Origin of the sequence: Endozoicomonas sp. (genome assembly GCF_051008435.1) — a bacterium.
Classification (GTDB): domain Bacteria; phylum Pseudomonadota; class Gammaproteobacteria; order Pseudomonadales; family Endozoicomonadaceae; genus Endozoicomonas_A.
Map to the genome: position 1 here is coordinate 1 of NZ_JBPCXO010000526.1, position 54773 is coordinate 54773.

Below are 54773 nucleotides of genomic sequence, written 5' to 3' on the forward strand. Positions count from 1 at the left end.
AATTTATTGACCAGCTTGCCAAGTTGTTTACTGGAAAGCTGGTTAAAAGGTGTTGTCGGGTCATCGCATAGAAACCTGATCGAGAGATCATCAAGTGGCTTCAAATGGTTCCGGACGGGATACTAGGTAATTGTTTCAGGTCGAAAAAATGAGGGTTTAGAGTCTGGTCAGTCTGGTACTGCTGTGATAGATTAGTCGCCGTTCGAGGTGAGGCGGATCACAAGTCCGGCAAGTCGTTGGTCACTTAAATGAGTGAATCAAAACGACGTTGACGAGACACCCTGTTCTGGGTAATATTCGCCGCGCTGCAACGAGCAGCACAATGAACTGACGTAAGAGTTGTTCATTATTCGGGGTATAGCGCAGTCTGGTAGCGCGCCTGCTTTGGGAGCAGGATGTCGGGAGTTCGAATCTCTCTACCCCGACCATTTCAATCACTGGTTAAAATGTTGTAATGTTTAACCGAGTGATAACTCATGATGCGCCCGTAGCTCAGTTGGATAGAGCATCCGCCTTCTAAGCGGATGGTCGCAGGTTCGAATCCTGCCGGGCGCGCCATAATTAACTGTCTCGATGAGTCGGTTAGTGCTGGTGGGCGTAGCTCAGTTGGTAGAGCCCCGGATTGTGATTCCGGTGGTCGTGGGTTCGAACCCCATCGTCCACCCCAGTTTGTGTGAAGGCTTAGGCCTGATAAGAGTTAAGCAGCATCAGTAAAGTGCTGTAAGCGGATGTGGTGGAATTGGTAGACACGCTGGTTTTAGGTACCAGTGTCGCAAGACGTGAGAGTTCGAGTCTCTCCATCCGCACCAGTAGACAATACGGGGATAAGCTTGCTTATCCCCGTTTTTGTATTGGAAAAACAGCCTGTTTGAGTCGGGCATTCTGTCTGCAACTAGTCCGCAGTCCCAGGGTTCTGGTGAGGCGTGAGAGGGGCGGGTAGTCTGTTTGTGTGATTAAGGTGCAACGTATAGGTACTTTTGCTAGTCTATGCGCCTTTGTCCCATACGTACGGCAACTCAGGTTTTATTGAGGAACGCAAATGCAAGTCTCCGTAGAAACGACTTCCGGTCTGGAGCGTCGCCTGACAATTACAATCCCTGCTGACAAAATCGACGGGGAAATCAATAAGCGACTTCAGGATCTGTCTCGTCGTGTTCGCCTGGACGGTTTCCGTCCTGGTAAAGTGCCTATGAAGGTCGTGAAGCGTCGCTATGGTCTGGGTGCTCGTCAAGAAGTGCTCGGTGAGCAGATGCAACAGGCATTTGTTGAAGCCGTTACCCAGGAAAATCTGAATCCTGCCGGTGCTCCTCGTGTTGAGCCTAAGGGCGACGAAGAAGGCAAGGATTTCGAATTTGTAGCCACTTTCGAAGTTTACCCTGAAATTCAAGTGGGTGATTTCGGCGGTGTTGAGATTGAGCGTCCTGTTGCTGAAGTCTCCGATGCTGACATTAATGAAATGGTTGATACTTTGCGTACTCAGAGCAAGACCTTTGAAGATGTTGAGCGCGCTGCTGAACAGGGTGATCAGGTCGTATTTGACTACCTGGGTACCTTTGCTTCAGGAGAGAAGGGCGGTGAAGAGTTTGAGGGCGGTAAAGCTGAAAACTCAACTCTGGAACTGGGTTCAGGTCGTATGATTCCTGGTTTTGAAGACGGTCTGGTAGGTGTGTCTGCCGGTGAAGAGAAGACTCTGGAGTTGACCTTCCCTGAAGATTACCATTCTGAAGAACTGAAAGGTCAGGCTGTTGAGTTTGCCTGCAAGGTTCATCAGGTACAGGCTGCTACGTTGCCAGAACTGAATGATGAGTTCTTTGAGCGTTTCGGTGTGACTGATGGCGGTGAAGAAGCTTTCCGTACTGAAGTTCGCAAGAATATGGAACGTGAACTGCGTCAGGCGATCAAAGGTAAGGTGAAAAACCAGGTTATGGATGGTCTGCTGACCACTCATGAAATCGACGTGCCTTCGCCGCTGGTTTCTCAGGAAATCGACCGTATGCGTGAGCAGGCTGTTCAGCAGTTTGGTGGTGCTCAGGGTGGATTCGATCCTAAGCAGCTGCCTGCTGAACTGTTCGAAAAGGACGCCAAGAAGCGTGTAGCTCTGGGTCTGTTGGTGGGTGAGATTGTTAAGCAGCGTGAAATCAAGGTTGATGACGATCGTGTTCGCGTCATGATCGAAGAAATGGCTTCTGCTTACCAGAAACCTCAGCAGGTTGTTGACTGGTACTACAGCAACGAAGAGCAACTGTCTCAGGTTAAGTATGTTGTTCTGGAAGAGCAGGTAGTGGATACTGTTCTTGAAGCAGCCAAGGTTTCTGATAGCGAATGCAGCTACCAGGATGCGATCAAGCCTGCTGCTCCTGAAGAAGCTGAAGCTTCTGAAGAAGAGCAGGCCTGAGGTTAGAGCGTCGTCTAAGGTTTTGGCGCGCGCTGCCGTATAAACGCCTTGTGCGCGTTGATAATGTTCGTCACCATAAGGTGAGGCATTATTCAGGTTAAACCATGACACGTTACGCGACCCGCTCTATGCGGGTCGTTCCTCTTCGACTTGGCAAGGAGTTAAGACAGGACATGTCCAGACTGATCGAAACGCAATCCGTGGCAATCACCAATTCCGGCCTGGTACCTATTGTCGTTGAACAGTCCGCCAGGGGTGAGCGTTCTTACGACATCTACTCACGCCTGCTCAAGGAAAGAGTTATATTCCTGGTGGGTCAGGTTGAGGATCACATGGCCAATCTGGTCGTGGCTCAGCTACTGTTCCTGGAATCAGAAAATCCTGATAAGGATGTTCATCTTTATATCAATTCTCCGGGTGGCTCGGTAACTGCTGGTATGTCTATTTATGACACCATGCAGTTTATCAAACCGGATGTTTCTACCATGTGTATTGGTCAAGCCTGCAGCATGGGTTCACTGCTTCTGGCAGCGGGCGCTCAAGGCAAGCGATACGCATTACCACATTCCAGAGTGATGATTCATCAGCCGCTGGGTGGTTTTCAGGGGCAGGCATCCGATATTGCCATTCATGCCCAGGAAATTTTGACCATCAAAGAGCGCCTGAATACGGTACTGTCCACACATACCGGGCAGCCTATGGAAGTGGTTGAAAAAGATACTGATCGTGATAATTTCATGAGTGCTGAGCAGGCAATGGAATACGGCCTGATTGACAAGGTGCTGAGCAGTCGTATCCCGACTGACAAGTGATCCTGAGTCTGAAATGCCATCTGGCAGAAATCTATTAGAATAGATGAAGGCTGCCAGGTGGTGCTTTCATGGAAGCAGTCAACGTAATACCGGCAATAATCGGCCGTGATGTGACGGAATACTCTGAATCCATGACTGTTTTTGCCTGATGCATGAAAAACCGGTCTGACTGGCTTCCGGTTGACTGTTTTTCTGTAATTTCTCCTGTTTGACACTTGAAAATACGCCCCAATGCCTGCATCTTGTTTTTTATGACAGGTGTTGTTCCTACAACAGGGTAATCGAATGACCGACGAAACTAGCGGCAAGGGTGAAGATAACGGCAAGTTGCTGTACTGCTCTTTCTGCGGAAAAAGTCAGCATGAGGTTCGCAAGCTCATTGCCGGCCCTTCCGTGTTTATTTGCGATGAGTGCGTTGATTTATGCAATGACATTATCCGTGAAGAGATTCAGGACAGCGAAACCGAGACTTCCTCCGATAAGTTGCCGACACCCCGGGAAATCAAGGATATTCTCGACGAATACGTGATCGGTCAACCGCGCGCTAAGAAAGTGTTGTCGGTGGCTGTCTACAACCACTACAAGCGTCTGCGTTACGGTGACAAGAAAAAAGATGACGTAGAGCTGGGCAAGAGCAACATCATGCTTCTCGGGCCTACGGGTAGTGGTAAGACGTTGTTGGCCGAGACGCTGGCACGTTTGTTGAACGTACCGTTTACCATCGCTGATGCGACCACACTGACTGAAGCGGGTTACGTGGGTGAAGATGTCGAAAACATCATCCAGAAGTTGCTGCAGAAGTGTGATTACGATGTAGAGAAAGCCCAGGTGGGTATTGTCTACATTGACGAGATTGACAAGATCTCCAGAAAGTCTGACAACCCTTCTATTACCCGTGATGTTTCCGGTGAAGGTGTTCAGCAGGCTCTGCTCAAGCTGATTGAGGGAACGGTTGCTTCAGTCCCACCACAGGGTGGACGTAAGCATCCTCAGCAGGAATTCCTGCAGGTCGATACCTCCAATATTCTGTTTATCTGTGGCGGTGCCTTTGCTGGGCTGGACAAGGTAATTCGGGATCGTACTGATAAAGGTGGCATTGGCTTCTCTGCAGAAGTGAAGAGCAAAGACGACAAGAAAGATCTGAGTGAGACCTTTAAAGAGGTTGAGCCGGAAGATCTGGTTAAATTCGGTCTGATTCCTGAGTTTATTGGTCGTCTGCCAGTGATTGCAACGCTTGAAGAGCTGGATGAAGCTGCCCTGGTGCAGATTTTGACTGAGCCCAAGAATGCACTGACCAAGCAGTATTCGAAACTGTTTGAAATGGAAGAGGTTGATGTAGACTTCCGTGAAGACGCTCTGCGAGCTGTGGCCAAGAAAGCCATGGAGCGTAAGACGGGTGCTCGTGGTCTGCGTTCTATTCTCGAAGGTGTTCTGCTGGATTCCATGTATGACATTCCTTCCGAGAAGACAGTTTCCAAGGTGGTGATTGACGCTTCTGTAATTGAAGGTAAGTCTGAGCCCCTGATGATTTATGAAAACACTGAGACTCAAAAAGCTGCTTCTGACGACAGCTGATTGTATGCTCTGATTTTTCAGATTGAAAAACCCTGCCAGATGGCAGGGTTTTTTTTGCCTTGAAAAAACCTTAAGTGAAAGATGAAAGGCGAAAGTGTTTTTACTTTTTTGCTTAACAGACGAGTGTCATTTAATAATAAAAATTAAGTGTCAGACTCGCAAAGAAAATACCATTTTCAGAATGGGTAGGCTGATTTCCTGACAGGATTCGAAGCTGCAAGTGAGCCGCTTTTTAATAGTCGTCATTGCCTGTTGACTACCAGGCTGCTAATGCATTGTTTGCAGTGGTATTGCAGTGGCAGAAAAAGATTATGATTTTTAGGCTGTGTTGGAAGACTTGTCGAGGGTGTTCAGCTGCTTTTAAAAAAAGAATGATGTTGTTTGTTTTAGAGTTCAGAGATTTGTTAAGTTATATCGTTAGAGGGTCATAGTCATACAATCTGAAACTGGCTTTTGATAGATCAGTAAAGTTCGGCTGAAGTCGGTAGGGTGAGTAGTATATGTAGAACATTCGTCCAATATTCTAATGATGGAATATCAGAGGGGTGTCGTTGAGATTTCAGGATTTTGTTTTGTTCAAGATGGAAAGTTGTAGACAGGTAGGCAGCTGGCAGGTCTGATTCATACCAATTTACCATAGTTTGAAGCAATAAACACTATTGTAATTTCCGCAAAAAAGAAGCATCTTAAGGCTTAAGGAAACGCCCTGTTTTTTTCTTCAGACAGGGTGGGATTAAGCCGCTCCGGAGCTTCAGAATACCGGAATCATGTAAGTCGAAACGCCGTATAGGGGACTGAGTCATGGATAACAACGATACTTTGCATCTGTCAGAGCCCTTTGAGCTGCCATTGCTACCTCTTAGGGACGTAGTGGTGTATCCGCACATGGTGATCCCGTTGTTTGTCGGGCGTGATAAGTCAATCCAGGCCCTGGATCTGGCCATGGAACAGAATAAGAAGATCCTCCTGGTGGCTCAGAAAAATGCCCAGGTGGATGATCCTGCCGTAGTTGACCTGTTTCAGGTAGGAACCCTTGCCAGTATCTTACAGCTGTTAAAGCTGCCTGATGGCACAGTCAAGGTGTTGGTTGAAGGTGAAAGTCGAGTGACGATTAACCGACTGGATGAAAGCACTGACTATGTCATGGCGGAAGTGCAGGAAATCGTTGAGCCAGAGGTGGGTGAGCGAGAGTCTGAGGTGTTGACTCGTTCACTGATGTCCCAGTTTGAACAGTATGTTCAGTTGAGCAAGAAGGTGCCTTCTGAAGTACTGACTTCACTGACCGGTATCAATGTGCCTTCCAAGCTGGTCGATACCGTAGCCGCTCATATGCCGATGAAGATCGAAGACAAGCAGAAAGTGCTTGAAGTTGAAGATCTCGGAGAGCGACTGGAGTACCTGATCGGTATCATGCAGGGTGAGTTGGATTTCCTGCAGGTAGAAAAGAAAATTCGTGGCCGCGTCAAAAAGCAGATGGAACGCAGCCAGCGTGAGTACTATCTGAATGAGCAGATGAAAGCTATTCAGAAAGAACTGGGTGATATGGATGAGGCACCCAATGAGCTGGATGAGCTGAAGCAGAAGATTGATGATGCGGGAATGACGGCCGAGGCAAAAGAAAAAGCCATGGCCGAGCTGAACAAGCTCAAGATGATGTCACCGATGTCAGCCGAAGCCACTGTGGTTCGGGGTTATATTGACTGGATGATTGGTGTGCCCTGGAAAAAGCGCAGCAAGGTTCGTCATGACATGAAGCGTGCTCAGGATATCCTCGAAGCAGAACACTATGGTCTGGATGAGGTGAAAGAGCGCATTCTTGAATACCTGGCCGTTCAAAAACGTGTACGCAAGATTAAAGGGCCTGTTCTGTGTCTGGTTGGACCTCCGGGTGTGGGTAAAACCTCGCTGGGTGAATCCATTGCCAGGGCCACTAATCGTAAGTTTGTTCGAATGGCACTGGGTGGTGTTCGGGATGAAGCTGAAATTCGTGGTCACAGAAGAACTTATATTGGTTCCATGCCAGGCAAGCTGATCCAGAAGATGGCCAAGGCTGAAGTGCGAAACCCGCTCTTCCTGCTGGATGAAATTGACAAGATGGGTTCTGACATGCGTGGTGATCCGTCTTCAGCCCTGCTGGAAGTACTGGATCCAGAACAGAACAACTCATTCAATGACCACTATCTGGAAGTGGACTATGACCTCTCTGATGTCATGTTTGTCTGCACTTCTAACTCCATGGACATTCCGGCACCATTGCTGGACCGTATGGAAGTGATCAGAATTCCGGGTTACACCGAAGATGAAAAGGTAAATATTGCTCAACGCTACCTGGTGCCTAAGCAGATCAAGAACAGTGGTCTGAAAGCCAAGGAGCTGGAGTTTGAGGAAGACGCGATTCGTGATGTGATCCGTTATTACACTCGTGAAGCGGGCGTACGTGGCCTGGAACGAGAGATTGCCAAAGTCTGCCGTAAGGCCGTGAAAGATGAGGCTCTTTCTGTTGAACAGCGTCACGATAAAGTGACACCGGAGTTTCTGGAATACTTCCTGGGTGTTCGCAAGTTCAACTTTGGTAAGGCGGAAGATCAGGATCAGGTAGGACAGGTAACTGGTCTGGCCTGGACCCAGGTGGGCGGTGAGTTGCTGACCATAGAGTCCATGGCAGTACCGGGTAAAGGACAGATTACCAAGACCGGTTCTCTTGGAGATGTTATGCAGGAATCCATTCAGGCTGCCCTGACAGTGGTTCGCAGTAGAGCGCAGACACTGGGTGTTCCTGAAGATTTTCATCAGAAGAATGATCTGCACATTCACGTTCCGGAAGGGGCGACGCCCAAAGATGGTCCCAGCGCTGGTATCGGAATGTGTACCGCTCTGGTTTCTGTACTGACAGATATTCCGGTGAGAGCTGATGTGGCCATGACGGGTGAGATCACCTTGAGAGGGCAGGTGCTGGCCATTGGTGGTTTGAAAGAGAAGCTTCTGGCAGCTCACCGTGGCGGAATCAAGACCGTGGTTATTCCTGAGGAGAATCGCCGTGATCTGAAGGAAATTCCTGAGAATATTAAGGAAGACCTTGAGATAGTGCCGGTGAAGTGGATTGATGAGGTGTTGGATATTGCCTTGCAATACAGACCGACTGCCAGCAGTGAAGAGCAGGTAAAACCGGTTAAAGCCAAATCTGATGAGCCTGGTCGTTCCATCAAGACTCACTGATCATCATTCATCGTTATAAAAAGCTGACACTTTTGTGTCGGCTTTTTTTATGGGCGTTTTTATTGTTCATATCGGTTTTGCAGCGTGTTTAATACCCTGATTCTAACAACCAGCTTGGTACGAATATAAACTGATTGATTGGTAGGCATTTGATGGACTGATTCATTATTCAGGTGTCTGAATCAGAGAATTTCTGCCTATTTTGTAAAATAGTGCGGAGAGGCAGTATTGACGGGCGTTTCAGTTGTTGACAGCTCCCAGTAGCCATTGGTATAAACAGCGACTGTTACTTCTATTGGGCTTTGGAATGTTCTGGGGCCCGTGGAGTCAGTCGGCCTTCGACTGATTTCAGTGTTTATACATTTCGGATATAACCACGCCATTCATTTGATTCTGTTCTGCTTTCAGATCCTGTTCAGTTATTTTCAGGTGGAAGGTTTGACTGTGTTTTGAAGGGCGCTCGGCCGTTTTGTAATAAACGTGGAACTGTTGTTAACTGTTTGATTGGTACATGCGACCAGAATAAGCAGAAAACTGCAGAAATTACCGGGTGACCTGCGCTATTGCTTGAGTTTTCAGCTAAAATCACGCAGCATAGCAAAGCGCCCGTCGGGTATGGTATCTGGCGCAGTATGTCTGTTTCAGTACCAACTAGCTATTTTTGGCTATAAAAGCATCGTACAAAGAAGGGGAATAGAGTGAACAAGTCCGAGCTGATTGAAGCAATTGCGGCATCTGCTGACCTTCCCAAGGCTGCCGCTGGTCGTGCCCTGGACGCCATGATTAACTCTGTCACCACTGCACTGAAAGATGGTGAGCAAGTTGTCCTGGTTGGCTTTGGCACATTCGCTGTTAAAGAGCGTGCGGCTCGCACTGGCCGTAACCCTCAGACCGGTGAGCCTATTGAGATTGCCGCTGCCAAGATTCCTAGCTTCAAGGCTGGTAAAGCTCTCAAGGACGCGGTTAACTGATCACGCGCCTGGGATGAAGTCCTGAGACTTCAATGAACCACAAAGGAGCTGTGGCAAGAATCTGCAGTTGTTATCATCAAAGACTGTTAATTTTTTGCTGCTTTCCGAAAAGGCGCATCCTGTGATGCGCTTTTTTTGTTGCTAAGGTCTGAAATCTCTGCAAATCCACTTTATGAATTGCAGATGATAACGGGCCTGACCTTCTGCACCTGACGCTACTTCTCACAGAGGATGTTTAGCGAGAGGTAAGCGGTATTACCGTCACAAGACCCGAACATCAGGTTCGTGTCTCTATGAATATAATGCTAAAGCGAGCCCGGAACCTGAGGTTAGTATGCTCCAATCAATGAGGGATAAGGCAAAGAGCTGGGTAACATTTATTGTTGTCGGCATCATTGCTTTCATGATGGCGATTACCGGCCTGGAAACACTGGCGCCCAATCCTAATAATCCTAATGTCGCTACTGTTAACGGCGAAGATATCACCCGTGCCCAGCTGACTCAGTCACTGGAGCAACAGAGAAGAATGCTGATTCAGCAGATGGGTGATCAATTTGACCCATCCCTGATTGATGAAAATCTTCTGAAGGAATCCGTTCTCCAGTCTCTGGTTGATCGCACTCTGCTGTTACAGGAAGCCAAAAATGGCGGAATGGGCATGGGTCAGAAAGAACTGGACGCCATGATCATCTCCATGCCTGAGTTCCAGCAGGACGGGAAGTTCAATCAGGACCGTTTCATGATGATGGTGCGTAGCTTTGGTATGTCTCCAGCCCAGTTTCGAGTGCTGCTGAGTGACGAAACCGTGCTGCAACAGATTCAGGCGGGCATAGCCGGCACTGAGTTTGTCACTCCGTCAGAAATCAAGCGACTCACCGCCCTGGAAAACCAGAAGCGCGACATTGCCTGGCTGGCGCTGGATGTGGCTAAAGTGCGTGAGAGCATTGTGCCTACTGAAGACCAGATCACAGCCTATTATGAGTCTCATGGTGATCAGTACATGACCCCTGAGCAGGTTGAGATCAGTTTCATTGAAATGGATAAGGCCTCTCTGTTAGAGGGTCTGGTAGTAGAAGAGCAGGACATCAAAGATGAATACCAGCGTCGTCTTCAGGACATCGAAGAGAATGCCGGTGATACACAAACTGTGTCTACTATTCTGATTCAGACCGGTGGACAGCGTTCACTGGAAGAGGCGCGTAAAATTGCTGCTGAAGTAGAGTCTAAGCTCAAGGCGGGCGAAGATTTTGCCAAGCTGGCAGAAAATTATTCTGATGATCCGGTTACGGCTGTCAAGGGCGGTGACATGGGGCAGGTTCAACCCGGTATCTTCGGCGATACCTTTGATGAAACGGTCGCTTCTCTGGAGCCTGGTCAAGTATCAGCGCCTGTAGAAACCGATTTTGGTATGCAGATCATCAAAGTCACTGCTCGTGAAAAACCGACAATTCCTGGCTTTGGTGAGTTGAAAGACGAAATTGCCGCTGAATTGAAAAGTCAGGAAGCTGAAACTGTCTATCTGGATAAAACCCGTCAGCTGGCAGACATCAGTTTTGAATCCTCTGACCTGGCTCAGCCAGCAGAGCAGCTGGGTCTGACTATCCAGTCTACCGGGCCTTTCACTCGTCAGGGTGCTACCACTGATATTACTTCAAACTCGAAAGTTACTGCTGCTGCATTCAATGATGACGTGCTTGAATTGGGTGCCAACAGTGAACTGATTGAACTGTCTCCTGAAAAGGCTATGGTGCTGAGGGTTAAGAAACATTTGAAGCCCGAACTGCGTCCACTGGCTGAAGTGAAAGACAGTATTGTGCAGGTCATTAAGATGGAAGAAGCTCGTGATCAGCTGGTCAGCAAGGCCGGGGCACTGCAGGCAAAACTGAAAGCGGGTGAAGCGGCTGATAAAGTGGCTGAGTCTGAAGGTTTGCAATGGACTGAAAGCAAGGCTATTGCCAGAAGGCAGCAGGGTGTTCCTCCGCAGTTGCTGACCGAGTCCTTTAAAATGCCTCATCCTGAAGCTGAACAGTCTACCTATGCGTCCACTGAGCTGGGCAATGGTGACATCGCTGTGATTGCTTTGAACAAGGTCATTGAAGGTCAGCCTACTCAGGCCGATGCTGCTCGTGATCGTATGATGGCCAGCTACATTGCCAACGGTAACGGACGTAATCTGTTTACTGAGTATCTGAAGAGCCTGAAAGAGACAGCCAAGGTCAAGATCATTAAAGAAGAGTAATTTCGATTTGATCCTGTGTCAGTCAACAAACCCCGGTTTTTACCGGGGTTTGTTGTTTCTTGGTCGGTCACTCTATGATTCACTGAAACGCTCCGCTCTTTACATGCTGTTTTCCAACCCCTGAATGGTTGAACGATAGTTAGAGGGCTTGGGCTATAGCAACATCTGTTGTCCCCGACAGGCTCCCAGGTCAGATCTCCAAGCTTACTTTGTTATAGAAGCTTGCCCATTACCATTCCACCTCATAGAGCGCATATCGCACTCCACAAAAAAGCCCCTGTCGTAGGACAGGGGCCAGAATTGAATCGTCTTTGAGTAATAAAAGACGGGCTCTTATTGCTCAGTTTTAGATTTAACTGCGAATGATTTCTCTTCTGGATTCTCTGACTGCAGGCTTGGTATAGCTCTTGATCTCTCTGGTCAGTGTTCGAGCTTCCCGTCGCTTCATATCCAACTCCAGTACTTCGACCAGCACTTTGGGGAGTGACTTGTAAGGGTTATCGAGTACCGCATCGACCAGAGTATTGCTGTCCATATTCAGATTTTTTGACAGTTCAACAGCGGTGGCTGCACGCGTTACATTCCGGCGTCTCAGATCCAGCTTGGCACGGCGTAATTCGTATTCGTCCATGGCCAGCAGTACTTCCAGGCTGTGCTGCTTCTGCAGAGCCAAAGACCAGGCAGTAGAGACACTGTCAAGGTAAAGCACTTCGTCGGAATCAATCGTTTCAATGGCAGAGAGTTTCAGCAACTCATCACCGGCTGAAAGAAGAGCTGTCTGGTCTTCGCTGTCCAAAGAGAATTCTGGATAGGCGACACCCAGGCGCGCGAATATATCGCTGCTGTAGTCCCCTGTTTCAAGGGATACTTTGGCGTCCGAGAGGTCGTTAATACTGACCGTTTGTGTTTCTGAAAGGCTGTAGTCCAGAGTCAGAATCACCGGGTCATGATCAGAAGAGCTGTAGACGTTGTCTGATTTCTCGAGTTTGCCAGAGAACTTGCGACTGTATTCAAACAGACTGTTTTCCAGTGAGTTAATGTGCCAGTCTGCCACAGCAGACAGCTTGGCAGTCACTGAACCTGAACCCAATACGTGGTCAAGGCTGCCCAGTTCTCCGTCAAAACTATAAGAGAAGGCATCGGTACCGTGCATGAATTCAGCCAGGTTTACATAGCCAAAGCCTTCATGCAGTTCACGGCCCTGAGCGCCATCCAGAGGTTTGTCGCCAATGAAGGTGTAGGGTGCTGTCACCAGCTTGCGGCCTTCGCCATGGTAATCCGTGAGCAGGCGAACAGGATCTTCCTTGCCATAGGCGTTGATATCGCCCATCACCAGTACGTCACCTGCGGCATTGCTGCGCATATAGTTACCCAGAACTTCAGCTGCAGACAGTCTGAATTCATTACAGCTACCCTGCAGGTCATCAACGTATCCAGCGACCCGTTTGGCATTGCGCTCATCGATTCTGCCACTGCTGGTCAGCGGGATAGGCTGCTCATATTCAACGAAGTCGTTGTAGCACTGTGAACCTTTGGATTTCAGGTGGTTGACAGCAATCGTCAGATCGCGCTGCTGGCCATCGGCCAGTTTGACTCCAAAAGTTTGTACCAGGGCATTACGTTGTCCCTTGAACAAGCTCTTGGTGGTTTCCTCGCCTCCCTGCAGAGCTTGGTATTCAGCTCTCTGAACGGGCATCTCAATGATCTTGGAAGTGCCATCGAGGGTGACTTTAGCAGGACGGTAGAGCAGGCCCACAGTGATGGCATCGGTGCCAATAACAGTGCCATCAGGCGATTGTACAAACTGATAATGGTCTTGGATGTTAGGCAATTCTGCATTCAGGCCATTCACAAGATCCTGAATGGCAGACGCCTGACCAAATCCATTGTTTTCGATTTCCATCAGACCAATAACGTCAGCATCCATTTCAATCATGGCATTGATGATTTTGGTACGTTGCTTGTTGAAATCGGCTTCATTGCTACCGGCGCCACGGTTTTGCCCCAGAGGATTGTTATCACCGCCCACGCCTGAATTGAAGTAATTCAGTACGTTGAAGCTGGCAATCGTCAGGTCTCTGTTGGCAGGCAGTTCTGGCTGGCTGGTACGATCTGAGAAGTCGTGCTGGAAGTCTGCAGCCACCAGATCTTCATTGGTTGCTGTGACCAGGCGGTATTCGCCATAGCTAAAGCCTATGACACCCTCAAGATTATCGACTTTGTCGCCTATCCGGATATAGCCGTCTTCTGCATTGAAACCACTGAAGTAGGGCAGGTCACCATTGGCAGGTTTCTGATCTGTTTCAACAAACAGGTGCCCCTTGCTGTTACTGTCGGCAAGCTGTTTGGCTTCTTCGCTGAGTGCGGGGTGCTTCTGGGTAGGTTTGTGCAGAGGGGCAGACAGCGACAGAACCATATTGTTGCGGAAGCTGTCATAGTCAAAGCCAAAATTACGGGTAACGACCAGATCGGAGTCGGTAGTGGTGACGAGCATGCCTTCATAGGCTTCCAGCTGGTCTTCCAGTAGCAAGTTGGGGTCCAGCTGCAGATAGGTTGGAGGGATATTCTGATCTTCTTCCAATACCTGGTAGTTTGTCTCACTCAAAGAAACTTGAGTTTGGTTGAAGAATTCTTTCACCTGGCCTTGCAGGCAAACGACAGCGCCTTCTTTAATGTCGGCAGCAGGTGCACTTCCGGTAAAAATAAAGATGCCGTCGGAGGTGAGATCATTGTTATCACCTTCGGCGTCCTGGATAAAGAAGCCTTTGTAAAGAGATTCTACTCGTTTGGTGACCACGCCTTTAACCGTCACTACATCACCCGAGAAGCTGCCTTCCGGAACCAGTGGGCTGCTGTCGCCTTCACCCTGGATGTTGTATACGGGTGTCATTTCACCTTCGCAAACCCAGGTTGGAGGGGGAGGGGTGCCTCCACCTGTGGGGGCGTTACCCAGACCTTCGATGGTGTTCTTTGCCAGAACATCCCAGTCAGTGGTCTGATAGGTAGCATTGGCAGTAAGAGCGCTGGATTTTCTGGATAACGTTTTATCCTTACCGAAGTCGATATCACCAAAGACGCCGATCTGGTCGACGGTCTGACCATCAATGGTTTGCAGTTCTACAGGGTCGTCGCCATTAAAGTTGGTAACAGAGCCATTCAATAGTTGAGCTTTGGCTTTCAGTGCATCACTGGCACTGCTATGAGCAATGACGTAAGTACTGCCATTAGGGAGGCTGCCAGACAATGCGAGAGTACTTTTCGAAGAGGCATTACCATTAGTGAATTTAACCAGCTGGTAATTGGAAAGATCGATGGAAGAGCCGGTGTTATTAAACAGTTCAATGGCTTTTTCGTAGCTGCTGCCTTCAACATATTCAGAAATAATGAAGTCGGCCTGGGCTGCAGAGGGTAGAGCCGCGCCTACTGCAATAGCCATGGCCAGTGGGGTCAGGGTGTTTTTCACAGTGTTTCACTCATTGTTGTTTTTTTATTGTGAGAAATATTCAGCTTTGCCATTTTTCATCGTTGTGTGTGGCACAGAATATTTTTCATCGCTCAAGGCTGTTTGTGTTCATAACTGCTTATTGTTTTTGTACGACAATACTTGTCGAAAATGACAGTTATGTAACTACTGTATTAAGAAAGGATGATGCGCTTGTCTGAAACTAAGCTTCAGCAAGCGCATGGTTTTTCCGCTGACACGGGTTACTGGCGAACAATACCTTCCGGTTTGAAATTAGCGACTTTCAGAGGAGAGTTGTTCTCAACGTATTCCTTGAGTACATCAGCATCGAGGAAGCCGGTATCGACAAAACCAGGTTTGTCAGTCAGTTTCGGATACTTGTCACCACCACCGGCAGAAAAGCTTAAAATGGCCATTTTGTAGGTTTTTGCTGTGTCGATAGCGTCGCCTGCCACCTTCACATTGTTCACCTTGCCTTCGTTGATCATCATCTCAAGGCCTGAGAAGTGAGCAAAGGCACCACTGTTGGTTGGCTTGGCAGCCACTACTGCGAGATACTCCAGTACTTCCTGACCCGTCATCTCAACGGTCGTTAAGCTATTCCCGAAGGGCAGGACAGTCAGAACGTCTTTATAAGTGATTTCGCCTTCATCAATACTGGAACGAATACCACCACCGTTCATAACAGCAAAGTCTGCACCGGTTTTTGCCATAAAGGCTTCCGTCAGAAGCGTACCCAGGTTGGTCGGTTCAAAACGAACTTCCTTACGCTCGCCCATCAGGCGCTGGTCAACGATACCTACCTTTTCCTGAACCAGTTTGGCGCCTTTATCCTGGTATGGAGTCAGCAGTTCCAGCATGGCAGTGTCTTGGGCAATTTTGACTTCAGCATTTTTTGGATTTACGGCAATCAGCTTGTAATCGACCAGGCTCAGCTCACCGTTTTTGAATTCAAAGTCTGCACGACCTACGAATTTTCCCCATTCCTGAGCTTGTACAATGTAAGTACCGTTTTGCTGATCAGGCTTGAACAGAGGGTCTTGAGAATGACCGCCAACGATCAGGTCGATCCCGTCCACGCTTCTGGCTAGGGTTACATCACCCGGTGCATTAACACCATATTTGGCATCGACATAGTGGCCCATGTGGGTAGAGGCGATGATGACATCCGCTTTCTTTTCCAGTTCCGGAACCAGTTCGGCAGCGACTGTAACAGGCTCTTCAAATCTCAGGCCGGCTACATTTTCAGGGCTGGTTTGTTTAGGGGTGTCAGTCGTGGTCAGACCCATAATGGCAACGCGCAGACCATTAACGTCAATGAGCGTATAGGGTTTGAACAGTGGTTTGCCGGTTTTCTCATCAATGATGTTGGCTGACAGGAAAGGGAATTTTGCCAGATCCTGTTGCATGTCGAGAATGGCGCGTGGGTTGTCAAATTCGTGGTTACCCACTGCCATGGCATCATAACCGAGCAGGTTCATGCCCATGAAATCAGGAACGGCATCCTGCAGGTCGGATTCGGGAACACCGGTATTGATATCGCCACCGGACAATAGCAAAACATTGCCGCCTTCAGCCTGAACCTCTTCACGGATCTGGTTAACCAGAGTCATGCGGGCGGCCATACCATAGCGACCTTTGCGGTCTTGCCAGAAGTGACCATGGTGGTCATTGGTATGGAGAACGGTCAGTTTATAAGTTTTGTCTTGCTGGTAGCTGACTTCGGGTTGAGTCTGAACGAGAGAGCAGCCGCTGATAGTCAGGGCCAGAGCTGTTGCAGTAAACAGCTTCATACCGTGTCGCAGTACTTGCATAGAGGGCATCCTTGGTTGACTGATTTCATTGTTATGAGATGCCGCCCTGTCGGGATGTAGAATTCAGGACTCAGACGACACTTACAGCCAATTTCTTATTTTGGGAACCATCCCCCCTGTGGGAGGAATGGCTCGTACACACTGAACAGTGCGGATTTACAATCAGAACTTGTAGTCCAGGTAAACGCGCAGCTGGTTTTCATCATTTTCGCCAGGTACGTCGTCATGGGTGTACATTGCATAGCGAACGCGTGTGCTCAGACCTTTAACGTTCTGGAACTTGTACTTCAGGTCGAATCCATGCTCGGTTTCGGAAGCGTCACCGCCGCCGACAACGTCGATACCGGAACCGTGACGTAATTTGTAGTCGATTGTCAGGCCTTTGAAGCCAGCGTCGGCAAAGTTATAACCAAAGCCAAGAGCAACGACTTTCTCACCATCCCAGTAGAACTCTTCAACCAGACCAGAGTTGGTCCAGGTGTTCCAGGCGCCGTAGGAGTAACGACCGAAGTCATAGTAATGACGACCTGTTTTTTCTACACCACCGTAGGTGTAAGAGTCAGCAGTCGAGTAACCCAGACCTGCGCGAACATAGGCTGCACCGAAGGAGTATTTGGCATTGAAGTCAAAGGTTTGAGCCTTATCGCCAAAGCCGTTACCACCCCAGCCACCACGGCCGCTCCAAAGATCACCGTTTTCCTGGGAAATGCGGTAGTTACCTTCCACGGTCAGACCATTGCCATCAGCCAGCTTGGTGTGATGTTTAACAATGAACTGATGGCCTTTCAGGTAGTCCTTGGCGAAGCCATTCAGGTACTTCAGGCTGAAGTTATTAATCTTGTAGTTAGCTTCCATGCCCAGAATGGAGTCAATACGCTTGCCTTCGTAAGTTTCCATCTGCTTCATACCAGCAGTGTCTCTTGGCAGGACTGCGTTAACCCAGGCGACACCAAGATTCAGGCCGCTGAAGTTAAAGTCAGCATCAATACCCTGCCAGGAGCTTGGAATCGAACGAGAGCCAGAACCTGAAATCAGGCCGGTATAGATACGGGCACGACCGGCTTTGAAAGAAGCCCTCAGATCCTTGTCGCCAAATTTACCTTTCAGGTAAGCCTGACCCAGTTTGCTAAAGCCGTCTTTATCACCGTAGGTCAGCAGGTTTTTAGGATCTTTGGTGTCGCCGTCATCAATGGCCGTTGCTCCATAGTATGAGGCATCAAAGCCGATGGTGTCGAAAGCGTAGCCAGACTTGAGGTTGACAACTGCACTGGCAGTCCATGCGCCAGCGTCGCGTCCGCCTTCTTTCTTGTCAGCGTCGATATAAACCGTTCTCAGTTTGCCGCTGATCGAAGCGTCTTCGTAAAGTGAACTGAAGTCCGCGTGTGCTGTTGTTGCAGTGATAGCTGCAGTAATAGCCAAACAAAGTGTACTCTTCCGGTACATCGTAACTCCCTGGTATGTGCTTGTTGTGTTTATTTTTCTGGTCAGTCATTTCCAGGCAAATTTAATGCCGATGGAAAGCCCCTTGTGACCAGCTTGTTGTCAGCGATTCATGCTGCTTTTTGGGCAGATGTGATCGGGTTTGGGATTTTAGTACCAGTTTGATTAATTTGCATCATAAATTTATAAGTTTGTTGACTTAGAAGTCAGATTTTTTGATTGTTCTTCCTGCATAGATCTACTGCCATAAAGTTAACGAAATTATTAAGCGACAAGTGTCTTCTTAAAAATGAAGCGTTTACAAACTAATCGTTTTGATTAATTTAAGTGGTTGTCTGTATTTAAAAAGCGGGATTCAGTCATTACGAGAGAAATGAAAAAGTGATGCAAATAATGGGATTCTATTATTAATTACTGCTCTGGAGGTAAATAAGGACAGGGAATTTGAACCAGCTGGTCATTCCCGTCCACATACCAGTCTATTTGCTCATTTTTGGTGCTTAGCTTAACAGTGACTTCTGGTTCTGTAGCATTAACAATACCCCGTTTCAAAGATTCCATGGAAACAATGGATCTGCCTGTTATTTGATAAGTTTCCAGTCCCATAATGCCGGCACCACGAGCGCCCAATAAATAAGAAGGTTTGCTTGCTATCATCGTATAATCGATGGCGAGACTTCCATCAGCCTGTTGCGTGACCGTCACTCGGTTACTGTCCTTGGGGTCTCTTCCCATGGGCGTTAATAGAAAAGGAGTCGCTTTTCTAAGACGATAAGTTTCCAGTTTGGTCTGGTAAGCTGCAAAGGTCTGAGTCAGAAGTTTTGATAAGGCCTTGGCGGCACGTCTGTTTCCAAGAAAGCGCATCAGATGCGTCGTTTCCAGTGTATGGCCGGAATGGGAGTAGCTTCGATCCTTTCTTTTCTTTTTGCTGCCGCTGGCGACTGTGAATTGAAAATCTGTTCTGGGTCGATCCTTCTCGAATTGAGTCAGCATTTCATCGGAATCATTGATACTGGCCAGGATAGATTGCCACTCTTCTGACATTATTTTTCGAATGCCAAGGAACTCTGGAGAAACTGGCGATTGCTCATTAAGGCCGTATTTCAGGGCTTGGGGCAGTCTCAGGCTGGCTTCTTGTGACTGATGGGTCAGCCATTGCGCGGAAGGGTCTTTAATGACTGTCCGGGTTTGTGGAGACACATCAGACAGTAAACAGGCATCATGCACTTCTTCAATCAGCGTAAACAGTTGTGCCATACCTTTGTCGTATGAAAAGTCTTCGGTTTTTTTAGCCACGCTGGTCAGTAGTGCCGGTATATCAGCAACGTATAATTTTCTTAAATCTTTGGTAGTGGTGTTGAATCGCTCCACTCTTTGGACAATAAAGCGCATGTCCTGATGAAAAGTCTGTTGCCAGAGGGAGTCCTGAGTACCATTGGCTGGTTGCTTGTCGATCATGTGCTGGGCAATCAGAGAAAAAAGTTGACTGAACAGTCTCATTTGCTCAGGTGTCTGAATCATTAATCCCATGACGTAATGATTGAACCTTTCTCCTGTCAATTGGTGTTGTTGAATATCGGTGAGTATTCCAGCCAAAATCGTGTGTGTGTTTTCATCCAGAGACGCTGAGCTTAACGAAACAAGGCATTCAATCAGTACCGGCTGAATGGGGTTTGAGTCTTCTGCTGTTGTCAGTTGTTGTTCCAACGTCTGATGGGCTTGCAGGGCGCTGACAAAGCGTTGTATCGACTGGTCTAACCCTGGAAAATACTGAATACCGGGGTGAAGCGTCAATTCAAGCCAATTGAGCAGGTTATCTTCCTGTATGGGTTCCAGAAGCAGACTTTTTACAGGCTCATCCAGTAATGGAGACAGTGTGCGACAGAAGTGCTCCAGCTTCTGCACGGTCATTAAGCCTTTCTGTTCGGACACCAGCGAGTGGACCGGGCGTGACAGGCGAGTGCGCTCCATCTGTTCAAGATGATCTGGCGTAATATCGACCGATAGGAGACGGTAACTGTCGGCCCCGCTCCTGCGGATAAAGCCCATCTGGCTCAAGTCATCATTGGAAAAAAGCGGAGCTTCTCCTTCTCTGGCAGGATAAACGCAATGGAATACAAAGCCCTGATCAAGTGTGCCTCCGTCACTTAACCATGCTCGGCCAAACTCGACAGGGTCTGGGCAGGAGAGGTAACGATCCAGCAGAAACAGTTTCCTGTCATTCAGTTTGGATGCAAAGAATCCTGATGGTTTTAGCGAGTTGACCTGTCCGGAAGCCATTCCGAGCTCTGTTAATACAAAAGCTACTTTGCTGTGTAACTGGTCTTTGTTCTCATAAAAGTCTGAGTAGTGCAGTTCCAGAGTATCTACGAAGCGATCCAGCTCATGCTGTCTGAGCCTTGTATTCCGTAACTGCAGTAGGGCTTCACCTTCGCCTTTAGCGGTAACTTGCCATTGTTCCAGTGTTTTTGCCGAGAAAGGCTGGCCTGTAGGGAGGGAGTTGTGTGCAGACAATCTTTTGACTTTATGACCCAGCCAAAAACCGGAGATGCGACTCAACCCACTCGCAAAAGAGTGAAAGGCTGAGCTGACAATACTGGGTATCCGCATACCGGTTTAATCTTCCATGATAAGACTGAAGTTATTCAGTGCAAATATTTAGGTCCTTAATATAAAAAACTAGAAAAAAAAGAGAGGGTTAGCCAGTCAGAGAGCATCTGGCATCGTAAACTTGCCAGTGAGGCTCTCTGTTTGGAGGTCATTTCTACCGCTTTTGAGGCTAATCTTCCCGTTCAAGCATCCAGTCACCGGGCAGCCAGAAATCGTCCAGGTCCAGTGAAAGCACTGGCCGGTCGCCCTGGTCAAACAACGCCTTTGCGTCTTCGAAGGCCTCCACGCAATCATCCTCCAGAATGGGGCCGATCAACTCAGGTCGGTACTCACTGTCTTTGCCTGCCCGGTCGAGGATTTCACTGGCTTCGAACCCAAAGGTGCAATTCCAGAGTTCTCTGAGACGATTTCTTGAAGCACCGTAAACTATTTTGGCAATGTTAATGTCGTGCATCTTGCTCCAGAGAATAGTGGACATGGCGGCACACTCTGGCTCAGCGTTGGTCAGCAGGATCAGTTCCTGATCCCGGCGAACATGATAATTCTGTACCAGTGCATGCAACGCCAAACCTTCAGCACTGAACAGGGGGCTGATGTGGCGAGCATAAGCTGCAGTCACCAGTATCTGGCCGCATGGATCCAGAATACAACAGGAAAAGGGGGCTACGGGGTTGGCATTGATGCCGAGCTCGATCAGCTCTCCCATCATTTCTTCATACTCTTGCATGACCTTTCTCCGGGCTTAGTAACAACGTGAAGATAAACATGGGCTATAAGCTAGTCATAAATTGGCAGTTTTGCTCTTTTCCCGTCAAAAGTGTTTTCTGGATGGGCTTCTCATCGTGGTGATTAGCCAATTGTTTTAATTGCAGTTCCATGGCAGAGGTTTCAACGGTACTATTCCCCTAAGGGAATCCAAAGAATCATAAGCCCGCAGTATAAGGTGAATAACGAATGATACCGGTTATTCTTTCAGGAGGCAGTGGCACACGCCTGTGGCCTTTAAGCCGGAAAGACCATCCAAAACAATTTCTGCAGCTGCTCTCGGGTCACTCCCTGATCCAGCAAACTCTGCTTCGTCTGAAGGGGGTTACCGAGCAGAAGCCCATCGTGATCTGTCATGAATTCCATCGTTTCAAGGTATTAGAGCACAGTCGCCAGATCCATCAGTCTATGGAAGCCATTTTTCTTGAGCCTGTGGCCCGAAATACGGCACCGGCACTGGCGCTGGTGGCCCTGCAAAGGGTAGCTCTAGGGCTGAATGAACCGCTGCTGGTGCTACCGGCTGATCATAGAATTCTTGATATAAAGGCATTTCAGCAGGCGTTAAAGATTGCTGAACAGCACGCCCTGACCGGCGCCCTTGTGTCTCTCGGAGTAGAAGCAGAAGAGCCTCACACTGGTTATGGCTATATCAAGCGGGGAGGGAAGAAGGGCAATGCTTACCGGATAGACAGTTTTCGTGAAAAGCCTGACCTGATGACAGCCAGGGGGTATGTAGAGTCAGGTGATTATTACTGGAACAGCGGTATTTTCATGTTTCAGCCCGAGGCTTATCTGGATGAGTTACAACGCAATGAGCCTGGGATCGTAGTGGCTTGCCATAAAGCCTTAAGCGGTTTGCATGAAGATTTGCAATTTCTTCGGATCAATGAAAAAGCTTATGCCAGCAGTCCTTCCAGCTCCATCGACTATGCCGTCATGGAACATACCCGCAAAGGTGTTGTGGTCCCGGTTTCCTGTGGCTGGTCAGACATTGGCAGCTGGACTTCCCTGCAGGCGTGCTCTCAACCGGATGACGCCGGTAATGTCATCAAAGGCAAGGCCATCGTCGAGCAGTGCAGTAACAGTTATATACGGTCAGGGCACCGAACCATCGCGGCGGTCGGTTTAGAAAATCTGGTGATTGTAGACAGTCATGATGCAGTGATGGTGGCTCACGCGGATCATGTGCAGGACGTAGGTAAGCTGGCAAAACAGTTTCAGGCCTCTGCAGTGGTTTCATTACCCCAGCAGGAAGAAGAAGTGTTTCGTCCCTGGGGTCATTACAAAAACCTGTCAGTGGAAGAGGGTTACTGTGTCAGGAAACTCAGTATTCTTCCAGGTGCTTCCTTGTCAGAACACAGTCATAAATTAAGGTCAGAAAGCTGGGTAGTGCTCAAGGGGCAGGCCAGAGTCCGTGTAGAAGGGCAGGTGCATGATTTGGGACCCGGTGAATCGATCAATATAAAGAGCCCGCTCAAACACCGACTGGAAAATAGGGGTAAAGGTACTCTGGAAATCATTGAAACCCAGACGGGGCTGGCTATCTCGGAAGAGGATATCGATCGAATTTAGCCTGGCTAAGAAACATGTTTTGTGACTGGAAGTCATAGAACATGTTTCATCTGGAAGCGATCCGTCTTTCAGTTCACAAAGGCAACGCTGTAGTGGATTTAACCGAGGCCAGAGCCAGGGCTGTTTTGACATGGCTGACTCCGGGCAGGGTCAGCAGTTCTTTCATGATAAATTCATTCAGCGACTGACTGTTAGGTGCCATAACTTTGAGCAGATAGTCTCCGTCGCCGGTAATGGAGTGGCACTCCAGTATCGGGTCCATATGAAGGATGGATGTCTGGAAGCTTTCTGCTGAATGTTTACCATGCTTTTCCAGAGTGACTGTGACAAATGCAGACACATCAAGCCCCAAAGCAACAGGGTTCAGTTGTGCTACCTGCCGCTTGATATAACCCATTTTTTTCAGGCGGCTAATCCGTCTGGAGCATTGGGAACTGGACAGATTAACCCTGAGGGCCAGGTCTGCCAGTGACACGCTATCTTCCTTCTGCAGGCTATCCAGAAGACTCACGTCGTACTTATCTAATGTTTCAGCCATCATGAACACGGTCCTGGCATGCAATGAAATTGCATGATCCTGTTTTATTACTTTTTATGTCGCAACCATTTTGCATGACCACCCTTTTATACTCTATTTAATCAGTGGATGCAGCTCTTTCAATGAGTACTTTCGCTCGGTTGTAGCCACTTATGCGTCTTTCCCTGAATGAGGTGATATGCCATTCAGGGTCTAAGCAGCCATGAGCTCAATAAGAATCGAATAAATTGCTGATGCGCCAGGGTTGGCCGATAGACAGCATAGCGGACTTTACAGGGACAGTTAGCCCGAATCATCAAGAATATGAGGGTAATTCATGAAAGGTATTGGCCATTCTGCAAAGGTTTCTGACATCAATCCTATGGGGACAGACGGTTTCGAGTTTGTAGAGTTTGCTTCTGCAGAACCTGCTGCACTTCATACGTTTTTTTCCAGCCTGGGTTTTCAGGCTTCAGCTCACCACAAAAGCAGGGATGTAACGCTTTACAAACAGGGTGATATTCATTTTCTGGTGAATGGTGATGCCAGTAGCTTTGGTCGACGCTTCCACGATAAGCATGGCCCCTGTGCGTGCACTTTTGGTATTCGCGTGGCTGATGCGGACTATGCGCTTGAACGAGCCCTGAGTCTTGGGGCAGAGCAGGGGGAGTCAGAATACTCTGTCAACGGTCAGGAAGTTCCCTGCATTGTGGGTATTGGCGGTGCGCTGGTTTATTTGGTGGAGCGCTATGGGCCAGCTGGCAGTATGTATGATGATGACTTTGAGTTTGCGAAGGATTCAGGCAGTGCTTCTAACGTTGGTTTGGAAGTCCTTGATCATCTGACCCACAATGTGGCCCGTGGCAACATGGATAAGTGGGCAGGCTTTTATGAAACACTCTTCAACTTCCGCGAAATTCGATATTTTGATATCGAAGGCAAACTGACCGGATTGAAGTCCCGGGCCATGACCAGTCCCTGCGGTAAGGTCAAGATTCCCATTAATGAATCTTCTGATGATAAGAGCCAGATCGAGGAATATCTCAAGCAATACCAGGGAGAAGGTATTCAACATATCGCCCTGACAGCCGGCAATATTTACGACGCAGTCGACCGAATGCGGGATCTGGGAGTGAAGTTCATGACATCACCGCCAGAAACCTACTACGAAATGCTGGATGAGCGTCTGCCATGGCACGGTGAAAATGTTGAAGACCTGAAAACCAGAGCTATTCTGATGGACGGTGCCCCCACCGCTGATGGCGGTCTGCTACTGCAGATTTTTACTGAAACCGCCATTGGGCCGATTTTCTTCGAGATCATCCAGCGTAAGGGCGACGAAGGTTTTGGTGAAGGTAACTTCAAGGCTCTGTTTGAAAGCATGGAGCGGGATCAGATCCGCAGAGGGGTCTTGCAGGACAACTGATTTTTCTGCTATTTCTCAGGTAGAGGTGGAGAACATAATCCTCTACCTGATCTAAAGCAGGATCAGGCATCAAAAGTGCATGATTCAAAGCTCTGAGAAATAATGCGTTTTCTCAAAAAGGAATTTCAGTTTGAAGAAGCCCACTAACTATGTAGCCCGAAAGCCAGACGAGCACGGCTTTATTGAGTATCCTGCCGAGGAGCATGAAACCTGGCGAATACTCTATGAACGTCAGATCAAGGCTCTCGACAACCGGGCCTGCCCCGAATTTCTCAAGGGACTGGAGATTCTCGGTCTATCTGCTGAAGAAATTCCACAGTTAAATGATATTAATGAAAAGCTGCTTGAGTGCACGGGATGGTCGGTAGCCCGGGTACCTGCCTTGATTTCTTTTGATCGTTTTTTTGAATTACTGGCCAATCGCCAGTTTCCTGTTGCTACTTTTATCCGAACCCTTGAGGAACTGGATTATCTTCAGGAGCCGGATATTTTTCATGAGATTTTCGGACATTGTCCATTACTGACGAACCCGGATTTTGCTCAATTGACCGAGATCTACGGTCAACTGGGTCTCAAGGCCGGCAAGGAAGAAAGGGTTTATCTTGCGAGACTGTACTGGATGACCGTCGAGTTTGGCCTGGTCAGTACCGACGAAGGTCTGCGGATCTATGGAGGCGGGATTTTATCCAGTTTCAAGGAAACGATCTATGCTCTGGAAAGCAGTGAGCCAGTACGTCAGCCCTTTGATTTGATGGCTGCTCTGAGAACCCCGTACCGGATCGATATTCTTCAGCCCGTTTACTTCATTATTCAGTCACTCTCTGAGTTGCACAGCCTGACAGAAATGGATCTGATGGCCAAAGTTCATGACGCGATGAAGCTGGGTCTGCTGGAGCCTAAGTTCGCACCCAAGACAGCCTGAACAGAACTCTGCTGGCACAGGGATGTGTTGAGTTTGGGTAGAAGGTTGTCAATTCAATGAAATTTTCATGATGTCTGGTCGATAAACCCCGTATCCAGGTTTATGGCGGTGATCATGAGCAAAAGGCTCCGCAAACTCCCTTCATTTCGCTCATTCAATGTGAGAACACCTTCTGTTCCCCAGATTTTTATTTGGTTTAATGCTCTATTGCTGCTGTTTATAGGTGGTTTGTCTGTTGTTCTGATACTGGCCGTTTCTGAAGAACCTGATATTCGCTACTCAGGTGGCGGTGGCAAAGACTCCTATGCTCATACCGAAGAGTGGATGACCCATATCCGAGATGCCTTCGAACAGGAGCAGTTGAACCGACTGATCATTGAGCCTGAAGATATTAGAGACCTGACTTTTTATCTGGCAAACAGGGTTCGTATCTCAGGTAAGAAAGTGTTGGCGATATCGGGGGTAGCCTCTCATTTTAATGATGAATCTGTGATTGTCAGAGCTTCTGTTCGATCGCTATTTGACCAGGAGGTTTATCTCAATCTGACCATTGAATTCTCAGAGCATGAGGAGCTGCCCAGGCTGGACTCACTCAAAGTGGGTAAAGTAAAGTTTCCGGGCTGGCTGTTAAGCTTTTCGTTTCATCATCTTCTGATTCCATTTCTCACATATGAGCAAGCTGCTTTCTGGCAGGCAGTGACCGGCTCGGTAAAGTCCTTTGATATCACTTCAAGACGGATTGCACTGGTTTATCGCTCAGGAAACGAGCTGAGAGAACAGCTGAAGGCCAGAGCCATGAGTCTGATGGTGGGTTCTCCGGAAGAAAAGCAAGCCATTCAACTCTACCTGGATGTCATTGCAGCGGCTGCTGCGCAGCAAAGTGGAACTGAGCTTCAGTTTTCAAAGTTGCTGCATACTTTGATGGGATTAGCCAGGGCAAGAAGCCTGGAAGGGGGCAATGCGGTCAAAGAGAATGAAAGAATGCTCAGGGCCATGGCCATACAATTGGCTGATCCATCAACACGAGTCTTTCTTGCACCGGGTATGAAACCCTATCCGCTTTCAAGACCTGTTCTGCTTCGAGGCAGAAAGGACCTTTCCCAGCACTTTATGATCAGTGCCGCATTGGCTCTGACACTGGACGAAGAGTCAGCTCTGAATATCGGTGTCAGCAAAGAGAGAAAAGACGCCAGAGCGGGTGGCAGTGGTTTCAGTTTTTCAGATCTGGTGGCCGATCTGGCAGGTATTCGATTTGCCATCCTGGCGACTGAGAATGAGTTCAGGGCTCGCTGGTTACAAGATTATATTCTTCAGCACAGGGGTGAGCATGTTTATATGCCAGATGTCAGCTGGTTGCCCCAGGGGCTGACAACTTCTGCCTATGAAGATCTGATCCGGCATCCACTGTATCCCGCTATGCTGGATCGTATCCTGAAGCGTATCAATAACCTTCCAGTGAATCAGTCTGACATATAATATCCAATCATAACTCTATGTTTCATGCCTGTCTTACGGTTGCTTTACCTTTAGGTTCCTGATAGTTTTTCGGCGTTCATGCGGGGCTACTTTCTGAAGTAAGGGTCAAAGCTCTATGAGAGAAGGTATTGGCTTTCGCAACCGTTATACCATTCAGACTTCTTTATACGATGTTTAGGGTATTTTTTCAGTCATTAGATGTGACATGATGTCGCCGTCGTTCGTCTCAAAGCATTCAAAAAATGAGCAAGGATTCGATACATTTTTGCCATGCCAATGGATTTCCTGCACCGGTCTACCGCCAATTTCTGACTCCCCTGGAGAATCAGTTCCAGATTCAGTATCTGGAATGCCATGGCCACAATCCCGATTATCCCGTGAGTGATCATTGGGAACACCTGGTAGACGAACTGATTGACCAGCTTGAGCGTCGATACGATCAGCCTGTCATTGGTCTGGGGCATTCTTTTGGTGGGACACTGACCTGGTTTGCATCAAGACGAAGACCCGATCTGTATAAAGCGGTTGTGCTGCTGGATGCCCCCTTGATGACCCCTCTGGACAGTGGTTATATCCGGATGGCAAAAAAGCTGGGGATCATTGGTCGTATAACGCCTTCTCGCAGAGCTTCTGAAAGAAAAGCCCAGTGGGACGATCGGCAGGAAGCACTGGATTATTTTCGTACCAAGTCCCTGTTTGCTCAGTTTGATGAACGCTGCCTGGAAGATTATGTGGATTATGGTCTGAATTGTCACAGTGATGGGTTTAGTTTGAAGTTTGATCCTGCTATAGAAGCAGCTATTTTTGCCAACTTGCCTGATCGTTTTCCCAGCGCAGAGAAGCCTGGGGTACCATCATCCATGATTTATGGCGAGGGCAGTGACCTGTTGTCACGAAGGCGAGTCTGGGTACATCGCTATCTGACAGGTTTGGAAATGCAAAGTACGCCTGGTGGACACCTGTTTCCTCTGGAGTATCCGGAAGCATCAGTAAAGAGTGTCCAGCGTATGATAGAGAGGCTGACAGGAGAAAATTATGGAGCCTAGGGACATTGAAATCAGTATTGGGCGGATGAGCTTCTCGGGTCAGGAATGGGGTGACCCTCATGGAAAGCCTCTGATCGCCTTGCATGGCTGGCTGGATAATGCGGCCAGTTTTGCACCACTGGCGCCTTTTCTGAAAGGTGTTCGTTTGATTGCCATTGATCAGGCAGGTCATGGACGTTCGTCTCATCGTCCGGATGAAGTGGATTATTCTATCTGGCACTATGTTGAGGACCTGGTTGAGATCGTCGACACTCTCGAGCTGGAGTCATTCAGCTTGATGGGGCATTCCATGGGAGCCATAGTGTCTGTGATGGCTTCAGCCGTTCTGGGTGAGAGGGTTGAGAAGGCTATTATGCTGGATGGTCTTTTCCCGATGCCCCGAAAGCCGAAAGATGCCCCCAATGCATTAGCCGCTTATATCCAGGAACGTAAATCCTTCCGAAAAGGCAAGCCCGTCAATCGTTATCGATCACTGGAGCACGCTGTCCGTGTACGTTGTCTGGGACAATTTCCGGTGAGTCGTGACTCTTCTGCCTTGCTGGTGGAACGTGCTTTGGTCCAGGATGGTGATGCTTGGACCTGGCGTACAGATCCGCGTCTGAATCTGCCTTCACCCACTCGTTTTACAGAAGATCAGGCACTGGCTTTTGCAGAACAGATGCGTTGTGACGCTCATATGCTTTATGCGAAGGAAGGCTATGTTGATGCGCTTATTGAACCTCATCGTGAGCGTCTCGAACCTATTCAGTTTTATCCCATGCCGGGTTCCCACCATTTTCATATGGACGGCGAAACTGAATCTGTTGCCAGCGTTGTGAATACTGTTATGAGCTCTTGACTGTGTTAGGCTGAAGGCTGATGGGAGTCATAGCCAGTGGCTTCCCTGGTGATTCTATTAGCCATAAGCCGGAAATATCGCTGATTGGAAAACAGGCCACTGGATTCGTACTAGTGTCTTAAAAGTCTAAAAAAAGTGCTATTTCCTGGGTCAGGAGTGAAATGCAATCTATGGCCATTTTTCATTCTTTATTAAAACAAACCTCCTCTTTTATGTTGGCAGGTGTTTTTCTTTTGCCTGCTACCGTCTTTGCTACTGAAATAGCGCCGTTTCCCAATGCCAAACTTGACCTGGAGCTCAAGCAGCACGTGACCAGTTATCCGGTCATCAGCAGCTCAATGAAGAAGGTCAATGGCGTGGTTACAGCGGACTCAGAGCAGTGGCTTGATGGCTCTCTTGATAGAAAACTGTATCTTCTCCCCAATGGTAAAAGCAGTGATGAAGCGTATCGTTTTTTTACGGGTCAGTTTGAAAAGCTGGGTGTCACGCCTGTTTTCAGTTGTGATCGTTTCAGCTGTGGTGACAGTAATTTCTGGGCGAATAATATTTTTGATATAGCCCGTCTGTATGGCCTTGATAAAGAGCAGGCCTATTTTCTGGGACAAAAAGATGTTGCGGGAAAAACAGTCTATTACCTGACTTATACCGTGAAAAGAGGTAATAAAAGGGAATATGCCCTGGTCGATATTTTTACAGTAGGTAAGACAAAAGCCAACCGGAATAATCAGGTTTTTATACCATCGTTGCCGGATAGTGTATCTGCTTTAGCCAGCTCGGAAGCGTATAAGGTGCTACTTACAGCCTTTGGAAAACAGTCTAAACCGTTATTGATTACGGTTGAGTCGGCTTCTGCTGGGCGAGTCTCTCAAGTTGATAGCCTCAGTAGGCAGTTAGAGCAGTTACAGAATCTTCTTCAGTCGAAACTGCAGGAAGATGGCATCAGCTCAAATCGCTTTCGCATCCAGTCTATTGTTGGGGATCAGGGAGAAGGCTTCATCCACTGGCAAGTACTTCAATAAAATAAGTCTATGCTCTGTCATTGCTCATAGTGTTGAGAAAAATAGTTGAGAAGGTTCTCATCTTTTAAAATGACCTAACGATGACAGATCATAAGCCTTCTTTTCGATCGCTCCAGCCAGACTCGGGAGAAAACAGTCTGACTGGATTTTACTCTATTAGTTGTTATCCAGCTGGATTTTAATTTCGAACACTAGACTGTCTGCAGTCGATATGAGCTGGCACTTGGTTGTAAAAATCGAGCTAAGTTATCAGAAATAAACGACGTATGATTTCCAGATTCCAGAACTTCTTTCTGAAATGAGTAAGGCTTTTTCAGAAGAGTCAGCTTGTGCCAGAAGTCCATTCTCATCCCAGGCAGCACTTTGTCCAGCAGGAGTCCAGCTGCCATTTGGGGTGCTATGATTCGCCATGGTTAGCAGAATGTTATGCTTTTTTGCGGTAGATGCCATCGTGGTTGAGTCTTTGTCGTATCCCTGCTTTGAGATTAACACTGAGCCAGCGTAAACCGTTGCTCTCATTTTTGTACATTGTTCTGCATGATCTGAATGACTCATATCAGCACATATGCCCAATGCCACCGTCTCATCATGAATTAAGATCAACTTGTGTTGCTTCCCCGCTTGAAAATAATTTTGTTCAGTTCCATGGAGATGAATCTTTGAGTTATGTTCTACGCAACTGTCTGGTTTGAAGATCAGGGAAGCTAAAGATAATTGCCCTGAGTCACAGCGGAGTGGGGTGCCGACAACAATAATAATTCCATACTCTCTGGAAGCTCGGACCAGCGGCTGAAGTCGTTGATCATCTTTTGTGAAAGACAGCTTCTCTGCTTTTTCCGGAATATATCCCGTCAGAGAGAGTTCCGGGAAGATAATAACCGAAGGCTTAAATCGGGATGTTTCATGAATGGCGTTGAGATGGCTATTGATATTGTACTGAATATCAGATGTTTTGATGGGGATTTGGGCAGAGACGATTCGGAAGTTATTCATTTTCTCTAGACTGATTTGTTCAAACGGTGGCTTGCCTTAACTTAAGGCTGCACTGTTAATATAAAGAGGTTGTGCAGCCAAAGCGTGTTTTCTTTTTGGCGGGTTTCGTAGAAAGCAGGATGTCCTTAAAACTGTAATCTATCTATTCTCTTTCTAAACAGTGATTCTTTCCCATTTCCGGGTCTGCCAGACCATGACAAAAGCCAATGAGCTGATCAGTCTCTGCAAAGCCTGAACCAGCCAGACGGCGGTTAGACCCAGACCAAGTACCGGCCCTACCAGCCAGCATAAAGGCAACAGAATTAACCACTGTCCCGCCGCTCTAATACTGAGAACAGTGCGATTGGCACCTGCCCCCAGTAATGCCTGGGTAAATACCAGAGAGGCGGCATCCAGGAAAATGCTCATACCGGTAAGCTGTAGCGGAATTTTACCCATCTCAACCAGGGATTCCTGATGAAGGAAAAGACCTAACAGGAATTGAGGTGCAAAGAGTAAAGGCAGGCTCAGAAAGAGCAGAACACTGGCTGCCACCATGACAATATCCCAGCCCCATCGCCAGGCTTTATCGGGTTTTCCCGCTCCCAGGCTTTGACTCACCAGGGTATTGGCGGCCATCCCCATGCCAATACCTGGCAAAATCAACAACAGTGAAATATTCATCAAGACATGGGCAATGGCCAGTTCACTGGTTCCCATCTGGGCAATGATGGCAAACAACATCATAAAGCCAAATGAGAACAACATTTGTTGGAGAGAATCCGGGACTGCCAGTCGAACTAATCGAACTGTCTGCTTGAAATCACGCTTCAGTAAAAACCGGAAATCCATAAAGCCGTGGTCTTTTGCGGTACCTGAAAGACTGAACATATTCAGTATGGCGGCCAGATACATAGCCAGGAAAGTACCCAGTGCTGCCCCGGCAACCCCCATTGCAGGAAATGGACCTATTCCATAAATAAGACAAAAGCTCGTCACAGCATTGAACAGATGAGAAATCACCAGAATGCGCAGGAAGCCTGATGGTTTGCCTGTGCCATTCCAGTAGCCTCTGAAAGAAAGGCACAGTGCTGCAGCAGTCAGGGACATAACGCGAATTCTAAAATAGATAACAGCCGTGTCATGCACCAGTTCACCCTGGTTAAATATTTGCAGTATCCAGGGGGCTAACAGCATCAGCAAAAAGCTTATAGGCAGTGCAAAGAACAGGGCAATGATGATGCCATGATTGACCGGTGTCGCACAGTGACGGCTGTTGCCAGCACCATACCGTCGGGCTACTTGAGCCTGAACACCAGCAGAGAGTCCTGCGACCAGAGAAAGAGCAACAAAATTTGCGTAACTGGCAGCTCCCACTGCTGCTAGAGCTTCTTTGCCTAGAGGTCCGACCAGCGCGGCATCGACAAGATTCAGGAGGCTTTGAGACAGCATCGCGATGATGATGGGGGTGCCCAATTTCAGTATGGTAGTAACGCGCTGTTTCAAGCAAACCTCAGACTTTGCAGATGTTTCTTTCAAATTGTATGCGTTTATCAGCATCTGTGTCACCTGCCAGTGGCGGATGCTACTGATCTTTTTTGGGTACAAATACCTGTCAGGCTTCGGAAATGCGCATTCTAAATGGACGGTTGATAAGGAAAGTATCAACTACGCTTTATGTGTTCTTATGCTGATTCGTCGTAGTTATGGAATTGGTTATTCATATTTTACTCCTGACGAGCATAGGAATTTGATGCGTCAGTCTCTCTTGCTGACGGTTATTTCAAAAATAATAAGTGTTCTTCCTTAAAGAGGACAGGGTTCCAGTGAGAATATGCTTGAACTGGGTACCATCTACCAGAATGATCTTATCCCTGATTAAAAATGTCAGTGACAGGAACAGGTCAATGCTTACATCGATCTGTTCCTGCTTGATTTAATTAATCCTGACTTATTCAAGACTTGGGCGTAACCAGCGTTCGGCCTCTTCCAGACTCATACCCTTGCGTTCAGCATAGGAAGTCAGTTGATCTTTGGCGATCTTGCCCAGACCAAAGTATTTGGAGTCAGGGTGAGAAAAGTACCAACCACTGACACTGGCTGCAGGCATCATGGCAAAGTGTTCTGTCAGATTAACGCCAGTGCTTTCCTCTCCGTTCAACAATTCAAACAGTGCTGTTTTTTCAGTGTGATCGGGACAAGCCGGGTAACCGGGAGCAGGGCGAATACCGGAGTATTTCTCTTTGATCAGTTCTTCATTGTTCAGTGATTCATCCGGAGCATAGTTCCAGAACTCCTTACGAACTTTCTCATGCATATGTTCTGCAAAAGCTTCTGCAAAGCGGTCCGCAAGCGCTTTCACCATGATGCTGTTGTAGTCATCACCCTTTTCTTCATAAGTCTTTGCCAGTTCATCAGCACCAATACCGGCCGTGGTAATAAACCCGCCTACGTAATCTTTCAGTCCTGTGGCCTTCGGTGCTACAAAATCTGACAGACAGAAGTTTGGCTTGTCATCGGGTCTTGGGTTCTGTTGACGCAGATGATGCAGCCGAGTCCTTACTTCAGAGCGATCCTCATCGGTATAGACTTCCAGGTCATCATGGTTTACCTGGGCAGCAGGCCAGAAACCGATCGCTGCTCGAGCGCCGATCTTCTTGTTTTCAACAAGGTCTTTCAGCATAGCCTGAGCATCGTTGAAAAGGCTGGTAGCGGCCTCACCCACTATTTCATCTTCGAGAATTTTGGGGAATTTACCCGCCAGATCCCAAGTTATGAAGAAAGGTGTCCAGTCTATGTAGTCAACCAGTTGTTCCAGTGGGTAGTCGTCAAATACTTTAACACCGGTGAAAGAAGGGACAGGGGGCTCGTAGTTTTTCCAACCTGGATCAAAGCGGTTATCGACAGCTTCTTCGTAAGTCAGTAATTGTCGTTTGTTGTTTCTTTTTTCATAGCGTACTCGAATCTTCTGATATTCAGTACGTGTTTCATCAATCAGAGCGGGCTTTAATTCATTACTCATTAATCGAGTAGCAATGCCGACACTGCGTGACGCATCAGTCACATAAAGTGCAACATCATTTTGAAACTGAGGTTCAATTTTAACCGCAGTATGAGCTCGGGACGTTGTAGCGCCGCCAATCAGAAGGGGAAGGTGCATGTCTTGGCGCTGCATTTCGCTGGCAACATGAACCATTTCGTCCAGTGAGGGCGTGATCAGGCCACTGAGGCCGATGATGTCGACGTTTTCTTCCCGTGCAACTTGCAGAATTTTCTCACAAGGTACCATTACGCCAAGGTCAATAACCTCAAAGTTATTACAGGCCAGTACCACGCCGACAATATTTTTACCAATGTCGTGTACATCGCCCTTTACGGTGGCCATCAGTATCTTGCCATTGGACCTCACTTCACCGTCTTTTTCTTCTTCAATAAAGGGAATCAGATGGCCAACCGCCTGTTTCATAACCCGGGCACTCTTTACCACCTGGGGAAGAAACATCTTACCGGCACCAAACAGGTCACCCACCACGTTCATGCCATCCATGAGAGGGCCTTCAATAACGTGAATAGGGCGTTCAGCTAACTGTCGGGCTTCTTCAGTATCGTCAACAATGTAGGTGTTGATGCCTTTTACCAGGGCGTGTTCCAGACGTTTGTTAACGTCCAGTTCCCGCCAGGCAAGATCTTCTACTCTCTTTTCGCCTTTACCGCCACCGCGATAGTTTTCAGCAATGGAGAGAAGGGCTTCTGTGGTTCCATCATCTTTGTTAAGGATGACGTCCTCAACTTTTTCTCTTAGCTCAGCAGGAATTTCTTCATAAATTTCCAGCTGACTGGCATTAACAATTCCCATGGTCAGACCATCTTTGATAGCGTGATAGAGGAAGACTGCATGAATGGCTTCACGTACCGGATTATTACCACGGAACGAGAAAGATACGTTACTGACACCGCCGGAAATCAAGGCGTGTGGTAAGTTCTCTTTGATGTAGCGTGTAGCATTGATGAAGTCCACAGCATAATTGTTGTGCTCATCAATGCCTGTCGCCACGGCAAAAATATTAGGGTCGAAGATAATATCCTGAGGTGGGAATCCAAGTTCATCCACTAACAGGTTATAGGATCGAGTACAGATCTCTATTTTACGAGCTTCAGTGTCTGCCTGACCTACTTCGTCGAATGCCATGACAACAACGGCGGCGCCGTAGTTACGGCATAGACGTGCCTGCTTTCGGAAGATTTCTTCACCTTCCTTGAGGCTAATGGAGTTAACGATACCCTTACCCTGAATGCACTGCAGCCCGGCTTCTATAACATCCCATTTTGAGGAGTCCACCATGACGGGGACTTTGGAAATATCAGGTTCAGAGGCCACCAGATTTAAAAAGGTCACTATGGCCTTTTTAGCATCCAGCATGCCTTCATCCATGTTGATGTCGATGACCTGAGCACCGTTTTCAACCTGCTGGCGGGCTACATCCAGAGCAGTGTCGTAATCTTCTTCGATGATCAAACGTTTGAAGCGGGCAGAACCTGTGACGTTACAACGCTCTCCAACGTTAACGAAGAGGGAATCATCAAATATATTAAAAGGTTCCAGGCCACTCAGACGACAGGCCGGTGTAATTTCTGGAATTTGTCGTCTTTCTATAGAGGCCATTGAGTCAGCAATGGCTTTTATATGCGCAGGGGTACTACCACAGCAGCCACCAATGATGTTGACTAACCCTGACTCGGCAAACTCTGAAACAATGGCAGACATTTCTTCGGGTGTTTGATCGTATTCGCCAAATGCGTTAGGCAGCCCCGCATTGGGGTGAGCGCTGACGTAGGTATCTGCAATGTTGGAAAGCTCTTCCAGATACGGTCGCAGTTCTTCTGCGCCTAGCGCACAGTTCAAACCTACTGATATAGGGTTGGCGTGTTCAATTGCGTTCCAAAAGGCTTCCGTCGTTTGACCAGACAGAGTACGACCCGAGGCGTCAGTTATGGTTCCTGAGATCATGATAGGCAGTTCATAGCCCAGGTCATCAAACAGATCTTTCACGGCATAAATAGCCGCTTTTGCGTTCAGGGTGTCGAAGATGGTTTCGATCAGAATGATGTCGGATCCACCCTCAATCAGGGCGATCGTCGCTTCACGATAGGCAATGGCCAGCTCTTCAAAGCTGGTGTTTCGAAAGCCAGGGTTATTCACGTCTGGTGAAATAGAGGCCGTGCGGTTGGTTGGTCCCAGTACACCGGCAACAAAACGTGGTTTGTTCGGATTCTTTGCGGTTGCCGCGTCTGCGACTTCTCTGGCAATACGAGCAGACTCCCGGTTGATTTCCGGTACGAGATGTTCCATCTCATAGTCTGCCATAGCAATAGTGGTGGCATTGAAAGTATTGGTTTCAAGAATGTCAGAACCGGCATCGAGATAGGACTGGTAAATTTCCTTGATGATGTTAGGGCGAGTCAGGGAAAGAAGGTCATTGTTGCCTTTCAGGTCACAGCCATGATCAGCGAACCGCTCACCACGATAGTCCCCTTCCTCCAGTTTATAGCCTTGAATCATAGTGCCCATGGCACCGTCTAGGACCAGAATCCGTTTCTCTAATTGCTCTTTAAGAAGGTTTGCTCTTAGAAGGTGTGCGCTTTCTTGGCTGTTAGGCATGGGTACAGATTCCGGGCCAGTTCTCTCAATTACCATGAAACGGGCCATCAGGAATTTGGTTTGACGGCTCATGGCTGCTTGTAGGTATTATCAGAAGAGCGATGGTATCAGAAATACGCCTTAGAGTGTCTATTCCTAAGTGAACATAACAATGGGAAGGGGGGAAAGACTGGGAATAGAGGGAGTGAAAGATCATGGGAGTATGCAAAAGAGGGCTATGCCTCTTTTGCATGGTTGCAAGTCAGGCCGTTTGTGCTGAAGCCTGAACCTCATTGCGGGAGCTTTTACGAAGGCTGAGACCGGCAGCCAGGGTGGCAACCAGGGTGACACTCGCCAGGGTCAGTGTTCCCATTTCGGGCAGTGAACCTACTAGCCCGCTGACTAGGGTGGCTAACAGCATTTCAATGAAAAATATCAGACCGGCGGCGGTACCGACATTTTTGCTCATGTGTTCTGTCGCTCTGGCCTGGCACAATGGCATGAAAAGACCCAGTCCCAGTTCAAAGACGACGATACCTGCCATATAGCCAAGAATTGAGCTGCCGTTGCTCCACCATGCGGTGGCGAATGAAATCAGGGCTCCTGCAGCTAATGTGGTCCAGGCTAAAAGAGTGCTTTTTTCACGACCCAGCAGATCATTTAATTTAGGGCCGAAGGAGGCACTAAACAAGTATCCTGCAATGGCTGCAGCAAAGAGAAAACCATAAAGTTTTGGAGCCAGGCCTAATTGACTGATCATGACAAACGGGCCTCCGGCTACGAAGACAAAGGCACCAGAAAAAGCCGTGCCAGCCGCAATGGTAAAGCGAAGATAGCGCCAGTCGGTTAGTACTTCTTTGTAGCCTGAAAGAATAGGGCTGCCGGTGCTTTTCGATACCTGATGCTTCTCCGGTATGAAGAGCAACCCCAGCATTGCTATGACGGCCATGGCGCCCATAGCCAGGAAGTTATACTGCCAGCCTGCGTATTCCTGGATAAAGCCCCCGATGATGGGCGCTAGCATGGGCGCTACTATCAAACAGGCGCTGATGTAGGACAACATGCGGACTTCCATTTTGTCCTGAAAGTAGTCTCTGGCCAGTATTCTGGCAATCGCTGTACCAAAGCAGCCGAACAGGGCCTGGGCAAAGCGGGCAGCTATGAACAAATAGATGTTATCTGTCAGCAGCGTGGCAGCAGTAGCTATCAGATAGAGGGTATAGCCCAGCATCAGTGTTTTTTTGCGGCCCAGTCGATCAGCCAGTGGGCCTACGATAAGCATGGACAGGGAAAAGCCCAGCATAAAGATGCCGACACTCCACTGGGTGGTGGCGCTGTCACTGCCAAAATAGTCTGTAATGGCAGGTAGAGAAGGTGAGAATATGTCGATAGACACTGGGCCAACAATGGCAAACAGTGTCAGGATCACCAGAACAGCAATGGGGTGTTTTTCTGTATTCAATGCGCTCATGAACGTCCGTTTATCAGGTTCCGACTGGGAAAAAGAGCGCGAAGGGTACAGACTTTTTAAGATAGGAGCAATCGTACAATTTTACATCAGAACAGTAAGACGCGAAAAAAGAGGGAGACAACTACTGTAATGGGCTGCAGCCTGCCGCAGTTTGAATACCCGAGTGGGTTAGTGGGGATTTCAACATGGCGTCGAATGGCATAGAATGGCCACAGAATGATGAGAGGGTTCTTGAGTTGAATATTACATTCACGGAAGCAGCACAAAAATACCTGGCCACCCTGCTTGAGAAGCAGAGTGTTGGGGGTATTGGTGTTCGTCTGTTCGTTACCCAGCCTGGCACTCCTTATGCTGAAACCTGTCTGGCTTACTGCAAGCCAGGTGAGGAGAAGGAAGGGGATCTGGTTATGGAATTGGAATACTTCAATTGCCATGTCGAAGGAAAAAGTGAACAGTATCTGGACGAAGCTACCGTTGATTTCTCTGAAGACAAACTGGGTGGGCAGCTAACGATCAAGGCACCGAATGCCAAGCTGCCTCAGGTCAGTGAAGACAGTCCACTGGATGAGAAAATCAATTATTTCCTGCAGACAGAAATCAATCCTGGCCTGGCTTCCCATGGCGGTGTGGTTTCTCTGGTAGAGATTGATGAGGGTGTTGCTATTCTGCAGTTTGGCGGTGGATGCCAGGGTTGCAGTGCAGTGGATCTGACTCTGAAAGACGGCGTAGAAAAAACACTGATTGAGCGTATCCCTGAACTGAAAGGTGTGAGGGATGTAACAGACCACAGTATTACCGAGAATGCTTACTTCAAGTAAGAAGTAAGGCTCTTTTAAAAGCCGGCATCTTTGCCGGTTTTTTTATACCCAGAGGAAAGTGTTCTCATATGAGTAGCGTTTGGTAGAGAGTCGCGGCTTAACGTTAGGTGGAAATTCAGATCATGAGGTTGTTCCATTTTAAAGGTGAACCATCGGCGGTAGCGCATCCCCGTTGAATATGTGGCTTAGGGAACAGATTGCTTTGAGAGAAGGTGAAAAACCTCTAATTATCAATATTTAATATTATACAATCATATTACTTACTGATAATGCTAAAAAACATAACTTTGTGCAAATTAAAAAGTTCAGAAATATAAGGAAGGGCTGATTGTTAATCAGCCCGCATTAATATCGTGAGTGGTGCATCAAGGTTAGTTTCTGGGGGGGTTAGGATTATCCCATTTCTCTTGGAAGCAGCGATGGCTTAAAGCTTTCTCTGCAGTGATTCGCTGTTCAGGATTCGCTTCCAGGAGTTTAGGTAGAAGCTCTGAAATCATGAAACGATGCCCAGAGCGAGTATTTCTTGTCAATGTCTTACTGCAGGCTTCACGGAGTTTATTGCTGTATTCGATGAGGGCATTTTTAGATTTTTCCAGCTTGCCCGTGTTCTGCAGGGTTTCACCTTTGAATTCATCCGTTATTTTCTGGCAAGCTTCCGGCGCAATCCAGTGGGCGAGGGAGATACCCAGTGCCCACATGTCGCCAGCTGTCTCATAACCTTTTGCATGGGTAAAGGCTTCTGGTGGCAGGAGTTCAGGATGAGGCACATTGAAAATGGTGTCAGAAAAGTATTTTACTCTGTTCATCATGGCTTCATCATGGGGCTCAGCTGATGCCTGTTGCTGCTTTGCCATACCAAAGCCATCCAGCTTAACTTGTCCTTCGTGTTCAACTACACATTCCTTACTGACACAGCCATGGGAATAACCTTTGCTATGGGTATAGACCATACACTCCATAACGGGTTTAAGTCGGTCCGCAAAAGGTTTCAGGGATTCACCTGCTTTAGGGCAGGTCAGAACAGCAGGTAATCCTGAATAGGCTTTGAACTCTTTTCCATCAGCCTTAACTAATGAAGGGAGGTATTTGGCGCCAGTATCTTCACTTGTTCGTTGTGTATGAAGTTTCTGCAGTGTCTCAAGCTCATTGGAATGCCATTTCTCAAGCTGCAGATTCTTTTCTTTAACCGTGCTTTCAAGTGCAGTGCAGGTCGCTTCAAGTTGCTCTTCTGAGAACTGATTTGTAGGACTGCTCTTAATCAGTTGAGCCCAGCTGCGGGTTTCGTTTGGTAATCGGTTATTTTGATCGATGCAACGCTGTATTGACTCAGCGCCTTCGTCACCCGCTTCAACGCAGTACTGGCCATTGACACCGACCAGAGCTCCTTTGGTTAGGTGTCTGTCATTCACATAAAAGCGTGGAACCGGTTCTTTGGATTCTACTGCCCGGTTGAAAATAGGGACAATCATGACTTCTACTCTCTTGAGTTGTAGAAGCTTGGCTACAAACTCAAGTTTAATGCCTCGGAAAAATGCGTAGAGCCAACTTTCTTTATACTGTTTTTCTATCGTAGGTAATTTGTTCGTAGCCTGAATGGGACCTGATTTTGCCTGGGCTTCCATGGAGATCGTCCTTGATTGATCAATAATTTCACTATAGATGAAATTGTAAGCTAAATGAGTGAGCAGGCTGAGGAGTATATAAAGTCAGGCTTTGATTGGTTCCCATCTTTGATTAGGATGTTGTCTTAACTCATTATTATTATGAGAAAACCGGTTTTCTATGGATTTACACTGAATGAAATCGAATCTTATTACCCAGGCCGGAAAAGATAAGCTTGAAGAGGAGCTGCATTACCTCTGGCGAGATAAAAGGCCCAAAGTGACTCAGGCGGTTTCTGAAGCTGCGGCATTGGGAGACCGAAGTGAGAATGCTGAATATAAAGAAGGTAAAAGGCTGTTAAGAGAAATCGATCGTAGAATTCGCTTTCTCACCAAACGGCTGGATATTGTTAAGGTGATCGAGTATTCGCCTGAGCAGGAAGGTAAAGCTTTTTTCGGTGCCTGGGTTGAGCTTGAAAACGAGGAAGAGGAGGTTCTTCATTGTCGAATCGTGGGTTCCGATGAAATCGATGTTAAAAGAGGGCACATAACTATCGATTCTCCCATGGCCAGGGCGGTGATTGGCAAGCAGGTCGATGATGAAGTATCAGTCAGGACGCCAGAGGGTTATAAGATCTGGTATATCAATAAGATACAATATAAACCTTTCAACTAAACAGGCGGAGCTGGTTTCAGGTGATCATCTTGTAACCAGGGTGAAGAGTCTGTTAACGTATTTTTACCTAAGATGGTTTTTGGGTATATAACAGTCGGTCATAATCGTGTATTGTGATGCGCCTTTTTTCTTCCGTGTTGTTTCTGGCTGTTCCAGTAAATAAAGGACCTGTGAAGCGTTATAAGCAAGCCATACTGTCAAATTTCTTCGTTGCTCAGATCATTAAACCCTGTGGTTCCCAGTATACTCATCTGGTAGAAGCCAATCTTGATATTGAATCTCGCGCGGACCGGACACTGTGTACTGAAGTTTTACACGGTGCGTATCGCTATGAAGTATTGACGAATCATCTTCTGCCAGAAGTTTGTCCGATATGTTCTGCCATTTTGGACAGAAGAATCAGTAATATGCCTAAAGATCGTAAGATTTCTACCGGTTTTCCTGATGAAGTTTGTGCTGAAGTGCCTAAATCTCAGATGGATCTTTTATCCGGTTTGAAAGTCAGTCTGGTTGAGCCTAAGGCGGAGGAGTCTGCTGAGGGGCATCAGTTTGATTTGTTCTGAAGGATTCTGACACAGCCATCAGCTGACTGTGCCAGATGTTTGATTATTCTGCGATTCTGGCAGGCAGAACGTTTTTCAGTTTCTCATTCATATCACGCAGAGTGTTCTCTGTTGTTTCCCAGTCAATGCAGGCATCAGTGATGGATACGCCGTATTCCAGGTCTTCCAGATTCGCTGGTACTTTCTGGGCACCCCAGCCAATGTTGCTCTCAACCATCAGACCCACGATAGACTTATTACCTTCAATGATCTGGTTCGTTACATTTTCCATAACCAGTGGCTGAAGGGCTGGATCTTTGTTGGAATTGGCATGGGAGCAGTCCACCATGACATTCGGTTTGATGTTGGCTTTTTCAAGCTCTTGCTCGCACAGGGTCACGCTGACTGAATCGTAATTGGGCTTGCCACTGCCACCACGGAGCACGATATGACCATACTTGTTACCCTTGGTGCGGGTTACAGCTACCTGACCGTTGCCATCAATACCCAAAAAACGGTGAGGGTTGGATACGGAGTTCAAAGCGTTAATGGCTACTTCGAGGCCGCCGTCAGTACCGTTCTTGAAGCCAACTGCAGAAGAAAGGCCGCTGGCCATTTCACGGTGGGTCTGGGATTCGGTGGTACGAGCACCAATGGCAGACCAGGAAACCAGATCCTGCAGGTACTGTGGTGAAATTGGGTCCAGAGCTTCTGTCGCAGAAGGGATGCCCAGTTCTGCAACATCCATCAAAAGACGTCGGCCAATATGCAGGCCTTCCCCAATTTTGAAAGAATCATTGAGATGTGGATCGTTGATTAGGCCTTTCCAGCCAACCGTGGTACGAGGCTTTTCAAAATAGACGCGCATGACCAGATAGAGAGTATCGCTCAGCTCATCCGCCAGTTTCTTCAGGCGGTTGGCATAATCCATGGCGGCATCAACGTCATGGATAGAGCAGGGGCCGATCACAACAAACAAGCGATGATCCTTGCCATCCAGAATGTTGCGAATAACTTCACGGCCTTCAGAAATGGTACGCTCAGCAGCTTCGCTCAGGGGAATTTCCCTTTTCAGCTGCTCTGGAGTGACCAGTAAGTCCTGAGATTCAATGTTCAGGTTTTCAATCGGTAAAACGGCCATTGATTGCGCTCTCAACTTTAATTATTGCTCCCTTCCGGGTTCGCGCTGTAGATTGCTTAACCGGGTAAGGATTAACCGGGCTTGCAGAGATCAGCGACGGTCGTTCACTCTAATCAAGAGCTGTGCCAGCTGCAACCCCATGAATAAGAATTTTGCTTAATTTTAAGTCGCTGCATTTACTGTGAAAATCATTTCACCTCATAAGGGATGAAATGATTTTCACAGTGCAGGGTGAGTCAGATCAGGTAACGAACACCCAGTACCAGAAGAATCGTGGCCAGGATCATTCTCATAACATTCTCTGGCAGGTATTTGCCGATTTTAGTACCTACATAAATGGCTGGCAGAGAGCCAATCATCAGAGCTGCAAGAAGGTTAAAGTCGACGTTGCCCAGCCAGATATGACCGATGCCTGCAACCAGAGTAAGAGGAACGGCATGAGCCAGTTCGGTACCGACTACTCTGATTGAAATCAGCGCTGGATAAAGCAATAAAAGAATGGCGGTACCCAGCGCACCGGCTCCCACCGATGACAAAGTAACCAGGAATCCCAGTGCCACTCCCATAAATACTGTGAAGTATTTTAATCGCTTACCTGTCAGTTTTGCCTTGGTTTGAAACTGTGACTTTTTCAGTTTGTTGCTAAATATAAGCACCAGTGCTGTCAAAGTGAGCATAAAGCCAAGGCAGGTACTAAGTATCGGGCTATAATGTTCGCTTCCGGCGAACAGATATTTCAGCAGGAATACAGTCAGCACTGTGGCAGGGATACTTCCGAGACACAGTAATTTGACTAGCTGCCAGTCAACACTCCTTTGCCGGTGATGAATGAAAACGCCACTGGCTTTGGTCAGGGCGGCATACAACAGGTCTGTACCTATTGCTATGTGAGCAGGAAATCCGAATAAAAGGAGTAGCGGAGTCATTAGAGACCCGCCTCCTATGCCGGTTAAGCCGACGGCAAAACCCACGCCGGCACCCGCTGAAATGTAGAGCAATGTGTCCATGAAATATGGTCTAAAGTTATAAGTAGCTCAGGCGATGTTTGAAATCATGATAAAACCGACATGATTCGCTGGTAACTGTAGCGACCGGCTTGTATTCTTGGAAGTAATTAAATGGCATTCTCTTATGCCGCTAAGAACTAAGAGTGCTCATAAATTTTCACGCTATGGGTAGAAGTTAGCTCGACCGGAGGCCATCAATGAAGCTGCAACAACTGCGCTATATCTGGGAGGTCGCTCACCATGATCTCAATGTATCCGCCACAGCGCAGAGTCTGTATACCTCGCAACCCGGTATCAGCAAACAGATTCGCCTGCTTGAGGATGAACTGGGTGTTGAAGTGTTTGCCCGTAGCGGTAAGCATTTGACCCGAATCACTCCAGCTGGTGAGAAGATTATAGAGACTGCGGGTGAAATTCTCAGGAAAGTCGAAAGTATTAAACAGGTTGCACAAGAGTTCAGTGATGAACGCAAAGGCTCCCTGTCGATTGCTACGACTCATACCCAGGCTCGCTATGCTCTGCCCAGTATTATCAATAAGTTTATTTCTCAGTACCCTGATGTCTCGCTCCACATGCATCAGGGCACGCCTATCCAGATTGCTGAGATGGCTGCAGACGGGACAGTAGACTTTGCTATTGCGACAGAAGCACTCGAATTATTTAACGATCTTGTGATGATGCCCTGTTATCGCTGGAATCGTTGTGTGCTGGTTCCCAGAGATCATCCGCTCGCACAAATATCTGAGCTTACCCTGCAAGATGTCGCAAGATATCCGCTGGTGACTTATGTCTTTGGTTTTACCGGTCGGTCAAAGCTGGATGAAGCCTTTATGAACGAAGGGCTGTCTCCCAGAGTTGTCTTTACCGCAACCGATGCAGATGTCATCAAAACCTATGTAAGACTCAAGCTGGGTGTGGGTATTGTTGCGAAGATGGCTTACGATCCTGAGCTGGATTCTGATTTGGTTCCACTGAATGCGGACCATCTGTTTGAGCCCAGTGTGACCAAAATTGGTTTCAGAAGGGGTACCTTCCTGCGCGGATTTATGTATGACTTCATTCAGCAGTTTGCTCCGCACTTGACGAAGGATGTCGTGCAGGAAGCTATTTCAAGACACAACAAGGCTGAAGTGGATGAGCTGTTCTCCGGTGTTCAGTTACCTGACCACTGAGTTTCCCTGATAGTGGGCGGCAGCTGCATTACGCAGCTTGCCGGTCCAGCACTTCCTTAACCAGCTTGAAATAGATGGTATACACCTTCGGCTCTTGCCCATCTTCCTCAACAATAAAAAATGGTGCCTTGTCGACTTGATAGAAGTCAGCCAGTAATGCACCTTCGCTTCCTGCTTCCCCTTCTATAGCAATCAATACCTGGTCAATTTTCTTCATGTTTCCAGAGCTTTCCAATCGCTCCAAAACTTCGCTGCATTTTTTGCAGGGGCTGCCATCCGCCATTATTTTTTTGACCATGGTGATTTTCATCAAGGATCTCCTGTGAGTTACAGACTGTTTTATTGTGATGGTTCAGATTCTAGCAGTTGTAATTATTACTATTGATAATAACTTCATCTATTTATAGTGGCTTATGATCTATTTCCGAAAGGTAATAATAATGTCACTTGGAATCTGCGGACTGATACTTTTCAGCAGCTCACTGCTCCATTAATTGCACAACGTAATCATCCTGAAATTGTTAGTGACCAGCTGAATATTGATGATCAGGGAAGGGTTACAGGTTGAGGTTGAGGCCGACGCAGGTTTTTTATTTCATGCGTTGGATAATGTCATCAGGGATGATTCCTGATTATTCATGAGTAGTCAGATACGGCTTATTCGCAGAAAGTTTCAAGAGCGGTCATCAGGTTTTTTACCTTGGTAATGGACTCCTGGTATTCCTGATGACAGTCTGAGTCAGCCACAATGGCTCCACCACCCCAGCAGTGAAGTTTGTGGTTCTGGGCAACCAGAGTTCTGATGGTAATGCTGGAATCCATCTTCTCGTTACAGCTTACGTACCCAATGGCGCCGCAATAGACATTTCGAGCGGATGCTTCCAGTTCGCGAATGATTTCCATGGATCTGATTTTGGGTGCACCGGTCACTGACCCTCCCGGGAACGCGCCTTCCATCAATTCCAGTATGCTGTGTTCCTGGCTGAGTTCACCAGTCACTGTACTGACCAGATGGTGAACATTGGCGTAGCTTTCCAGCTCAAACAGTCTTGGGACACTGATGCTTCCCGGATTGCAGACTTTACCCAGGTCATTTCTCAAAAGGTCTACGATCATCAGGTTTTCTGAGCGATCTTTCTCGCTGGCCAATAGCTCTTCTGCATGAGCCAGATCTTCTTGGGGTGTATTACCGCGAGGCCTCGTGCCTTTGATAGGGTGAGTTTCCACCCTGCGTTCAGTGACTTTTATAAATCGTTCGGGTGAGTGGCTTAATACCACAACATCCGGATGAGACAAATAAGCTGAGTAGGGGGCCGGACTGACTTTTCTGAGGTGTTTGTAGGCTTGCCAGCAATCACCGTTGTATCGGCTGGTAAATTCCTGGGTCAGGTTCACTTCATAGGTGTCACCAGCCAGAATGTAATCCTGCACTTTATTAAAAGCTGACTCATACTCTGATTCACTTATCGTGGTCGAGAACTTTTCCTGCAACTGGAATGAGGAATTTTGTGATTTGGCGGTGCTCTTTATTCGGGAAAGAATACTATCCCGGTCTGTTTCTGGCATATCAGGGTGGCTGAAAAAGACCGTTTTTTGCTGGTGATGATCACAAATGATGGCCCAGTGATAGAGCCCGACACTCATCAAGGGTGTTTCCAGCTGCCTGGGTTGAATTTTTTCAGGCTCGATCAGGCTGCACAGTTCATAACCCCAGAATCCCAAGGCACCACCCGTAAAGGGCAGGTCGGTATTGTCCACTTTTGACATGGTGGCCAATAAATCATCCAGAACTTTAAAAGGGGATTGGTTGCTTTTGATCTGGGTTTCGCCGGTTAGACGATGGGTGATTTTTATGACGTTTTTGTCGTCTACAGTAACCACGACCCAGGGATCAGCAGTAATGATGTCATAACGGTTGTGTTGTTCTTTTTTGAAAGAGGGGGAACAGCTGTCCAGATAACACGCCCAGGGTTGCTCGGTTAAAGGCTCAAAATAAGGGCTGGAATCACTCATGTAGTCCAGTTCAACGATGAATAGCTCTTTCATAAAAGGCATAAAAATCCTGGGTCAGATCAGACGCGCATTCTACCTTCAGAGTGTCATCGGCGCTATGGGCTTTTCGGGAGTTTTATTGGCCGTATAAACCCTCTGTCAACAGTCAGACAGACTATAAGAAGGTGGTCTTAATTCAATAGACTCCCATATTCAGGAAGATTGGCTTTGCCAAAACAAGGATTGTTAACAATAATTTGTATATCAAGGCTAAATTAATGTATAAATGGCTCCAAACAAAAATATTGTAAACAATCCTTATGGCTGAGACGAACACGACAAACGATGCAGTACGTGTCGGAACACAAGCGCAAGAGGTGGCTGGTCTGCTGATCGGGGATATTATCTCAGGTCGTTTAAGTCAGGGCAGCCGGATCTCTGAGCCTGAACTTTCGAGAAAATACGGAGTAGGGCGCGGTCCTCTTCGTGAAGCCATATTGAGGCTTGAAGGGGCTGGGTTGGTTGTGCGTGCTCCCCATGTTGGTGCCCGGGTTGTCACCCTTAATCAGGCAGAATTATCTGAGATATTTGCCGTTCGTGAAGCACTCGAGGGAATGGCAGCCCGCCTGGCAGCTATCCATATGTCCGATCAGCAACTGCTGGATCTGGAGTCTTTGCTGAAAACTCATGCCAGCCATATACATGAGCACAGTGGCCAGTCATACATTGACCAGGAAGGTGACCTGGATTTCCACTATCGAGTGATCAATGGTTCCTGCAATCAAAGACTGATCCGTTCACTGTGTGATGAGCTCTATCACCTGATTCATATGTACCGAAAAACATCGGGTCGTCGTGCGCGTCCCGAAGAAGCGTTAATCGAGCACCAGATGATATTTAAAGCCCTTAAGGATCGTGATGGAGAGCTGGCTGAAATGCTGATGCGCCGTCACATAGCCCGGGCAAGAAGAGAAATAGAGCAATTTATTGATTCCGATAAACAGTCATGAGCTTGCTAAGTGGATAACAGGCTCGTGATGAGTGATAAGAAGAGAGGAAGTGATATGAGCGATAAAGACAACGCCCTTAATCGACTGATTGCCAAAGAAGGCATTGTTACAGCTCCTGGTGTTTACGATGGTATCTCTGCCCGTTTGGGCGAAGAAGCTGGATTTTCAGCTTTGTATGGCAGTGGTGGTGCGATTGCTCGCAGCACAGGTGTGCCTGATATAGGTCTGCTTACGTTGACTGAAGTAGTGGATCGTGTTCGTCAGATTTGTGAAGCCACTTCACTTCCTGTTATTGCTGATGCCGATACCGGGTTCGGTAACGAAGTTAACGTTAAGCGTACTGTCGAATTGTTCAAAAGTGCGGGCGTTTGTGGCTTCCATCTGGAAGATCAGGAGTTTCCAAAGCGCTGTGGTCACCTGGATGATAAGACTCTGGTCTCCACTGAAGAAATGTGCAAGAAAGTATCCGTAGCGGCCAAGTACGCAGGTAACGTGACGGTCATCGCAAGAACAGATGCTATTGCCGTAACCGGTTTTGACGATGCGATCGAACGAGCCAAGGCGTATGTTGAGGCTGGAGCGGATATGTTGTTTGTAGAAGCGCCCCAGACGATTGAGCAAATCGAAGAGATTGCCAGACAGGCGCCGGGTCCAAAACTCATCAACATGTTCTACAGTGGCAAGACGCCATTGGTGCCCACTGAAGATCTGAAAGCGATGGGTTATCAGTTGATCATTATACCGTCTGACCTTCAGCGAGCTGCCGTTACGGCTATGCGTGAAGTGCTCGAGGTCATCAACCGTGACGGCAACAGTGGTGCCATTGCTGATGGCATGATGACCTTCCAGGAGCGTGAGCTGCTGGTTAAGACCAAAGAATTTCTTAATCCCTGATTGTCCGGTCGGGCAAAAAGTTTATCACCACAATGAGTTAGGTCATCTACCTGAGAAACTCATTCAATAAGAAGAACGGAGAACTATCATGGCAGAGAAAAAATTAAGCGGTGCTGGCCTGCGTGGTCAGTCTGCTGGTGAAACCGCACTGTGTACAGTGGGTAAAACCGGTTCAGGCCTCACTTACCGTGGCTATGACATCAAAGATCTGGCCGATAAAGCTGAATTTGAAGAAGTTGCCTATCTGCTGCTTTATGGCAAGTTACCCAACCAGACTGAACTGGACGCCTACAAAACTCGCCTGATAGGTATGCGTGCACTGCCAGATGCTCTGAAAGTGGTTCTGGAACAGATTCCAGCGGATGCCCACCCAATGGACGTCATGCGAACTGGCTGCTCTATGCTGGGTAACCTGGAAACTGAAAAAGATTTTTCAGAGCAGCTGGATCATATTGATCGTCTGCTGGCCATCTTCCCGGGCATGATCAACTACTGGTACAACTTCAGCCACAATGGCACCCGCGTTAATGTTGAAACGGACGCTGACTCCATCGCTGAACAGTTTCTCTGGACCCTGCATGACAAGAAGCCTGAGCCACTGCACGTCAGGGTAATGCATGCTTCTCTGGTGCTGTACGCAGAGCATGAATTCAATGCTTCTACTTTCACAGGCCGCGTTTGTGCTTCAACCCTGTCTGACATCCACAGCTGTGTAACCGGTGCTATCGGTTCCCTGCGTGGTCCTCTGCACGGTGGCGCTAATGAAGCCGCCATGGAAATGATCGAAAACTGGCGCTCTACCGATGAAGCGGAAGAGAAGATCATGGGTATGCTGGCTCGCAAAGACAAGATCATGGGCTTCGGTCACGCGATTTATCGTGAGTCTGATCCACGTAACGCCATTATTAAAGAGTGGTCCAAGAAGCTGTCTGATCAGGCCGGTGATGAGTACCTGTATGCTGTTTCTGAACGTGTTGAAGCTGTCATGTGGCGCGAGAAGAAACTGTTCTGTAATGCTGACTTCTTCCACGCTTCAGCCTATAACTTCATGGGTATTCCAACCAAGCTGTTTACACCTATCTTCGTTTGCTCCCGTGTATCAGGCTGGACTGCTCACGTCATGGAGCAGCGTGCTAACAACCGCATCATTCGTCCTTCTGCGGATTACACCGGTCCGGAAACGTCTGAATGGGTAGCGATCGAAGATCGTCCATAAGATCTGAAGCCTGATCGGGCAATACTGTCTGATCAGGCGAATAGAACAAGAATAAACAGTCTTGAGCTAACAATTATAAAGAAGCAGGCAGTCAGTTTGTTTTGACTGTCTTGTTAATACTTTTCGATGAGTTCCTGAAGTTATGAACACTGCACATCGCAAACCATTACCGGGCACCCAGCTGGATTATTTCGACACTCGTGCAGCCGTCGAAGCGATCCAGCCTGGTGCCTATGCAACGCTGCCATATACTTCCCGTGTACTGGCTGAACAACTCGTTCGTCGCTGTGACCCACAAACCCTGACGGACGCTCTGAAGCAGATCATCGAACGTAAGCGTGATCTGGATTTCCCCTGGTATCCCGCCCGTGTAGTGTGTCATGACATTCTCGGTCAAACAGCTCTGGTGGACCTGGCCGGTCTGAGAGATGCTATTGCAGAGCAGGGGGGCGATCCATCTGAAGTTAACCCTGTTGTGCCTACCCAGCTGATTGTTGATCATTCCCTGGCTGTGGAGCACGGAGGCTTTGACGCAGAAGCTTTTGAAAAGAACCGTGCTATTGAAGATCGTCGTAATGAAGATCGTTTCCACTTTATTGAGTGGACCAAAACCGCTTTTAAAAATGTTGACGTTATCCCTGCTGGTAACGGCATCATGCACCAGATCAACCTGGAGAAAATGTCTCCGGTGATCCAGGCCCGTGATGGGATTGCTTATCCGGATACCTGTGTCGGTACGGACAGTCATACACCTCATGTCGATGCGCTGGGTGTTATTGCCATTGGTGTCGGTGGTCTGGAAGCTGAAACTGTCATGCTGGGTCGCCCATCCATGATGCGCCTGCCAGACATCATTGGTGTTGAACTGGTGGGCAAGCGTCAGCCTGGTATCACGGCAACGGATATTGTTCTGGCCATTACTGAGTTCCTGCGTAAAGAACGAGTTGTTTCTTCTTACCTGGAGTTCTTTGGTGAAGGTGCTGTGGATCTAACCATTGGTGACCGTGCCACTATCTCTAACATGACACCAGAATTTGGTGCCTCTGCCGGCATGTTCTACATCGATGAACAAACCATCGATTATCTGAAGCTCACCGGTCGGGAACCTGAACAGGTTGCACTGGTTGAAAATTATGCCAAAACCACAGGTCTATGGGCGGATGATCTGAAGGCCGCAGAATACGAGCGTGTTCTCAAGTTCGACCTGTCTACGGTGGTTCGTAACATGGCAGGCCCATCCAACCCGCACCGTCGTCTGCCAACCTCTGATCTGGCTGAGCGTGGTATTGCTGTTGATCTGGATAAGGCTCAGGCAGAAGAGAAAGAAGGTCTGATGCCGGATGGTGCGGTTATCATCGCAGCTATCACCAGCTGTACCAACACCAGTAACCCGCGTAACGTGGTAGCTGCTGGCCTGGTGGCACGTAAAGCAAATGAGCTGGGACTGGTTCGTAAGCCCTGGGTTAAATCATCCTTTGCTCCCGGTTCAAAAGTAGCAAAGCTATATCTGGAAGAGTCCGGACTGCTGCCAGAAATGGAAAAGCTGGGCTTCGGTATTGTAGGTTATGCCTGTACTACCTGTAATGGTATGAGTGGTGCTCTGGATCCGGAAATCCAGAAAGAACTGATTGAACGTGATCTCTATTCTACAGCGGTGTTGTCCGGAAACCGTAACTTTGATGGTCGTATCCATCCTTATGCCAAGCAGGCATTCCTGGCTTCACCGCCTCTGGTAGTGGCTTACGCCATTGCCGGTACCATGCGCTTTGATATTGAAAAAGATGTTCTGGGTACCGACAAGAATGGCAATGCCATCACCCTGAAAGACATCTGGCCAAGCGATGAAGAAATTGACGCTATCGTTGCTGAAAGCGTTAAGCCTGAGCAGTTCAACGAAGTCTACATTCCCATGTTTGATCTGGGTAAGGCTACAGAAGCTGAGAGCCCTTTGTACGACTGGCGCCCACAAAGTACTTACATCCGTCGTCCTCCTTACTGGGAAGGTGCTTTGGCCGGTAAGCGTACTCTGAAAGGTATGCGTCCTCTGGCAGTACTGGGTGATAACATCACTACTGACCACCTTTCTCCGTCCAATGCCATTATGTTGGACAGTGCTGCGGGGGCTTATCTGCATAAGATGGGCCTGCCGGAAGAAGATTTTAACTCCTACGCGACACACCGTGGTGATCACCTGACCGCTCAACGTGCCACTTTTGCCAACCCGAAACTGTTGAATGAAATGGTTCAGGAGAAGGGTGAAGTGGTTCAGGGCTCTCTGGCTCGTGTTGAGCCTGAAGGCAAAGTCACTCGCATGTGGGAAGCTATTGAAACCTACATGGAACGCAAACAGCCGCTGATCATTGTGGCGGGTGCTGATTATGGTCAGGGCTCATCTCGTGACTGGGCGGCGAAAGGTGTTCGTCTGGCCGGTGTTGAAGCCATTGTTGCCGAAGGCTTTGAGCGTATCCACCGTACCAACCTGGTGGGTATGGGGGTTCTGCCTCTGGAATTCAATGAAGACACTACCCGTAAGACTCTGGGTTTAGACGGTACAGAAACTTACGACGTTATCGGTGAGCGTACGCCAAGAGCAACACTGACTCTGCTGATCCATCGTCAAAACGGTGAAACGCTGGAAGTGCCTGTTACTTGCCGCCTGGATACGGCAGAAGAAATTTCTGTTTATGCCGCCGGTGGTGTATTGCAGAGATTTGCCAAGGATTTCCTGGAGGGCAAATAACTATGGTTTTAACTAGGTCACATGTCCCTCAGATCAAGGTACCTGCTACCTATATTCGGGGGGGGACCAGTAAAGGTGTCTTCTTCAGTCTGGAAGATCTCCCTGAGCGCGCGCAGGTTCCCGGCGAAGTCCGGGACAACCTGTTACTGCGAGTGATTGGTAGTCCTGATCCTTATGGTAAGCAGACCGATGGAATGGGTGGTGCGACTTCCAGTACCAGTAAAACCGTTATTCTGTCGAAAAGCAGCCAGCCTGATCATGATGTTGATTATCTGTTTGGCCAGGTTTCCATTGATAAGCCTTTCGTCGACTGGAGTGGTAACTGTGGCAACCTGACAGCCGCTGTGGGTGCTTTTGCAATCAGTAAAGGTTTGGTTGACTCGGGTCGTGTACCCGAGAATGGTATTTCCGTAGTGCGCATCTGGCAGGCCAACATCAAAAAGACCATTGTTGCTCATGTGCCTGTCACTAACGGAGAAGTCCAGGAAACCGGAGATTTTGAGCTGGACGGTGTCACCTTCCCGGCAGCAGAAGTTCAGGTTGAGTTCCTGGATCCGGCTGATGGTGATGGTGCCATGTTCCCAACGGGTAACTTGGTCGATGATCTGGAAGTGCCTGGGGTTGGCACTTTGAATGCCACGCTTATTAATGCAGGTATTCCAACCATTTTCCTGAATGCGGAAGAGCTGGGTTATACCGGAACTGAGTTGCAGGAAGCCATTAATGGTGACGAAGAAGCTCTGGCACGTTTTGAAACCATTCGCGCCCATGGTGCTGTTCGTATGGGGCTCATTGAAAATGTCGATGAAGCCGCAAAACGCCAGCACACTCCCAAGGTAGCGTTTGTTGCCAAGCCTATTGCTTATGCAGCCTCCAGTGGTAAAGAGATCAAGTCTGGTGATATTGATCTGCTGATAAGGGCCCTGTCTATGGGTAAACTTCACCATGCCATGATGGGAACTGCAGCAGTGGCTATCGGTACTGCGGCTGCCATTCCCGGCACTTTGGTGAACCTGGCTGCAGGGGGAGGTGAGCGAAGCGCTGTTCGATTCGGACATCCTTCCGGTACCCTGCGCGTGGGTGCTGAAGCTGCACAGGAGAACGGCGAGTGGACTGCGAAAAAAGCCATTATGAGCCGCAGTGCCAGAGTGCTCATGGAAGGCTGGGTGAGAGTGCCCGGAGATTCTTTCTGATTAACGTAGCTTAACTTCTACTGATACTGGCCATTAACAGGTTCAGGGGGCTCTCCTGAACCTGTTTTCTTTTGTATTACTTATGTTGATATTGCATCGGAGAGCCATGGCCGTATGACTTCGATCCCAGGTTTATAAAGAGCACCTCTACCTTTCACTGTCCTTTAATAGGGCTGGAGCACTTGCTCCATTACCCCCAGGGCTCCCAAAAAAGAAGGGATAGTCTTGAACTTTGGATGGTCAATCATGGGTTGAATGTGTTCGTTGCCGTCCACAGGCATGCCTTTTGGATTGGTATTGATGCTCAGTAGCCAGTGACTGCTGACAATATCTCTGAGGATGTTAAGACCTGGTAATGCTCTGAGTTTTTGTTCTCGCTGTTCTATGTCCCAGGAATCAATCCAGTCTGCTGCAGCTTCGATTTCATGATCAGGACGTAGCATCGATAGATCAAGGTAGGCCGCTTCGCGGCGACTTTTTGCCCAGTGCAGCCCTCCAACCTATGGGAAATACCCGTCATTTTCTTTTGTCTATCCTTACTGACTTTGATCCCGAGAACAGCAAAGGATAGAGC

Annotated in this window: 37 protein-coding genes, 4 tRNA genes and 1 pseudogene; 26 read left to right on the forward strand and 16 right to left on the reverse strand. The window is 48.0% G+C overall.

Annotation, left to right across the window (positions count from 1 at the left end; all coding sequences use genetic code 11):
* Positions 1-351 precede the first annotated feature (351 nt).
* From ACR2PX_RS26490 to ACR2PX_RS26535, 10 genes and pseudogenes are all read left to right on the forward strand, one after another.
* Positions 352-428: transfer RNA gene (locus ACR2PX_RS26490), tRNA-Pro, on the forward strand.
* Between the two features lie 53 nt (positions 429-481).
* Positions 482-558: transfer RNA gene (locus ACR2PX_RS26495), tRNA-Arg, on the forward strand.
* Positions 559-591: 33 nt separating this feature from the next.
* Positions 592-667: transfer RNA gene (locus ACR2PX_RS26500), tRNA-His, on the forward strand.
* Positions 668-724: 57 nt separating this feature from the next.
* Positions 725-809, forward strand: a tRNA-Leu gene (locus ACR2PX_RS26505).
* A 230-nt stretch (positions 810-1039) separates the two neighbouring features.
* Complete coding sequence (tig, locus tag ACR2PX_RS26510; protein WP_434002362.1) at positions 1040-2395, forward strand: trigger factor; 1356 nt, start codon at positions 1040-1042, stop codon at positions 2393-2395.
* A gap of 173 nt (positions 2396-2568) precedes the next feature.
* The gene (gene clpP, locus ACR2PX_RS26515; RefSeq protein ID WP_434002398.1) at positions 2569-3207 is read left to right on the forward strand and encodes an ATP-dependent Clp endopeptidase proteolytic subunit ClpP; all 639 of its coding nucleotides are present in this window, start codon (positions 2569-2571) and stop codon (positions 3205-3207) included.
* 285 nt (positions 3208-3492) lie between these two features.
* Positions 3493-4782, forward strand: a complete 1290-nt coding sequence (gene clpX / locus ACR2PX_RS26520; protein WP_434002363.1) for an ATP-dependent Clp protease ATP-binding subunit ClpX — start codon at positions 3493-3495, stop codon at positions 4780-4782.
* A gap of 801 nt (positions 4783-5583) precedes the next feature.
* Positions 5584-7998, forward strand: a complete 2415-nt coding sequence (lon, locus tag ACR2PX_RS26525) for an endopeptidase La (RefSeq protein ID WP_434002364.1) — start codon at positions 5584-5586, stop codon at positions 7996-7998.
* A 695-nt stretch (positions 7999-8693) separates the two neighbouring features.
* A pseudogene (locus ACR2PX_RS26530) lies at positions 8694-8969 on the forward strand (HU family DNA-binding protein); the annotation flags it as partial.
* A gap of 334 nt (positions 8970-9303) precedes the next feature.
* Positions 9304-11208: a SurA N-terminal domain-containing protein gene (locus ACR2PX_RS26535; protein WP_434002365.1), complete on the forward strand. Its 1905-nt coding sequence runs from the start codon at positions 9304-9306 to the stop codon at positions 11206-11208.
* A 352-nt stretch (positions 11209-11560) separates the two neighbouring features.
* Here the strand turns inward: ACR2PX_RS26535 and ACR2PX_RS26540 are convergent, their stop codons facing one another.
* The 5 genes from ACR2PX_RS26540 to ACR2PX_RS26560 form a co-directional block, all read right to left on the reverse strand.
* Positions 11561-14671 (reverse strand): ExeM/NucH family extracellular endonuclease, encoded by a 3111-nt coding sequence (locus ACR2PX_RS26540; RefSeq protein WP_434002366.1) that lies wholly within the window; start codon positions 14669-14671, stop codon positions 11561-11563.
* A gap of 242 nt (positions 14672-14913) precedes the next feature.
* Positions 14914-16485 carry a bifunctional UDP-sugar hydrolase/5'-nucleotidase UshA gene (ushA, locus tag ACR2PX_RS26545; RefSeq protein WP_434002367.1) on the reverse strand — a complete coding sequence of 524 codons (1572 nt, stop codon included), beginning with the start codon at positions 16483-16485 and terminating at the stop codon, positions 14914-14916.
* A 162-nt stretch (positions 16486-16647) separates the two neighbouring features.
* A complete protein-coding gene (locus ACR2PX_RS26550; RefSeq protein WP_434002368.1) occupies positions 16648-17928 on the reverse strand; it encodes an OprD family outer membrane porin in 1281 nt (426 codons plus the stop codon).
* Positions 17929-18336: 408 nt separating this feature from the next.
* Positions 18337-20535: a hypothetical protein gene (locus ACR2PX_RS26555; protein WP_434002369.1), complete on the reverse strand. Its 2199-nt coding sequence runs from the start codon at positions 20533-20535 to the stop codon at positions 18337-18339.
* A 169-nt stretch (positions 20536-20704) separates the two neighbouring features.
* Positions 20705-21262 carry a hypothetical protein gene (locus ACR2PX_RS26560; protein ID WP_434002370.1) on the reverse strand — a complete coding sequence of 186 codons (558 nt, stop codon included), beginning with the start codon at positions 21260-21262 and terminating at the stop codon, positions 20705-20707.
* Positions 21263-21489: 227 nt separating this feature from the next.
* On the opposite strand from ACR2PX_RS26560, the gene ACR2PX_RS26565 reads away from it, so the two are divergent.
* The gene (locus ACR2PX_RS26565) at positions 21490-22872 is read left to right on the forward strand and encodes a mannose-1-phosphate guanylyltransferase/mannose-6-phosphate isomerase (protein WP_434002371.1); all 1383 of its coding nucleotides are present in this window, start codon (positions 21490-21492) and stop codon (positions 22870-22872) included.
* A 73-nt stretch (positions 22873-22945) separates the two neighbouring features.
* Here the strand turns inward: ACR2PX_RS26565 and ACR2PX_RS26570 are convergent, their stop codons facing one another.
* On the reverse strand, positions 22946-23413 hold the full coding sequence (locus ACR2PX_RS26570; protein ID WP_434002372.1) for an Lrp/AsnC family transcriptional regulator: 468 nt from the start codon (positions 23411-23413) through the stop codon (positions 22946-22948).
* 313 nt (positions 23414-23726) lie between these two features.
* Here ACR2PX_RS26570 and hppD point away from each other — a divergent pair, with 313 nt between their 5' ends.
* From hppD to ACR2PX_RS26600, 6 genes are all read left to right on the forward strand, one after another.
* A complete protein-coding gene (gene hppD / locus ACR2PX_RS26575) occupies positions 23727-24815 on the forward strand; it encodes a 4-hydroxyphenylpyruvate dioxygenase (RefSeq protein ID WP_434002373.1) in 1089 nt (362 codons plus the stop codon).
* A gap of 130 nt (positions 24816-24945) precedes the next feature.
* Positions 24946-25737, forward strand: a complete 792-nt coding sequence (gene phhA / locus ACR2PX_RS26580; RefSeq protein ID WP_434002374.1) for a phenylalanine 4-monooxygenase — start codon at positions 24946-24948, stop codon at positions 25735-25737.
* 114 nt (positions 25738-25851) lie between these two features.
* The gene (locus ACR2PX_RS26585; RefSeq protein ID WP_434002375.1) at positions 25852-27213 is read left to right on the forward strand and encodes a hypothetical protein; all 1362 of its coding nucleotides are present in this window, start codon (positions 25852-25854) and stop codon (positions 27211-27213) included.
* Positions 27214-27455: 242 nt separating this feature from the next.
* Positions 27456-28259, forward strand: coding sequence for an alpha/beta fold hydrolase (locus ACR2PX_RS26590; RefSeq protein ID WP_434002376.1), 804 nt, complete (start codon positions 27456-27458; stop codon positions 28257-28259).
* The gene (locus tag ACR2PX_RS26595; protein ID WP_434002377.1) at positions 28249-29097 is read left to right on the forward strand and encodes an alpha/beta fold hydrolase; all 849 of its coding nucleotides are present in this window, start codon (positions 28249-28251) and stop codon (positions 29095-29097) included. Before ACR2PX_RS26590 ends, ACR2PX_RS26595 begins: the two co-directional genes overlap by 11 nt.
* A gap of 170 nt (positions 29098-29267) precedes the next feature.
* The gene (locus ACR2PX_RS26600) at positions 29268-30116 is read left to right on the forward strand and encodes a DUF4892 domain-containing protein (protein ID WP_434002378.1); all 849 of its coding nucleotides are present in this window, start codon (positions 29268-29270) and stop codon (positions 30114-30116) included.
* A gap of 249 nt (positions 30117-30365) precedes the next feature.
* On the opposite strand, the gene ACR2PX_RS26605 is transcribed toward ACR2PX_RS26600, so the two are convergent.
* From ACR2PX_RS26605 to ACR2PX_RS26620, 4 genes are all read right to left on the reverse strand, one after another.
* A complete protein-coding gene (locus ACR2PX_RS26605) occupies positions 30366-31109 on the reverse strand; it encodes a carbon-nitrogen hydrolase family protein (protein ID WP_434002379.1) in 744 nt (247 codons plus the stop codon).
* Between the two features lie 153 nt (positions 31110-31262).
* The gene (locus ACR2PX_RS26610) at positions 31263-32648 is read right to left on the reverse strand and encodes an MATE family efflux transporter (protein ID WP_434002380.1); all 1386 of its coding nucleotides are present in this window, start codon (positions 32646-32648) and stop codon (positions 31263-31265) included.
* A gap of 391 nt (positions 32649-33039) precedes the next feature.
* Positions 33040-36747 (reverse strand): methionine synthase, encoded by a 3708-nt coding sequence (gene metH / locus ACR2PX_RS26615; RefSeq protein WP_434002381.1) that lies wholly within the window; start codon positions 36745-36747, stop codon positions 33040-33042.
* 241 nt (positions 36748-36988) lie between these two features.
* Positions 36989-38197, reverse strand: a complete 1209-nt coding sequence (locus tag ACR2PX_RS26620; protein ID WP_434002382.1) for a multidrug effflux MFS transporter — start codon at positions 38195-38197, stop codon at positions 36989-36991.
* Between the two features lie 185 nt (positions 38198-38382).
* Here ACR2PX_RS26620 and nfuA point away from each other — a divergent pair, with 185 nt between their 5' ends.
* The gene (gene nfuA / locus ACR2PX_RS26625) at positions 38383-39015 is read left to right on the forward strand and encodes a Fe-S biogenesis protein NfuA (RefSeq protein ID WP_434002383.1); all 633 of its coding nucleotides are present in this window, start codon (positions 38383-38385) and stop codon (positions 39013-39015) included.
* 371 nt (positions 39016-39386) lie between these two features.
* On the opposite strand, the gene ACR2PX_RS26630 is transcribed toward nfuA, so the two are convergent.
* The gene (locus tag ACR2PX_RS26630) at positions 39387-40637 is read right to left on the reverse strand and encodes a protein kinase domain-containing protein (RefSeq protein ID WP_434002384.1); all 1251 of its coding nucleotides are present in this window, start codon (positions 40635-40637) and stop codon (positions 39387-39389) included.
* 175 nt (positions 40638-40812) lie between these two features.
* Here ACR2PX_RS26630 and greB point away from each other — a divergent pair, with 175 nt between their 5' ends.
* Together greB and ACR2PX_RS26640 are read left to right on the forward strand one after the other, a co-directional pair.
* Positions 40813-41292, forward strand: a complete 480-nt coding sequence (gene greB, locus ACR2PX_RS26635) for a transcription elongation factor GreB (protein ID WP_434002385.1) — start codon at positions 40813-40815, stop codon at positions 41290-41292.
* A 116-nt stretch (positions 41293-41408) separates the two neighbouring features.
* The gene (locus tag ACR2PX_RS26640; RefSeq protein ID WP_434002386.1) at positions 41409-41855 is read left to right on the forward strand and encodes a hypothetical protein; all 447 of its coding nucleotides are present in this window, start codon (positions 41409-41411) and stop codon (positions 41853-41855) included.
* Between the two features lie 43 nt (positions 41856-41898).
* Here the strand turns inward: ACR2PX_RS26640 and ACR2PX_RS26645 are convergent, their stop codons facing one another.
* Together ACR2PX_RS26645 and ACR2PX_RS26650 are read right to left on the reverse strand one after the other, a co-directional pair.
* A complete protein-coding gene (locus ACR2PX_RS26645) occupies positions 41899-42975 on the reverse strand; it encodes a 3-deoxy-7-phosphoheptulonate synthase (RefSeq protein WP_434002387.1) in 1077 nt (358 codons plus the stop codon).
* Between the two features lie 236 nt (positions 42976-43211).
* Positions 43212-43982: a sulfite exporter TauE/SafE family protein gene (locus ACR2PX_RS26650; protein WP_434002388.1), complete on the reverse strand. Its 771-nt coding sequence runs from the start codon at positions 43980-43982 to the stop codon at positions 43212-43214.
* A gap of 197 nt (positions 43983-44179) precedes the next feature.
* Here ACR2PX_RS26650 and cysB point away from each other — a divergent pair, with 197 nt between their 5' ends.
* On the forward strand, positions 44180-45154 hold the full coding sequence (gene cysB, locus ACR2PX_RS26655; RefSeq protein WP_434002389.1) for an HTH-type transcriptional regulator CysB: 975 nt from the start codon (positions 44180-44182) through the stop codon (positions 45152-45154).
* A gap of 28 nt (positions 45155-45182) precedes the next feature.
* On the opposite strand, the gene ACR2PX_RS26660 is transcribed toward cysB, so the two are convergent.
* Both ACR2PX_RS26660 and pabB read right to left on the reverse strand, forming a co-directional pair.
* On the reverse strand, positions 45183-45464 hold the full coding sequence (locus ACR2PX_RS26660) for a hypothetical protein (protein ID WP_434002390.1): 282 nt from the start codon (positions 45462-45464) through the stop codon (positions 45183-45185).
* A 347-nt stretch (positions 45465-45811) separates the two neighbouring features.
* Entirely contained in the window at positions 45812-47200 is a 1389-nt protein-coding gene (gene pabB / locus ACR2PX_RS26665; RefSeq protein ID WP_434002391.1) for an aminodeoxychorismate synthase component I, read from the reverse strand.
* Positions 47201-47466: 266 nt separating this feature from the next.
* On the opposite strand from pabB, the gene ACR2PX_RS26670 reads away from it, so the two are divergent.
* The 5 genes from ACR2PX_RS26670 to prpF all read left to right on the forward strand — a co-directional run bounded on the left by ACR2PX_RS26670 (position 47467) and on the right by prpF (position 54199).
* The gene (locus ACR2PX_RS26670) at positions 47467-48156 is read left to right on the forward strand and encodes a GntR family transcriptional regulator (RefSeq protein WP_434002392.1); all 690 of its coding nucleotides are present in this window, start codon (positions 47467-47469) and stop codon (positions 48154-48156) included.
* Positions 48157-48210: 54 nt separating this feature from the next.
* Positions 48211-49050 carry an isocitrate lyase/PEP mutase family protein gene (locus tag ACR2PX_RS26675; protein ID WP_434002393.1) on the forward strand — a complete coding sequence of 280 codons (840 nt, stop codon included), beginning with the start codon at positions 48211-48213 and terminating at the stop codon, positions 49048-49050.
* Positions 49051-49138: 88 nt separating this feature from the next.
* A complete protein-coding gene (gene prpC / locus ACR2PX_RS26680; protein ID WP_434002394.1) occupies positions 49139-50266 on the forward strand; it encodes a bifunctional 2-methylcitrate synthase/citrate synthase in 1128 nt (375 codons plus the stop codon).
* 142 nt (positions 50267-50408) lie between these two features.
* Entirely contained in the window at positions 50409-53006 is a 2598-nt protein-coding gene (acnD, locus tag ACR2PX_RS26685; RefSeq protein ID WP_434002395.1) for a Fe/S-dependent 2-methylisocitrate dehydratase AcnD, read from the forward strand.
* A gap of 2 nt (positions 53007-53008) precedes the next feature.
* Positions 53009-54199, forward strand: coding sequence for a 2-methylaconitate cis-trans isomerase PrpF (gene prpF / locus ACR2PX_RS26690; protein WP_434002396.1), 1191 nt, complete (start codon positions 53009-53011; stop codon positions 54197-54199).
* 164 nt (positions 54200-54363) lie between these two features.
* On the opposite strand, the gene ACR2PX_RS26695 is transcribed toward prpF, so the two are convergent.
* The gene (locus tag ACR2PX_RS26695; RefSeq protein WP_434002397.1) at positions 54364-54642 is read right to left on the reverse strand and encodes a hypothetical protein; all 279 of its coding nucleotides are present in this window, start codon (positions 54640-54642) and stop codon (positions 54364-54366) included.
* Positions 54643-54773: the final 131 nt, after the last annotated feature.

What these genes read in the sequence shown, in the direction of transcription:
- ACR2PX_RS26585 (WP_434002375.1), top strand. Translation starts at nt 25,852, where the DNA reads ATGAGCAAAAGGCTCCGCAAACTCCCTTCATTTCGCTCATTCAATGTG.
- ACR2PX_RS26660 (WP_434002390.1), bottom strand. Translation starts at nt 45,464, where the DNA reads ATGAAAATCACCATGGTCAAAAAAATAATGGCGGATGGCAGCCCCTGC.
- lon (WP_434002364.1), top strand. Translation starts at nt 5,584, where the DNA reads ATGGATAACAACGATACTTTGCATCTGTCAGAGCCCTTTGAGCTGCCA.
- ACR2PX_RS26610 (WP_434002380.1), bottom strand. Translation starts at nt 32,648, where the DNA reads ATGCTGATAAACGCATACAATTTGAAAGAAACATCTGCAAAGTCTGAG.
- ACR2PX_RS26650 (WP_434002388.1), bottom strand. Translation starts at nt 43,982, where the DNA reads ATGGACACATTGCTCTACATTTCAGCGGGTGCCGGCGTGGGTTTTGCC.
- hppD (WP_434002373.1), top strand. Translation starts at nt 23,727, where the DNA reads ATGAAAGGTATTGGCCATTCTGCAAAGGTTTCTGACATCAATCCTATG.
- prpC (WP_434002394.1), top strand. Translation starts at nt 49,139, where the DNA reads ATGGCAGAGAAAAAATTAAGCGGTGCTGGCCTGCGTGGTCAGTCTGCT.
- ACR2PX_RS26675 (WP_434002393.1), top strand. Translation starts at nt 48,211, where the DNA reads ATGAGCGATAAAGACAACGCCCTTAATCGACTGATTGCCAAAGAAGGC.
- clpX (WP_434002363.1), top strand. Translation starts at nt 3,493, where the DNA reads ATGACCGACGAAACTAGCGGCAAGGGTGAAGATAACGGCAAGTTGCTG.
- ACR2PX_RS26600 (WP_434002378.1), top strand. Translation starts at nt 29,268, where the DNA reads ATGGCCATTTTTCATTCTTTATTAAAACAAACCTCCTCTTTTATGTTG.
- clpP (WP_434002398.1), top strand. Translation starts at nt 2,569, where the DNA reads ATGTCCAGACTGATCGAAACGCAATCCGTGGCAATCACCAATTCCGGC.
- ACR2PX_RS26695 (WP_434002397.1), bottom strand. Translation starts at nt 54,642, where the DNA reads ATGCTACGTCCTGATCATGAAATCGAAGCTGCAGCAGACTGGATTGAT.
- ACR2PX_RS26535 (WP_434002365.1), top strand. Translation starts at nt 9,304, where the DNA reads ATGCTCCAATCAATGAGGGATAAGGCAAAGAGCTGGGTAACATTTATT.
- ACR2PX_RS26570 (WP_434002372.1), bottom strand. Translation starts at nt 23,413, where the DNA reads ATGATGGCTGAAACATTAGATAAGTACGACGTGAGTCTTCTGGATAGC.
- ACR2PX_RS26550 (WP_434002368.1), bottom strand. Translation starts at nt 17,928, where the DNA reads ATGTACCGGAAGAGTACACTTTGTTTGGCTATTACTGCAGCTATCACT.
- ACR2PX_RS26645 (WP_434002387.1), bottom strand. Translation starts at nt 42,975, where the DNA reads ATGGCCGTTTTACCGATTGAAAACCTGAACATTGAATCTCAGGACTTA.
- ACR2PX_RS26555 (WP_434002369.1), bottom strand. Translation starts at nt 20,535, where the DNA reads ATGCGGATACCCAGTATTGTCAGCTCAGCCTTTCACTCTTTTGCGAGT.
- ACR2PX_RS26565 (WP_434002371.1), top strand. Translation starts at nt 21,490, where the DNA reads ATGATACCGGTTATTCTTTCAGGAGGCAGTGGCACACGCCTGTGGCCT.
- ACR2PX_RS26630 (WP_434002384.1), bottom strand. Translation starts at nt 40,637, where the DNA reads ATGGAAGCCCAGGCAAAATCAGGTCCCATTCAGGCTACGAACAAATTA.
- ACR2PX_RS26560 (WP_434002370.1), bottom strand. Translation starts at nt 21,262, where the DNA reads ATGCAAGAGTATGAAGAAATGATGGGAGAGCTGATCGAGCTCGGCATC.
- ACR2PX_RS26590 (WP_434002376.1), top strand. Translation starts at nt 27,456, where the DNA reads ATGAGCAAGGATTCGATACATTTTTGCCATGCCAATGGATTTCCTGCA.
- acnD (WP_434002395.1), top strand. Translation starts at nt 50,409, where the DNA reads ATGAACACTGCACATCGCAAACCATTACCGGGCACCCAGCTGGATTAT.
- ACR2PX_RS26605 (WP_434002379.1), bottom strand. Translation starts at nt 31,109, where the DNA reads ATGAATAACTTCCGAATCGTCTCTGCCCAAATCCCCATCAAAACATCT.
- pabB (WP_434002391.1), bottom strand. Translation starts at nt 47,200, where the DNA reads ATGAAAGAGCTATTCATCGTTGAACTGGACTACATGAGTGATTCCAGC.
- nfuA (WP_434002383.1), top strand. Translation starts at nt 38,383, where the DNA reads ATGGCGTCGAATGGCATAGAATGGCCACAGAATGATGAGAGGGTTCTT.
- prpF (WP_434002396.1), top strand. Translation starts at nt 53,009, where the DNA reads ATGGTTTTAACTAGGTCACATGTCCCTCAGATCAAGGTACCTGCTACC.
- ACR2PX_RS26670 (WP_434002392.1), top strand. Translation starts at nt 47,467, where the DNA reads ATGGCTGAGACGAACACGACAAACGATGCAGTACGTGTCGGAACACAA.
- ACR2PX_RS26640 (WP_434002386.1), top strand. Translation starts at nt 41,409, where the DNA reads ATGCGCCTTTTTTCTTCCGTGTTGTTTCTGGCTGTTCCAGTAAATAAA.
- ushA (WP_434002367.1), bottom strand. Translation starts at nt 16,485, where the DNA reads ATGCAAGTACTGCGACACGGTATGAAGCTGTTTACTGCAACAGCTCTG.
- tig (WP_434002362.1), top strand. Translation starts at nt 1,040, where the DNA reads ATGCAAGTCTCCGTAGAAACGACTTCCGGTCTGGAGCGTCGCCTGACA.
- metH (WP_434002381.1), bottom strand. Translation starts at nt 36,747, where the DNA reads ATGCCTAACAGCCAAGAAAGCGCACACCTTCTAAGAGCAAACCTTCTT.
- cysB (WP_434002389.1), top strand. Translation starts at nt 44,180, where the DNA reads ATGAAGCTGCAACAACTGCGCTATATCTGGGAGGTCGCTCACCATGAT.
- ACR2PX_RS26620 (WP_434002382.1), bottom strand. Translation starts at nt 38,197, where the DNA reads ATGAGCGCATTGAATACAGAAAAACACCCCATTGCTGTTCTGGTGATC.
- greB (WP_434002385.1), top strand. Translation starts at nt 40,813, where the DNA reads ATGAAATCGAATCTTATTACCCAGGCCGGAAAAGATAAGCTTGAAGAG.
- ACR2PX_RS26595 (WP_434002377.1), top strand. Translation starts at nt 28,249, where the DNA reads ATGGAGCCTAGGGACATTGAAATCAGTATTGGGCGGATGAGCTTCTCG.